This is a genomic window from Pseudomonas sp. 65/3-MNA-CIBAN-0223 (assembly GCF_040310425.1).
Classification (GTDB): Bacteria; Pseudomonadota; Gammaproteobacteria; order Pseudomonadales; family Pseudomonadaceae; genus Aquipseudomonas; species Aquipseudomonas gregormendelii.
Map to the genome: position 1 here is coordinate 228,828 of NZ_JBEOPV010000009.1, position 54,887 is coordinate 283,714.

The window sequence follows — 54,887 nt, forward strand, 5'->3', positions numbered from 1 at the left end:
CGCCGGTGCTGGGCAGCGCCAGGGCCAGGGACAACCCTTGGGCAACGACCTGAGTGGTGCCGAACAGGCTGGTCAACACCGGTGTTGCCACCACTGCCCCGCCAACGCCGAATAGACCCCCCATGGTCCCGGACGCGGCGCCGAGCACGCCCAGCCATGGCCATGAATAGCGCATTTGCGCCGTTGCCGGCGGGTTGGTGGTGAACATTCGCACAAGGTTGTACGCAGACAAGGCCACCAGAAATGCAACGAATCCGGCGCGCATGGATTGCGCATCAATGCCCACCGCCCAGATCGAGCCGATCCAGGCAAAACTGAAGCCCATCACGGCCAGCGGCAACGCGTGGCGCAATTCGATGCGATTGCGCTGGTGATAACGCCACAAGGCGAGCATTACGTTCGGCACCACCATGACCAGCGCCGTGCCTTGGGCTATTTGCTGGTCGAGCCCGAAAAAAACACCCAGCAATGGGATAGCGATCAATCCGCCGCCAATGCCAAATAATCCGCCCAGGGTGCCCAAGGCTGCGCCGAACACCAGATAAACCAAGAACTCAATCACAGTTACATTCCTATCCAAATCATGGGCCCATGCTACGCATTCGGGATTGGCAGTGGAACGCATAGCAACGCACAATGGCTGTGCCAACTTCGCACAAGCTCATCGCCATGAACCCCAATCAGTTAACCGAGCAGCTTGCGCTGTTCCTCGACGTACTGGAAACCGGCAGTTTTTCTGCCGCTTCGCGTCGTTATCCGCTGACACCCTCCGCTGTCGCCCGGCGTATCGACAGCCTGGAAAACGCCGTGGGCAGCCAGCTGTTCATCCGCAGCACCCACGCGGTGCGGGCGACACCGGCAGGCCTGGCGTTTGCCGAGCGCGCGCGGCGGATCGTCGCCGAACTGCGCCTGGCCCGAGCCGAGGCGGTTTCCCTGAGCAGTGCACCGGAAGGCCTGATTCGTATCGACGCGCCTGCCGCGTTCGGGCGACGACACCTGGCGCCAGTGATTGCCGACTTCCTGATGCTCTACCCTGGCCTCGATGTGCAACTGCACCTGATCGACAGTTTCGTCGACATGCAGGGCCTTAACCTGGGCAAGGTCGACCTCGTGCTGCGCGCCGGACAAATGGCCGACACCCGCCTGGTCGCCACACCTCTGGCGCGGATGGTTCGAATTGCGTGCGCGAGCCCAGCCTACCTGAAGCTCCGTGGCGTGCCGGCGGAACCGGCGCAGTTGATCGAGCATGATGGCCTGGACTGGGACGGCCTGGCGCCGCCCTTCGCCTGGCGCTTTGAACAGCACGGACAGATGCAACTGCACCGCCCGGCGCGCATCCGCATGAGCGCCAACAATGCCGAAGCACTGGTGTGCGGTGCGTTGGCCGGGCTGGGCATTGCCCATCTACCCACCTGGCTTGCCAGCGAATACCTGCTGCGCGGCGAACTGCAACCGTTGTTTTGTGACAACGGACTGCCGCCGCCGGAAAGCACCGGGATCTACGCGTTGCGCCTGCAGCAGCAACCCAACCCACGCAGTCGCCTGCTGCTTGAGTACCTTAAGACCCGTTTCAGCCCGATCCCGCCCTGGGACCTGGTGCTGCAAAACACCCTGGGTCGGCACTGACCGCGAATTATCTGGCGCATTAAAGATTCGCCCACTAGATTGATGACGATGACTGATCAAGGCTTTGAAATGACCGACAAGCGCAACACTCCGGATAACTGTGACCACCTGCTGCTGGACAATCAGGTGTGTTTCGCCCTGCACTCCACGTCACTGATGATGACCAAAGTCTACAAACCGCTCCTGCAGGCGTTGGGCCTCACCTATCCGCAGTACCTGGCGATGCTGGTGTTGTGGGAGCGCGACGGCTTGACCGTAAGTGAAATCAGCGCCCGTCTGTTGACCGATCCCGGGTCATTGACGCCGCTGCTCAAGCGCCTCGAAGTCGAGGGCTTGCTCAGTCGTACCCGCAGCCGTGAGGATGAGCGGGTAGTGATTGTCGAGTTGACCGGGCCAGGCCGTGCATTGCGGGACAAGGCCCGCGATATTCCACAGTGCATCCTGGGGGCGAGTGGCCAGACCTTGCAGCAGTTGCAGAAGCTGCAGGCCGAGTTGCAAGCGCTGCGTAGTCATCTGCAGGACAGCCTCTGAAGGTGAGAGCGAACGCCTCTGAAGGTGAAGCCCATTGCGGGAGCAAAGCTTGCCCGCGATAGCGGTATAACATCCAACATTGATGTCGACGGATACTGCGCTATCAGGCGCTTGAAAATTTATCTTGCGCGCAAACTATTAGCGCGATACATTCATCTCGCACTTACTTGGCGCGCAAACATTTAGCGCGAAACATATCTGATCTGGCGAGGCCTAAATCATGCAAACGCTCTACACCGCAATCGCAACTTCCACTGGCGGCCGTGATGGTCGTGCGATTTCCAGCGACAACGTCCTCGACGTCAAGCTCGCCACGCCTAAAGAGCTGGGCGGTGCGGGTGGCGCAGCAACCAACCCCGAGCAGCTGTTCGCGGCCGGCTACTCCGCCTGCTTCATCGGCGCACTGAAATTCGTTGCCAGCCAGACCAAGCGCAGCATCCCCAACGATGCCTCGATCACTGCCCATGTCGGCATCGGCCAGATCCCCGGCGGTTTTGGCCTGGACATCGACCTGCACATCAGCCTGCCGGGTCTTGAACAAGCCGACGCGCAATCGCTGGTAGAGGCGGCTCACCAGGTGTGCCCTTACTCGAACGCCACCCGCGGCAACGTTGAAGTGCGCTTGCACGTCACGGTTTAACAGCAAAAGATCGCAGCCTCGTTCCACTCGACAGCGCCTACAGGAAGAACCAGGAAGAACGTGATTCCCTTATAGGAGCTGTCGAGTGAAACGAGGCTGCGATCCTGTGATTTTGCAGGCACAAAAAAGCCCGACTCAATGGTCGGGCTTTTTCATTCCTGAAGCTGTGCTTATTTAGCACGGCCTTTGTAGGAACCGCCTTCGCGGGTGTCGATCTCGATGCGGTCACCGATTTCGATGAAGTCAGCCACTTGCAGCTCGGTACCGTTGCTCAGCTTGGCAGGCTTCATCACCTTGCCGGAAGTGTCGCCACGAGCCGAACCTTCGGTGTAGTCAACTACGCGCACGATAGTGGTCGGCAGCTCTACGGAAACCAGACGCTCTTCGAAGAAGATCGCTTCGCAAACATCGGTCATGCCTTCTTCAACGAAAGGCAGAACGGCTTCGATGTCTTCAGCGTTCAGCTCGTACATGGTGTAGTCGGTGGTGTCCATGAACGTGTAGGTGTCGCCGCTGATGAAGGACAGGGTCGCTTCTTTGCGGTCGAGGATTACGTCGTCCAGTTTGTCGTCGGCGCTGTAAACGATCTCGGTCTTGTAACCGGTCAGCAGGTTTTTCAGCTTGGTCTTCATGATCGCGCTGTTACGACCGGATTTGGTGAATTCAGCTTTCTGAACCAGCCAAGGATCGTTTTCGAGACGGATCACGGTACCGGGTTTCAGTTCTTTACCAGTTTTCATTGCGAATATCCGAATTTGGATGGGATTTACAAAAATCTAGGCCGCGTATCATATCCAATTTACATAAAACTGTACCAGCGCCGCGGCAAGATCATCTTGCAAGGCCTGTTCCAGACACCACGCCTCGGCGTGTTGCTGCAGTTCTGGCGAGTGTTTACGGGTGGCCAGCCAGTGATCGCTCATTGTTACACCGGCATTCCAGGCTCGCCATAGACCGCTGATCGCCTCGCTGGCCGGCCGCGTCAGGCCCTTGGTGTACAGCGTGAGGAAGGCTTCGAGCTTGTCCAGGTGAATATCTTCGTCCTGCCGATAGATGTGCCACAGCAGCGGGCACCCGGCCCATTGGGCACGCACGAACGAGTCCTCGCCGCGCACCGCATTAAAATCGCAGCTCCACAGCAACAGGTCGTATTGATCCTGTCGGACGAATGGCAGCACCTGCACGGTCAAACCGTCGCGAACGTGCACGTCCCCCGCCGCGAGCCCCTCGACCCCAAGCCAGCGCTCGACGTCGCCGAGGATCCGCCCTTCCGGCACCAGCATGTGCGAAGGCGTGGAATCGCTCGCCAGGCAATCAAGCCAGCTGGCCAACCCGGCATTCTCATAGGCGAACAGCGAAATCAACTGGCTGCCAGGGGCGCGATCGACGCCCAGGCCCTGGAGGAATTGGCGCTGCGCTGAAGCATCCTGCTGGAACTTGCGCCGTCGCTCGAGCAAGCCACGCTCGCGCAGCAAGCCGCCCGTGTCCTGGCGGAAACCGGGGAAGAAAAAGTACTTCTGCACGTGTCGGTATTTGACCGACGGCAAGCCGTGACAACCCACCACCCAGTCTTCGGCACTCAGGTAATCCAGGTTCAGCCACAGCGGTGGTTGTGCCCGCGCGGCCATGGCGTCCATATAGGGCGCCGGCAATTGGCAGGCAAATGCGGCGATGACCACATCAGCGGCATCAACCGGCAGCCATTCCGCCGGCCATTGCCGCACCTCGACGCCCTGCTGCCATTGCTGCGCCAGCTGAATGTCGATCTCCGGGCACAGCCGCTCGAAGGCGCGCAGGTCGTCGACCCACAGGCGCACTTGCACCGAGTGCTCGGCCACCAGTTGCCGGGCCAGCCGCCAGGTCACCCCGATGTCGCCAAAATTGTCGACCACGGTACAGAAAATATCCCAGCGGGGGTTCGTTTGAGGCATTACAGGCTCCCGTTGGCAAAGGTAGCGATTGTCCGCATAAATTACCCCGCGCAGAAGAGCCGACGGCGATTAATCTTCATGCGACAATCGCCCTTCGCTTGCAACCACCCGCCAGGAGGCCGCCATGCCCTACCGCCCCAACCCGCGCCGCCCACTTGCCGTACGATTCCATGTGCTGCAACTGAGTGCCAGCATCGCCCTGGGCCTGTGGCTTGGATTCATGGCGATCGCCCTGACTTGCTGGCTCGCCTCACGCCTGTTGTTCAGCGAGCAGTTGGCGCCCGTGGCCACGGCGGTGGAGCAACTGGCCAGGCCGCCCGTTCCGGCGCAGGTGCAACCACGACCTGACATTGCGCCGCAGAGTCCATTGTTCGAACAATACGAAGAAAACCTGCGCAAGAACGAGCAGCAGCAGCGACTGGATCAGGCCCGGGGCAGCAGCCGCAACCTGGCCAATCCGAAGTGCCAGTTCTGGCTGCAACAGGACCAGAACGCACCGAGTGAAAAGAGTCGCGCCAACGTCCAGCAATTTTGCGATTGATGAAGCCAGCCATGCACAAGAAGACCGTCCACCAACTCATACTCGACAAGCTGCGCATTGATCTCGACATCGCCGAGCGCGCGGCGCAGACCGCCTATGAGACCGCGACTCACGAAGAGAACATCGCCGAGAACAAGTACGACACCCTGGGCCTGGAAGCGTCCTACCTGGCAGCCGGCCAGGCCAGGCGCGTGGAGGAGATCAGGCAGTCACTGACCCTTTGCCAGAACCTGGCCCTGCGCCCCTACGACGAGCAACGCGGCATCGAAGTCGGTGCGCTGCTGGGGCTGGAAGACGAAAAGGGTCGCGAACAATGGCTGTTCCTCGCACCCGACGCGGCGGGGTTGAAGATCGATATGGTGGGGCAGATCATCACCGTCATCACCCCCCGCTCGCCCCTGGGCAAAAGCCTGCTGGGCAAGTTCGAAGGGGACGAGGTAGACATTCTGGTGGCGGGAACCCGGCAACAGTTTGCTGTTACCGAGGTGATCTAGACCGGGATCAATGCACCGGCAATTCGACTCCGTCGAACAGCTCTTCGAGCTCCTGCTTGTTATGGCACTGGATGGCCTTGGCCATGACTTCGCGCGTCAGGTGCGGCGCGAATTTCTCGATGAAGTCGCACATGAAACCGCGCAGGAAAGTACCGCGACGGAAGCCGATCTTGGTAATGCTGGACTCGAACAAATCGCTGGCATCGAGCATCACCAGGTCACTGTCGAGCTTGGCGTCAACGGCCATCTTCGCCACGATGCCCACGCCCAGGCCAAGCCGCACGTAGGTCTTGATCACGTCAGCATCGGCGGCGGTGAACACCACTTTGGGTGTCAGGCCACGGTGACTGAAGGCCTCGTCGAGCTTGGAGCGACCGGTGAAACCGAACACATAAGTTACGATCGGGTATTCGGCCAGCGCTTCGAGGGTCAGCTTCGACAGCTTGGTCAACGGATGGCCCTGGGGCACTACAACGCAGCGATTCCAGCGGTAGCATGGCATCATTACCAGGTCGCCGAAAAGCTCCAGCGCTTCCGTGGCAATGGCAAAATCCACTGTGCCGTCGGCGGCCATTTCGGCGATCTGCATCGGCGAACCCTGGTGCATGTGCAGGGCCACATCGGGGTATTGCTTGATGAAGTTGCTGATCACCGGCGGCAGTGCGTAGCGCGCCTGGGTGTGGGTGGTGGCGATCGACAGGGTGCCCTTTTTCTCGTTGGAGAATTCCTGGGCGATCTGCTTGATGCTTTCGACCTTGCGCAGGATCTCGCCGGCGGTGGTGATGATGCGCTCGCCTGCCGGGGTGACGCGGGTCAGGTGCTTGCCGCTGCGGGCGAAGACCTCGACGCCCAATTCGTCCTCCAGCAGTCGAATCTGCTTACTGATGCCCGGTTGCGAGGTGTAAAGGCTTTGGGCTGTAGCTGAAACGTTGAGGTCGTGGTGCGCCACTTCCCAGATGTAGCGCAATTGTTGAAGCTTCATATGAATCCCTCAAAGCAGGTAGACGCCACGGGCATCAGCGACGGTATATAACTATATTAATGGTTTGAAGAATAAATCTAGAACTTTTTATCAGTTCGCCACGATTCGTGTTCTAGCGATCTCCCAGGCGCCGACGCTCAACCAGCGGTACCAGGTAAACCGGCACCCTCGCCAGTTGCAACACCCGCGCAGCGGTGCGGCCCAAGGGTGTTTCCGCGCCGGCCCCGTGGCTGTGACTACCTACGATCAGCAAATCCACAGAGAGTTTCTGCGCCTGGTCAAGAATCACCTGTGAGGGATCTCCCTGGATCACCCGCACCGCCTGGATGCGCGCCAGGTCCTGGTCCCCCTCCTCACCCAGCTCCTCGCGAAAGCTGTCGAGCACCCGCTGCTCGATGTTGGCAATCACCGTATTCAGGCCCTGGCTGTGGAAATCGTTCAACGCCTGCTCATCAAGGTAGCTCTGCAGTACCGACTCGGCGAACAGCCCCATCGGCTCCACCGCATGCACCACATACAATTGCGCATCAAATGTCCGGGCCAGCGCCAGGGCATGCTGCATCACCAACGGTGCGTAAAGGCCGAGGTCAGTGGCATACAGCATCGAACGAATCATATGACCTCCTCGTGGGCCAACATGGCGGAGATGGGTTGAGCTTAGCAGTGCCTTGGCGAGTACGGCGGCCGGTGTAACGCATTGAACGGCGTGCTTAAACCTTTTGCTCGTTGCTTATGCCATGGGGCACATGGCCGGTCGCAACCACTTCACGGGCCAACTCGCAGTGCCCGGCCTGATCGTCGAAAAATACATCGGCAGCAAACGCTTCGAGAAAAGCCGACTTGGTCAGGCCGCCAAGGAACAGCGACTCATCGAGACGGATATCCCATTCGCGCAATGTGCGGATCACCCGTTCATGGGCCGGCGCCGAACGTGCCGTCACCAGGGCGGTGCGGATCGGACAGGCGTCGTCTGGAAATTCACGCTGCAACAAATTGAGTGCCGCGAGGAAGCCCTTGAACGGTCCACCCCGCAACGGTTCCCTGGCCGACTCCCGCTCGCTGGCCTGAAAGGCTTCCAGGCCACCGGCCTGGTAAACCCGCTCGGATTCATCGGAAAACAGCACCGCGTCACCGTCGAAGGCAATCCGCAATTCTTCGCTGGCCGCCCGGCTGGCACCACCGGACAGGATGGTCGCCGCAGCGAAACCGGCGTCCAGGGCACTGCGAACGTCTTCGGCATGGGTCGACAGGAACAGGTCACAGCCGAAGGCCTTGAGGTAGGGGTACGGACTGCGCCCGCCGACAAATGCTGCGCGCGAGATCGCCAGGCCGTAGTGGTGGATGGAGTTGAACACCCGCAGCCCGGTGTCGGCACTGTTGCGTGACACCAGGATGACCTCGACCCGGGCACGGCCCAGGCTGTTGTTGAGGTTGAGCAGTTTCTGCACCAAGGGAAATGCATCGCCCGGTTCGAGGATTTCGTCCTCGTGCTCGATCTGATATTGGCGGTAGGCCTCAACGCCACTGGACAGGTACACCTTGTGGCTTTCGCTCAGGTCGAACAGCGCTCGCGAGGAAATCGCCAGCACCAGCTTGTCATCGATAGTCTTTGCCATACCTTCCCTCACTGAATGACCGACTCAGGCAGGACGTCGATCGATGAAAGCCAAACTGCGGAACAGGGCTTCGATTCGCGGCATTTCGCATCCCGCGGCTTTCGCGGCTGCCAGGGGCCGGGCGTAGATCGCCTCCAGCTCCAGTGGCCGCCCGTGCAGATGATCGTGATACATGCTCGGCCAATAATCGGGCATCTTTTCGGTCATCATGAACAGATGCTCGGCGTACCCGGCGGGCACCTGATAACCACAGGCGGTGGCGCCCTGCACCACTTCGGCCATCAACGCCTTGATCAGTTCCCGGCTATTGGTATCGGCCATCAACGGCACAGTGCTCGCGCGCAACAGCACCGAGAGTCCGTTGTAGGGGATATTCCAGACCAGTTTCTGCCAGCGTGCCTGATGCAGATTTGCCATGGCCTGGGAGTCGATGCCGGCGAAGTGGAACAGTCCGGCGCCTTCTTCGGCTATTGCCTGGCGCGCCGGCAGGTCGGCGGCAGGACCGCTGTGATAACCGACATGCACTGCGCCAAGGGCCTGATGAGTAATAACCCCGGGCGCCTCGCGATGGACACAGATGTAACAGAGACCTCCGAGCACGTGCAGCGAATCAGGCAGCGATTCGCGCAGGCTGTCTTCGACGCCCAGGCCATTTTGCAACAGCAGCACCTTGGCGTCAGCCGCGCCAGCTCGAACGATGGTGGATGCCAGCTCGGCGTTACTGGTGGTTTTCGTCCCCACCAGCAACCAGTCACAGGGCGGCATGTCGTCGACCGAGGAATAGGCTTGCACCGGGAAAACGTTCAATGTCCCATGCTGCGCACTGTGCACTTGCAGGCCACGTTCGGCCACGGCGTGGAACTCGCTGCGCACCAGGAAATGCACATCGAAGCCGGCATGCGCCAACATCGCCCCGTAAAATCCACCGATCGCCCCGGTGCCTATAATGCCGATTGTCGGCCTCGCTGCTGCCCCCGTCATGGCAACTCCTCTGCTGTTCGTGTCAGCGCCTTAGTCAGCGCCTCATTGAGTTCAGTAGTCTCAAGGCGCGAATTCAGTACCCCGAAGAATTCACCGTCACGCACGACAAACAGTGCTGGCAAGTGAAAGACCTGGTAACGCTCGACCACGCCACCGTTGCTGCCGGCATCAATCCAGCACAGCCGGTCGACCTCCAGCGCCTGCCCGGGCAAGCGAGCCCTGGCATAACGGCAACTGGCGCAGCCGACGCTGGTGAAAATCACCAGCGAAACACCGCTCAGCGCCAGCAGCCGTTGGTCGGCATCGAAATCGGTCAGTTCCAATTCGACCACTATACTGGGGGAAACGCTGTCAGATGACCGACACATGGAGTCTGTGTTCATGGGACGTTTTCTTCCTCACCCTGACGATGTGCCCGTTGAATTAACGTTGCTCAAACATGAATGCATATCGCGACAACGGCTGCACACTATCAGCCTCGGCGGCATGGCTTGCAATTATCACCGCGCCTGGCGCCACGGCACGGCGCTTGAAGTGCGCATGCCGACCCTCAACCCGGACCTGCGCTACCTGGGCTATGTAGCCTGGTGCCTGCGCCGCAAGCGCGGGTATCTGGTAGGCATAGCCTTTGTCGACGAACAGATGCTGTTCAGCGCGAGAATGGGCGAGCAGATTTGCCAGATCGAACAATATTGCCGCCTGCATGAACCGCACAGCGAGCGCCAGGACAACCAGGCACTGGCGCTTGAATGGGTGCAGCAGCATGCCGATGAGTTCTCCCACGACACGGTAAGCAAGGCTTTTGCGCAGCCTGTGCTGGATTAAACCCACTTCTGCCCATTGTCGAGCCACGGTGTAACGCGCTAAGGTTCCGCTCCCCGACGCGCTTAATTTGCTGTGCTCCGCCGCGCGGGTTCGCTGGCGGCCGGCACCCGTGACCTGACGAGTAAACGATGGCTGATTTACCGATCAACGACCTAAACGTCGCCTCCAACGAGACGCTGATCACTCCTGACCAGCTCAAGCGTGATATTCCCCTGAGCGACGCTGCCTTGCGCACCGTCACCAAGGGTCGCGAAGTCATTCGCAACATTCTTGATGGCACCGATCACCGCCTGTTCGTCGTTATCGGGCCTTGCTCGATCCACGATATCAAGGCCGCCCACGAATACGCCGAGCGCCTCAAGGTGCTGGCCACCGAAGTGTCCGATACTCTGTATCTGGTCATGCGAGTGTATTTCGAGAAGCCACGTACCACCGTTGGCTGGAAGGGCCTGATCAACGATCCGTACCTGGATGACTCCTTCAAGATTCAGGACGGTCTGCATATCGGTCGTCAATTGCTGCTGGACTTGGCCGAGATGGGCCTGCCCACCGCCACCGAAGCCCTTGACCCGATCTCCCCGCAGTATCTGCAGGACCTGATCAGCTGGTCGGCCATTGGCGCGCGCACCACCGAATCCCAGACTCACCGTGAAATGGCTTCCGGCCTGTCCTCGGCTGTCGGCTTCAAGAACGGCACCGACGGCGGCCTGACCGTTGCGATCAACGCCCTGCAGTCGGTTTCCAGCCCGCACCGTTTCCTGGGCATCAATCAGGAAGGTGGCGTGTCGATCGTCACCACCAAGGGCAATGCCTACGGTCACGTGGTACTGCGCGGCGGCAACGGCAAACCGAACTACGATTCGGTTAGCGTCGCGCTCTGCGAGCAGGCACTGAACAAGGCGAAGATCAAGCCGAACATCATGGTCGACTGCAGCCACGCCAACTCCAACAAGGACCCGGCCCTGCAACCGCTGGTGATGGAGAACGTGGCCAACCAGATCCTCGAAGGCAACCAGTCGATCATCGGCCTGATGGTCGAGAGTCACCTGAACTGGGGCTGCCAGGCCATTCCGAAGGATCTGGCCGACCTGCAATACGGCGTGTCGATCACCGACGCCTGCATCGACTGGTCTGCCACCGAGACGACCTTGCGCAGCATGCATGCCAAGCTCAAGGACGTACTGCCAAAACGCGCTCGCGACTGAGCACGGCCAAGCGGGTCAGTAAACGCAACGCAAAAAAAACGCCGGGGCAGCCCGGCGTTTTTTTGCGTTGCGTTTACTGGCTCAGCTTGGCGGCATGGCGCTGGTGACGTTCCATGTAGCGCTCCACATAGGAGCACGATGGAATGACCGTGTAGCCCATTTCCTCGGCGTACTGCAGCGCCTGCTCGGTCAACGCGGCGGCAATACCGCGACCACGCAACGCGTTGGGTACGAAGGTACGATAAATATCCAGGGTCTGTTTACCCAGGTCCATATAGGTCAGGTAGGCACGATGACCGTCCACATTGGTCTCGAACTGATGACCAGCCTGGTCATGGTGGATGGACAACGCCTCGCTCATCACTACTCCTCGCGGGTCTTGAATTTTGACCCCTACCTTACCGATGTTTTTCCGGCGAAGGAACATCTACGCCACCCCGTGCCTGAAAGGACACCGAGAAGAGCTGCACCAATCTCGCGCAACCGGGCACGTACAAATAGTAGGCACCATTGGCAAAAATGCTCAAGGTACGCTCGTCATTACGCAGATTGGCGGGTGCTGCTCCAGAGGAGACGCAGGGACTTCAAGACCGGGGATTTCCCGCAGCCGATTACCTGAACATTGCCGGATGTTGAGACTTAAGACGAGCGCCCGTTGTTAAAGTCACCTCAACTAGCAGAAAGATAAGCGAAGCACTGCACAATTCCCGAACAAAAGTGTAGACGAAATCATTTAGACAGACTTTACCCTAGACCGCAAAAACAGCGCTGCAGATCGGGAACTTTTTCCGGGGGGGCTCGCTCAGATCGGGGCTCGCAGCTGGATATTTTTTATACAAAGCAGTTAAAAGTTGCTCGAAAAAGAATCAACGCCTACAATTTTTTTTGCTTCTTGCTACACGTCAGTTTACTTACTACAAGTAATGGGTAGTATGTACGCCGGCTATTTCCTCACTCTGAGGAGACAGCTACTTAATAGAAAGTCCTTGAAGGGGAACACGATGAACAACGTTCTGAAATTCTCTGCTCTGGCCCTGGCCGCAGTTCTGGCTACCGGTTGCAGCAGCGCATCGAAAGAAACCGAAGCACGTCTGACTGCTACCGAAGACGCAGCAGCTCGCTCCCAGGCTCGTGCAGACGAAGCTTACCGTAAAGCTGATGAAGCTCTGGCTGCTGCTCAAAAAGCACAACAGACTGCTGACGAAGCTAACGAGCGCGCTCTGCGCATGCTCGACAAAGCTAGCCGCAAGTAATAATCCCTCGGGATTGTTATCAAGCCGACCCATTTTTGGGTCGGCTTTTTTATTGCCCGGATTTTCCTGCGGACAATAAAAAACCCGTCGACGCGATTCACGTCGACGGGCTTTTGCACAGGCCTATTGCTGCAGGTCGATAGGTGAGCTGGTCACCATCGGCGCCGCACCATTGGGTACGGCGATCTCCACTGGCAAGCCATCTTCGGCTGCGACCACATCACGCACCACATCCCAGTTCATGCGCAGGTTGTTGGTGATGTCCTCACGCTTGAGCATCGCGTTGATCACCGCCGTGTGCTTGTCGACTACCGACGGGTTGCCGTTGTCGTCAAGCGGCGTGTGCGCCTCGAGGTAGACCTTGCCGCCACTCACGCCGAACTTGTACGGGTCGTTGATGATACGCACCGAGGTACCCACCGGGACCATGCTCGCCATTTCCAGGACGTTATTGTTGAACATGCGGAAACAGCCATGGCTGGTGCGCATGCCGATGCCGAATTTCTTGTTCGAGCCATGGATCAGGTAGCCCGGGGTACCCAGGTTGAACTTGAACGGCCCCAATGGGTTGTCCGGACCGGCCGGTACGACGTTGGGCAGAGGATCGCCATCGGCAAGGTGTTCGGCCTTGATCGACGCAGGCGGCGTCCAGGTCGGATTGTGTGTCTTGGCGGTGATGGTGGTATGCGCAATCGGCGAGCCCCAGCCTTCACGGCCAATGCCCAGCGGGAAGGTGTACACCACGTCCCGGCCTTTGGGGTAGTAATAAAGGCGGTACTCGGCGAGGTTGATCACGATGCCTTCACGCGGCCCTGGGGGCAGGATGAAGCGCGTTGGCAGAATGATTTCGGTGCCCACGCCAGGCAGCCAGGCGTCGACGCCCGGGTTGGCGGCGACCATTTCCGAATAGCCCAGGTCGTAGGTGGTGCCAAGGTCGGCGAAGGTATCTTCGTACTTGGCCTTGATCACTTGCACCTGGCCAATGATGTCTTCACCGGGTGGCGGAAGAGGCAACTCCAAGGCTGCCACGGGGCCTGCGGCACAGAGCGCGGCAAGAGTCAGGCAGCGGGTGACGGCGGGAAAGCGCGGCAACATCCGGAAAATCCTTCGCATGATCGACAAGGTATAAAAACCCGATTGTACACTGGCGCTTCGCTATTCGGGGAGACGCACCGATAGAGCGCGCATTGGCTGGGGGGCTTGGTGGGTGGGGGGTTCGGTTTATTTCGAAACCCCTGCTAACGAATTCGGCCTGAGGTGATGGGGTCCCTGGGGTCCGGTGGAGCTGGGTAGCTGCGGGAGCTCCTACAATTCAAACCGCAGTTCTGGCCAGATCGGCGAAGTCCCGCGTTTCTGCGATTCCAGAATCGCACGACACAACGAACACAAGCGCTGGTCCTGAAACACCCGACGATCCACACTCGACCAACGTGGCTGCGCCGGCAGGAGGCTGCCGCAGAGGGTCCGGTCTGCCGAGCCGCCCAGTTCAAGCTGTCGGGTCACCAGATGCACACGCACTTCCTGGCAGGCGAACAGATCCAGCTGCTCGTCAGGCTCGATCAGTTGATAGGCGAAAAGTGACCAGGCGGGACGCGGCATCGGGGGCTCCAAATCGGGGGCGCCACCTTAGCCGAAACGCAGCCAGTAGAAAAGCGTCAAAGCAGCGGTTTCAGTGTTGGCCAGACATTTTCCAGCAACTTGCCCTGAGCCCCTGCAGCCGGGTGCAGGCCGTCGCTTTGCATCAGGTCCGGATGCCCACCCACCCCCTCCAGAAAAAAGGGTACCAGCGGGATTTTTTTCTCGTCGGCCACGGTGCTGTAGACCTCGGCAAAAGCCTTGGTATAGCGAGCACCATAATTGGGCGGCAATTGCATGCCCAGCAGCAACACTTTTGCTCCGCTGGCGCGCGAGCTGTCGATCATCGACGCAAGATTTTGTTGCAATTGAGTTGGGAGCATCCCGCGCAAGCCATCATTGCCACCCAGCTCGAGGATCACCAACTCCGGCTTATGCTCTGCAAGCAGCGCCGGCAGGCGCGCCTGGCCTCCGGCACTGGTGTCGCCACTGATGGACGCGTTGACCACCTTATCGTCGAAACCTTCGCGCTTGAGCCGCTGCTCAAGCAAAGACACCCAGCCTAAGCGGGTATCCAGGCCGAAACCCGCGCTGATACTATCGCCAACGATCAGGACTGTACCCGCCGCTGCGTTCTGGGCCATGCACATCAAGGCCAGGCCAGCACTCAAAAACCACACTCGCATCGGATTCTCCATGGGCGCAAGCATTCTCACCGCGAAGAACCTCAGCAAAGTGGTACCCAGCGCGGAAGGTGAACTGACTATCCTGCACGAACTCAGCCTGGAACTGAACAAGGGCGATAGCCTGGCTATCGTCGGCGCCTCCGGATCAGGCAAATCCACCCTCCTCGGTTTGCTCGCCGGCCTCGACCTGCCCAGCAGCGGTGAAGTCACACTGGCCGGCCAGGCCCTGAGTAATCTTGACGAAGACCAGCGGGCGCGCATCCGGGCCGAGCACGTCGGTTTCGTGTTCCAGTCGTTCCAGCTGCTCGACAGTCTCAACGCCCTGGAAAACGTCATGCTGCCGCTGGAGCTGGACGGTCGCAAGGACGCCCGAGAACGGGCCACGCAGTTATTGCAGCGGGTAGGCCTGGGCCAGCGCCTGACCCATTCACCGCGCCAGCTCTCTGGTGGCGAACAGCAACGCGTGGCAATTGCCCGCGCGTTCGCAGCCGAGCCCGACGTACTGTTTGCCGACGAGCCCACGGGCAACCTCGACAGCCACACGGGCGAGCGCATCAGCGACCTGCTGTTCGAACTCAACAAAGAGCGCGGCACCACGCTGGTGCTGGTGACTCACGACGAACGCCTGGCACACCGGTGCCGGCGCCTGATCCGCCTTGAAGCCGGCCTGCTGGTCGCCCCTCTGGAGCCTTGATGGCACGCCTGCCGCTATTGCGCCTGTTCAGCCTTGCCCTGCGCCAACTGCTGCGCGACGCCCGCGCCGGTGAGCTGCGGGTGTTGTTCTTCGCCTTGCTGGTCGCCGTGGCGGCGAGTACGGCCATTGGTTATTTCGGCGCCCGCCTGAACGGCGCCATGTTGCTGCGGGCCACCGAGTTCCTCGGCGCCGACCTGCTGCTCGAAGGCAGCTCGCCAGCGCGACCGGAACAGATCACCAGCGGCGTCGAGCTGGGACTCGAACACGCCCAGGTGGTCGAGTTCTCCAGCGTGATCGCCACCGACAACGGGATCCAGCTGTCGAGCATCAAGGCGGCAGATAACGCCTACCCATTACGCGGCGAACTGAAAAGCGCGCCTGCGCCCTTCGCCCCGGAAGAGCCCGGTGGAGGTCCGAAACCCGGCGAAGCCTGGGTTGAAGCGCGACTGCTGACAGCCCTGGACCTGAAGATCGGCGACAGCATCGACGTCGGCATGAAAACGCTCAAACTCGCCAGGGTACTGACCTATGAACCCGATCGAGCGGGGAATTTCTACAGCCTGACGCCACGGGTCATGATCAACCTCAGCGACCTGGCGGCCACTGGCGTGGTCCAGCCCGGCAGCAGGGTCAGCTACCGGGAACTGTGGCGCGGCAAGGCCGAGGCACTGGAAAGCTATCGACAAGCGATCAAGCCCGGCCTGGCGCCGAATCAGCGGCTGCAGGATGCCCGCGATGGCAATCGGCAAATCGGTGGTGCGCTGGGCAAGGCCGAGCGCTACCTGAACATGGCCAGCCTGGTCGCGGTGCTGTTGTCCGGAGTAGCGGTGGCCCTGTCGGCCACGCGCTTCGCCACTCGCCGCTTCGATGCCAGCGCACTGCTGCGCTGCCTGGGCCTGTCACGCCGGGAAACCCTGCTGTTGTTCAGCGTGCAGCTGGCTGTGCTGGGCTTGCTGGCGAGTATCAGCGGCGCGGTGATCGGTTGGCTGGCGCAGCTCGGGTTGTTTGCGTTACTGCATGACCTGCTGCCTACCGATGTCCCGCCTGGCGGCCTGTTCCCGGCCATGGCCGGGATCGGCACCGGGCTGGTGGCGTTGGCCGGCTTTGCCCTGCCGCCCCTGGCGGCGTTGGGTCGGGTGCCGCCGCTGCGCGTGTTGCGTCGAGACATGCTGCCCATACCGTCCAGCACCTGGATGGTTTATGGCGCGGCCTTGGGGGCACTGGGGCTGATCATGTGGCGCCTGAGCCTGGACCTGGTGCTGACCTTCGCCCTGCTCGGCGGCGGCGTCATTGCCGCGCTGGTCCTGGGCGGCTTGCTGTTGCTGCTGCTCAAAAGCCTGCGGCGCATGCTGGCACGCGCTTCCCTGCCCTGGCGCCTGGGGCTGGGCCAGTTGCTGCGCCACCCCCTGGCAGCTGCGGGGCAGTCCCTGGCGTTCGGCCTGATCCTGCTGTCCATGGCGTTGATCGCCCTGCTGCGCGGCGAATTACTCGATACCTGGCAGAACCAGCTGCCGAAAAATGCTCCAAACTATTTTGCACTGAATATTTTGCCGGCAGACAAGCAGGCATTCACCGACCGCCTGATCGAACTCTCGGCACAGGCAGCACCCTTGTATCCGGTGGTGCCCGGAAGGCTGATCAGTATCAATGGCGAACCGGTGCAGCAAATCGTCAGCAAGGACTCAGCCGGAGATCGGGCCATCCAGCGCGACCTGAGCCTGACCTGGGCGGCCGACCTGCCAGCGGGTAACAAGCTCACCGCCGGCAACTGGTGGACCGAACAGACGCCCGACGAGATTCCCGGGGTATCGGTGGAGGGCAAGGTTGCCGAAAGCCTGAAGCTCAAGCTGGGCGATCACATGGTTTTCACCGTTGGCGGCGTCAATCGCGAAGCGAAAGTCACCAGCTTGCGTGACATCAACTGGGACAACTTCCAGCCCAACTTCTTCATGATCTTCCAGCCCGGCACCCTTAAGGACCTGCCGGCCACCTACCTGACCAGCTTCTACCTGGCCGCTGGGCATGACCAGCAGATCGTCGACCTGTCCCGAAGCTTTCCGGCAGTGACCATCCTGCAAGTCGAAGCCCTGCTGGAACAGCTGCGCAGCATCCTCGCCCAGGTCACCCTGGCGGTGGAGTACGTCCTGCTGTTCGTCCTGGCGGCTGGCATGGCGGTGCTGTTTTCCGGATTGCAGGCAACACTGGATGAACGCATTCGCCAGGGCGCCCTGCTACGTGCGCTGGGCGCGGAACGGAAGCTGTTGGTCAAGGCCCGGCGGATCGAGTTCGGTCTGCTGGGGGCAGTGAGTGGCCTGCTCGCGGCACTGGGCTCGGAACTGGTCAGCCTGGTGCTATACCGCTATGCATTTGACCTGCCGTGGCAGCCGCATCCATGGCTGCTGGTATTGCCATTGATCGGTGCCGTGCTTATTGGCGGCGCGGGCGTATTCGGTACCCGTCGGGCCCTGAATGCCAGCCCGCTGACCGTGCTGCGCGAGGGTTGATCGACGCCTGAGCGGTCGCCCTACCCTGGGCGATCGTTTGGCGTTTGCCCGTAGGAGATGGCGTTGATCCACCACAACGTTTCGCCCCCCGGGGTCTGCACCACCGCCTCGTCACCCACTTCCTTTTTCAGCAACGCGCGCGCCATCGGTGAATCGATCGAGATGTAATCGTTGCGCCCGTAGATTTCGTCATACCCAACCACGCGAAATTTCTTGATGTCCCCGGCCTCGTTTTCAATCTCGACCCAGGCGCCGAAAAACACCCTTCCCTCCTGCTCCGGCGAGTACTCGACCACCCGCACATCCTCCAGCCGTTTGCGCAGGTAGCGCACCCTGCGATCAATTTCGCGCAGCAGCTTCTTGTTGTACTGGTAATCGGCATTCTCACTGCGGTCCCCCAGGGAGGCGGCCCAGGTGACCTTGCGAGTCGTGTCCGGACGCTTCTCCCGCCAAAGGTAATCGAGCTCCTGTTTCAGGGCGTCATGCCCTTCTTTTGTGATGATGTTGGTACTCAAGTCGAGGGCCTCCTTGGGGCGAGTCACGAATGGATGGCACTGAAAAAAAATTTTCCTTTTCTACCCAGGCTTGCGGGAAATGAACGTCTGACAACTCAGGTAGTTAGCTGCAAGTACTCAACTGACTCTACGGAACGTCTGTCGGGTATCGCTAGTTTTATGACGCTTTCCCGGGCAAAAGCAAAATACCTTGCTAACATCTTGTTACATAGGCCAATAAATTGGCACCTTGAATTCACGCAAATTCCCTTTCATCCACAAGATCCATCGGGAGGACGGCATGATCGTGCAGCAGCTGCTTGAGAAAAGCCAAACGAAGATTCGAAAGATTGGGTTATCCAGCGCGAGTCATCAGCTTTTTTTGAAGACGGTCAACGCCTTCATGCTGTTCAAGATACTGCGCGGGGTCACGCTGCAGAAAGTCGACCCCGCGTTCCTCGACTACCCATCGCACTTCAAGCCGATGTTCCTGAGTGAACAGATGATGCGCCACTACGCGCGCGATCCAGTCAATGAGATGCCCGAGAGCTTTATCGAAGAATCCCTGGCCAAGGGCGATCAATGCTTCGGCATCTTCGATGGCGCGGTATTAGCCTCTTATGGCTGGTATTCACGCAAACCGACGCACATCGATCCGCCAGAACTGTTCCTGCACTTCAGCCCCTCTTACGTCTACATGTACAAAGGCTTCACCCATCACGAGTATCGCGGTCAGCGCCTGCACGCCATAGGCATGAACCTTGCTCTCAAGCATTACCTGGAGAAGGGTTACAAAGGCCTGGTCTCTTATGTGGAGTCGAGCAACTTCGATTCGTTGAAGTCCATTTACCGCCTGGGCTATCTGAACGTCGGCTCGATCTACCTGATCCGTCTGTTCGGTAACTACCAGAGCTTTGCCAGCAAAGGCTGTGACGCTTTTGAGTTGGCCCTTAAGACGCTCGTCTGATTGATTCGCGCGAATACCGACGCCAGTGCCAGCCGCTGGCACGCGCCGTCAATCGACAAAACGGTAACATTCAGCGTCGTGTAATCAGGCCCTGGCGGGCCACGCGGATCAATTGGCTGATCATTTCGCCGGCCCCTTCAACAGTCGGTGACTGAATCACCGCCAGGTCGAAGCTGTCGCTGGCGAAACGCGCCAGGGTCTCACCGTCTTCGACGAACTGGATAAGGAATGCCGCAGGACCACCCGTGCGGCGAGGCCAGCCATCGAGATAACGCAGGAGCGTTGGCTTATGTTTGCCGCCAAGCAGGATTTTGGGATTGCGCTGGGTGAGGTGTGCCGTGATCGGCGCGGGGCGTACAACGGGGCTTAATGCATTCATCGTGTCGTGTCTCTGCCTCAAAGGTCTGCATGGCAGGTGAGAGGCAACACCGAACCAGCGCTTTAGCGGAATTTCGAAGCCTGTTTCCAAGCTTCTGTCGGTAACTGATCGAGTCACCTGGCGCCCCGCAAGTAGCTGTTTAAATCGGCGCATGAGCAGCATCCTAGAGAAGCCGACACGGCAGTGTCAAGAATTGAGAGCAACAAAAAAGGCCCGCGTGATGCGGGCCTTTTGGTTGATCCAGAGCGGTTAGCCGGCGATGGCGCGGTCTGCCGACAGCTTGCCGGCGCCTTCGATCAACACCGCAATGGAGCCACCGAGCAGGGCCAGGGCAAATTCGTAACCGTTGTTGGCCATGAACAGGCCGTTGCTGATGTGCACGCTGAAGATGGCAACCAGCGACACAAACGTGAGGCCCAATGCCGCCGGGCGCACCAACAGGCCGATGATCAATGCCAGGCCGCCAAAGAACTCGGTGCCTCCAGCCAGCGTCGCCATCACATAGCCAGGCGTCAGGCCCAGGCTTTCCATGTACTGCGCAGTGCCGGCCAAACCGTAACCGCCAAACGCACCAAAGAGCTTCTGCGCGCCGTGGGCGGCAAAGATGATGCCGACGAAGATCCGCAGGACAGTCAAGCCGTAGCCGGCGCGGGTAAACAGGACCTTGTTGATCAGTGTGCTCATGCTGTGTCATCCATTCTTGGTTTGAGTGTGGTTGGCCGCTATATTAATCGGTTATTTTTATGTTAAAAGCGTAAATATCTCAGCATAACAATCAGTTTAGTAGATCATTTCCGTGTGACAACCTTTTGCCCCTGAGGCTCCAGCGATTCTCGCTCCCGATCGAACGCCAGGTAATACTTGTTCACGCTATTAACATAGCTGACCGGCCCCATTCCAACCTGCTCCATGGCAATGCGCTCCACCTGGAAAAACCATTGATTAGGGTTCAAGCCTCGACGTCGTGCCTCGGCGCGCATGCCCTGGACCCGCTCCGGCCCAATGTTGTAAGCGGCCAGCACAAACGCCATGCGCTCACGCTCATTGAGCTTGGGGCTGGCAAAGAATTTGCGGCGAATCATCGCCAGGTACTTGGCCCCGGCCTGAACATTGGCATCCAGTTCCTGAATGTTATTGACGCCTACCCGTTGCGCCGCCGCCGGGGTGATCTGCATCAGCCCGGTCGGGGCACCGCCGCTGCGGGCACTGGGTTGCAGCCCGGATTCCTTGAATGCCAGCGCCGCCAGATTCAGCCAGTCCATGCCTTGGGCCGCCGCGTGCTTCTGCAGCACCGGGCGCAGCTTTTCCAGGCGCTGACGATTGGCCTTGGCCAAGGGATAGTGCACTTGATACAGCCGACGGTAGATGCGCAGGAAGGCCACATCCTGGTCCGAAGGTTTCTTGTAGGTGAGTAGAAAGCGGTCGATGCTGGCCCGCAGCATTGAAGCATCGCGCCGCACGAACCAGAACTCTTCTCCCGGCTCGCTGATCAGCACCTTCCGGTCGAGGCGCAACTTGGGCAGAATCTTGCCCCAGCGCTCGGCAATCGGTTGTTCGACTATCGTCAGGTGGAAGATGCCGCCCTGGACCATTTCCAACACATCCTCGACCGCGAGGCTGGGGTCGACCCACTCGACGTTCACCGGCGGCAATTTATGCAGCGCCAGTTTCTGATTGATCTGGCTGAGCGCATCCCCGGCAGCGCTGCCCGTCGGCAGGGCCAGGGTCTTGCCGGACAACTGCTCCAGGCGGGTGTAACTCCGCTCGCCCTTGATCCCGACCAACACCAACGGAATATTGCTGGCAATGGGTTGACTGGTGCTGATGGCGTGGCCGGGCTGCAGGTCGAGCAATTCCCCTGGCGCCACCAGGTCACCCTCCCCGCGCTGCAATGCGCCGATCAGTTGATCTTTGCCTTTGGGGATTATCTTGAGGGAGATTTCCTGACCGTCACGGGCGTGACCATTGAGGTATTGCTCAAAGGCGCGCAGGCGGTGGTATTCGACGCCGATCGCCTGGCCTTCGACTTCCCCGGAGCTGTTGCGGCTTTGGTTAACCAGCACGCGCAGCACCCGGCTGCTGCGGATTTCCGCCAGGTCACGGACCTTCGCGGCGGGTACGGCTTGCAGCGGGCCGGCCAGACGCGCAACCGCCGGCATCGGCAGTAGCAACGATAAACACAGCAACAGCAACACCGAGGGACGGGTCATCCACTCTCCGGAAAGAAAACTGGGCCGATTTCCAGGAGTGAGCGAAATCGAACGTCAGAAACAGCGCTGACAAGGCGCGAGAAAACGGCTTCATGCGGGCCAACTGACCAGCACGACCTCCCTCGCGGCATCAAGAGACAGCTACAACTGATTGTAGTTCTTGGCTTTTCTTATAAATCTGCAGCTCTGATATGCTTTCCGGCCTTTGGTCCGAGGTAGCACCATGCAACTCATCGATATCGGCGTCAACCTGACCAACCCCAGTTTTGCCGACAAGCACCAGGCGGTACTCGACCGTGCGTACGCCGCCGGCGTGTGCCAACTGGTCCTTACCGGCACCAGTGTCGAAGGCAGCGAACAGGCCTTGGAGCTGTGCCAGCAGCTGGACGACAGCAATCAGCGACTGTTTGCCACTGCCGGCATCCACCCGCATTCCGCCAGCGACTGGAACGCCGATAGCGCCCGGCGCCTGCGCAGTTTGCTCAAGGAACCCAACGTGGTCGCCGTAGGCGAATGCGGGCTGGACTTCAATCGCGACTTCTCGCCGCGCCCGCAACAGGAGAAGGTGCTGGAGGAGCACCTGGCCATGGCGGTCGAACTGCAATTGCCGGTGTTCCTGCACGAGCGCGATGCCAGCCAGCGCCTGCTGGACATCTTGCGCGACTATCGGGATCAGTTGCCGGCTGCCGTGGTGCATTGTTTTACCGGGGAAAAAAAGGCCTTGTTCAGCTACCTCGACCTGGACTTGCACATCGGCATTACCGGATGGATCTGCGACGAACGCCGTGGCACGCACCTGCACCCTCTGGTAAAGGAGATCAAACGCGGTCGATTGATGCTGGAGAGCGATGCGCCGTACCTGTTGCCCCGCAGCTTGCGGCCCAAACCGAAGAATGGCCGTAACGAACCCGCGTATCTGACGGAGGTGTTGCGTGAGGTGGCATTGCATCGGGGGGAAAGCGAGGAAGACCTGGCAGCACACACTACCGCGTGCGCCCGCACGTTCTACGGGCTGCCCGAGGTGGATACTCACTGAACTCGCCCTCTGTAGGAGCGAGCTTGCTCGCGATGAACTCAGAGGCGCCGCATTAACCAGCATTAACGCGTCTTCGTTGACGATCATCGCGAGCAAGCTCGCTCCTACAGTGAATCTCGTGGGGGGGTGATGCACCACGTTTGTTTAGTGGCCGCTGCGCAGCATTTCCTTCGGCACATACTTGCCGATCTCGAACTTGCCAATGGCGGCGCGGTGCACTTCGTCCGGGCCATCGGCCAGGCGCAAGGTGCGTTGCATCGCGTACATGTAGGCCAGCGGGAAATCGTTGGAAACCCCGGCGCCGCCGTGAATCTGAATCGCGCGGTCGATCACGCGCAAGGCCACGTTCGGAGCAACCACCTTGATCTGCGCGATCTCGCTCCTGGCCACCTTGTTACCGACGGTGTCCATCATGTACGCGGCCTTCAAGGTCAGCAGGCGCGCCATGTCGATTTCCATACGCGAGTCGGCGATCTTGTCGATGTTACCGCCCAGGCGCGCCAGTGGCTTGCCGAACGCGGTACGGCTCACTGAACGTTTGCACATCAATTCCAGCGCACGTTCGGCCATGCCGATAGAACGCATGCAGTGGTGAATCCGCCCCGGGCCAAGGCGACCCTGGGCGATTTCAAACCCGCGGCCCTCGCCCAACAGGACGTTTTCAAACGGCACCCGGACATTTTCAAACAGCACTTCGGCGTGACCATGCGGTGCATCGTCGTAACCGAACACCGGCAGCGGACGCAGGATTTTCACGCCTGGGGTATCCACCGGCACCAGGATCATCGAGTGCTGGGCATGCCGCGGTGCGTCAGGATTGCTCAGGCCCATGAAGATCAGGATTTTGCAGCGCGGATCACAGGCGCCGGAGGTCCACCACTTTTTGCCATTGATGACCCACTCATCGCCGTCACGCACGGCGCGGGCGGCCATATTGGTAGCGTCGGAGGACGCCACGTCGGGCTCGGTCATGGCGAAGGCTGACCGAATTTCGCCACGCAACAGGGGCTCGAGCCAGCGCTGCTTCTGCTCATCGTTGGCGTAACGCACCAGCACTTCCATGTTGCCGGTGTCGGGAGCCGAGCAGTTGAAGGGCTCAGGGCCGAGCAAGGAGCGACCCATGATTTCCGCCAGCGGCGCGTATTCCAGGTTGGTCAGGCCGGCACCCAGCTCGGACTCGGGCAGAAACAGATTCCACAAGCCCTCGGCCTTGGCCTTGAGTTTGAGTTCTTCCATGATCGCGGTCGGCTGCCAGCGATCGCCTTCGGCGACCTGACGCTCGAACACGGCTTCAGCGGGATAAACGTAGGTGTCCATGAACGCGGTCACGCGCTCACGCAGTTCTTGCACCTTGGGCGAATAAGCGAAATCCATGGGCAGCTCTACCTTTTAACGGGGGTTTTAATGAGTTGTTCAGGTCATGGATTTGATGCTAGAACAGTGACGAAAATTTACCTAGCCTATTCTCGGCGTGTATTAACATTCATCACCGATATATGATCCACTGATCGCCAAGGCCACCGAGCCCACACAATAAGAGTGCAGCGCCATGAATCTGAGCAAGGTCGACCTCAACCTTTTCATCGTCTTTGACGCGATCTACACCGAAGCCAACCTGACTCGCGCCGGACAGATCGTTGGCATCACCCAGCCGGCGGTGTCGAACGCCCTCGCCCGCCTGCGCGAGACATTCAACGACCCGTTGTTCGTGCGCACCGCCCAAGGCATGGTCCCGACGCCCATGGCGCAGAACATCATCGGGCCGGTGCGCAATGCGCTCTCGCTGCTGCGTGTATCCGTTCAGGAAAGCCGCATATTCAACCCGCTGCAGGCAGTCAAGACGTATCGCATCAGCATGACCGACCTCACCGAGGCGGTGATCCTGCCCCCGCTGTTCCAGCGCCTGCGTCGCCTGGCGCCGACCGTGATCATCGAGAGCTTTCTGTCCAAGCGTCGCGAGACGACCAAGGAACTGGCGGCCGGGCGCCTCGACTTCGCCGTCGATGCCCCGCTCAATACCGATCCTCAGGTACGCCATGTCAAGTTGATGGAGGACCGCTACGTGTGCGCCATGCGCAGGGGGCATCCGCTGGCGAACAAGGAAAAATTCAGCCTCGATGACTACTTGTCCCTGACCCACATTCATATTTCCAGCCGGCGCAGTGGCCTGGGCCATGTCGACCTGGCGCTGGGCAAGATGGGCATCCAGCGCAAGATCGCCCTGCGCTCGCAGCATTACCTGATGGCGTCGCAAGTGCTGCAGCAGACGGATATGGTAATGACCGTGCCCGAGCGCTTTGCCCGTCGCAACGATCTGCATGCCTTCAGTTTACCGGTCAACGATGTGCCCCCGGTGGAGACCCACCTTTACTGGCACGAAAGCACTGACCAGGACCCGGCCAACCGATGGATGCGCGAGCAGATGATCGAGTTGTGCCAGCAGGTGACGGCGCATGAGAAGAAACTGGATAAGGTGTAGGGCTTTTGCCCTTGACGTAAACGTCAACCTGCCTTTAGCTTAGCGCCATGACCCTTTTTCGAGCGCGCCCATGAGCAGCCTGACCTACAGCATCTCCGACCTCGCCCGCGAGCTGGACATTACCACCCGGGCGATCCGCTTCTATGAAGAACAAGGCCTGCTCAGCCCCGAGCGACGCGGCCAGGAACGCATCTATTCGCCCCGGGACAAGGTCAGCCTGAAGCTGATCTTGCGCGGCAAGCGCATCGGTTTTTCACTGGCCGAATGCCGCGAGCTGATCGAACTCTACGACCCTGCCGGGGGCAACCAGAAACAGTTGCAGACCATGTTGAACAAGATCGCCGAGCGTCGTGATCAACTGGAACAGCAGATGCTCGACATCGAGCAGATGAAGCTGGAACTGGACACGGCGCAGGAGCGCTGCACCCAGGCCCTGGAACAGACGATCAAGAGCCAGCAAGCACTTCAATAATCCCACACATCTCCCCTGCAGGAGCAAGCTTGCTTGCGATGGAGTCAAGGTCAACGCGTTTAATCAGGAAGCCCGCGTTATCGCTAACGACCATCTCGAGCAAGCTCGCTCCTGCAGGGCTATCAGCACAGGTCTATTCCCATGTCCCTTCCAACTCACGTGCGCCTGATCGAAGTGGGTCCCCGCGACGGTTTGCAAAATGAAGCCCAGCCCATCAGCGTCGCCGACAAGGTGCAACTGGTCGACGCGCTGAGCGCCGCTGGCCTTGGTTACATCGAGGTCGGCAGTTTCGTTTCGCCCAAATGGGTGCCGCAGATGGCAGGTTCGGCAGAAGTCTTTGCGCAGATCCAGCGCAAACCAGGCGTCACCTACGGCGCACTCGCCCCCAACCTGCGTGGGTTCGAAGACGCCATTGCTGCCGGGGTCAAGGAAGTTGCGGTGTTCGCCGCCGCCTCCGAAGCCTTCTCCCGGCGTAACATCAATTGCTCGATCAGCGATAGCCTGGAGCGCTTCGTTCCCATCATGGACGCAGCCCGACAACACGGGATAACGGTGCGCGGTTACGTGTCCTGTGTGCTGGGCTGCCCCTACGAAGGAGATGTAGCACCCGAGCAAGTCGCATGGGTTGCTCGCGAGCTGTACGCGATGGGCTGTTACGAGGTCTCCCTGGGCGACACCATTGGTACCGGCACCGCAGGCGCCACTCGCAGGATGTTCGAAGTGGTTTCGGCCGATGTCCCTCGAGACAAACTCGCCGGGCATTTCCATGACACCTACGGGCAGGCCATGGCCAATATCTACGCCAGCCTGCTGGAAGGCGTCTCGACCTTCGACAGCTCCATCGCCGGCCTCGGCGGCTGCCCCTATGCCAAAGGCGCCAGCGGTAACGTGGCTACCGAGGATGTGGTCTACCTGCTTAACGGCCTGGGCATACACACCGGTATTGACCTGGACGCCTTGATTCTGGCAGGCCAGCAGATCTGTACCGTGTTGGGCCGCCCTACCGGATCGCGGGTTGCCAAGGCACGTAGTGCACAGTGAGCGAGCGGTTGTGTCGGGGTGTTACCGCCAGCCGTGAAATGTGGGCGCAATCGAGTAACACGGAAACAGATTATGAGAGTCAGAGCCTTCGGCAAAAACCAGTCAAATCATAAGTATCTGTTTTTAAAGCTTTTTTAAAAGTTGGCACGGCTCCTGCTATCTCTTTGGCATAACAAGAATAAAAAGCAGCAAACCAATAAAAATAAGACGTAACGACTCTGACATAACAAGAACAACACGGCAGAGACGCAGCTAACAGATTTTTTTGGAGAAGGTGTGCTTTTCAGGGTGCTTTTCGGAGTAACCCGCAACCGGGCAGAGAACAATAAAACTACCTTCAGGTAGCTCCCGAACTGGTTGGATCGCTTGGCGAAAAAGCAGATCAGCGCTCAAAAAAATACGTTTGCTCTTGATCCCGGATGGGGATCGACAAAAACAGCGGTAAAGGGTCACGGTTACCAAAAACAACAACAGACCGCCCCTCAATAATAAAAAAAGAGCACGCGCAACGACAAATTAAAGGGGAGCTTCGGCTCCCCTTTGTGCTGTCTGGGATTCGGGTTTTCGACATCACCACCACCAACAATGAATTTACCCTGTGGGAGTAACAGTCTTCCCCCTGCCACATCAGTATCGAATGTGCAGACGCCATCGCGGGCAAGCCCGGCTCCCACAATCGTCATCTCCCGAGAAGGGTCCGCTTTCTATCCTCATCCGCCCTACTGCCGCCCAAGTTGACGTTAACGTAAAGGGTGATTGACAGCGCTTCGTCACAGGCTTACGTTAACGTAAAGGTGAGAGCTGCAGCACCGCCCTCCCCACCCAACAAAAAAGCCAAAAGGTGTCCCATGAGCTACCCATCCCTGAACTTTGCCCTCGGTGAAACCATCGACATGCTGCGTGATTCGGTTCAGTCCTTTGTTGCCAGCGAGATCGCCCCGCGCGCCGCCCAGATCGACATCGACAACCTGTTTCCAGCAGACCTGTGGCGCAAGTTCGGCGACATGGGCCTTTTAGGCATCACTGTCAGCGAAGAATACGGTGGCGCTGGCCTGGGTTACCTGGCGCACGTGGTGGCCATGGAAGAAATCAGCCGCGGCTCGGCTTCAGTTGCGCTGTCCTACGGCGCGCACTCCAACCTCTGCGTCAACCAGATCAACCGCAACGGCAATCATGAGCAGAAGACCAGGTACCTGCCCAAGCTGATCAGCGGCGAGCACATCGGCGCCCTCGCCATGAGCGAACCGAACGCCGGGTCCGACGTCGTATCGATGAAACTGCGCGCCGACAAGCGTGGTGATCGCTACGTGCTCAATGGCAGCAAGACCTGGATTACCAACGGCCCCGACGCCAACACCTACGTGATCTACGCCAAGACCGACCTGGAAAAAGGCCCTCACGGCATTACTGCTTTCATCGTCGAACGCGACTCGAAAGGCTTCAGCCGCAGCAACAAGTTTGACAAGCTCGGCATGCGTGGCTCGAACACCTGCGAGCTGTTTTTTGATGACGTCGAGGTGCCGGAAGAAAACATCCTGGGCGTACTCAATGGCGGCGTGAAAGTATTGATGAGCGGTCTCGACTACGAGCGCGTTGTGCTGTCCGGCGGCCCGACCGGCATCATGCAGGCCTGCATGGACCTGATCGTTCCCTACATCCATGACCGCAAGCAATTTGGCCAGAGCATCGGCGAGTTCCAGCTGATCCAGGGCAAGGTCGCCGACATGTACACCCAACTCAACGCCAGCCGAGCCTATCTGTACGCAGTGGCCCAGGCCTGCGAGCGCGGCGAGACCACGCGCAAGGACGCCGCCGGCGTCATCCTGTACAGCGCCGAACGCGCCACGCAAATGGCCCTCGACGCGATTCAGATTCTTGGTGGCAACGGTTACATCAATGAATTCCCCGCGGGCCGTCTGTTGCGTGACGCCAAGCTCTACGAAATCGGCGCGGGTACCAGTGAAATTCGTCGCATGCTCATCGGTCGTGAACTGTTTAACGAAACCCGCTAACCGGAGTTGTCCATGGCTATCCTGCATACCCTGCTCAACCCCCGCTCGGCGGAGTTCGCGGCCAACAGCGCGGCGATGCGCAAACAGGTCGACGCCCTGCACACCCTGCTCGCCCAGGTGCAGCAAGGTGGCGGCCCCAAAGCGCAAGAGCGACACACATCAAGGGGCAAGTTACTGCCTCGTGAGCGCATCAACCGGCTGCTCGATCCCGGTTCGCCCTTCCTGGAAATCAGCCAGCTGGCAGCCTACGAGGTATACGGTGAGGATGTTCCGGCGGCTGGCGTGATCGCCGGAATTGGCCGCGTGGAAGGCGTCGAATGCATGATCGTCGCCAACGATGCCACGGTAAAAGGTGGCTCGTACTACCCACTGACCGTGAAAAAACACCTGCGCGCCCAGACCATCGCCCAGCAAAATCGCCTGCCTTGCATTTACCTGGTGGACTCCGGTGGCGCGAACTTGCCACGCCAGGATGAAGTGTTCCCGGACCGCGAGCACTTTGGCCGAATCTTCTTCAACCAGGCCAACATGAGTGCCATGGGCATTCCACAGATCGCCGTGGTCATGGGCTCCTGCACCGCTGGCGGCGCCTATGTTCCGGCCATGGCAGACGAGGCAATCATGGTGCGCAACCAGGCGACCATCTTCCTTGCCGGCCCGCCTTTGGTGAAAGCCGCGACGGGTGAAGTGGTCAGCGCCGAAGACCTTGGTGGCGCCGATGTGCACTGCAAGGTTTCCGGTGTCGCCGATCATTACGCCGAGAGCGACGAGCACGCCTTGGCCATTGCCCGGCGCAGCATTGCCAACCTTAACTGGCGCAAGCTCGGCGAAGTGCAGCAACGCACCCCGATCGCCCCGCTGTATGGCAGCGATGAGCTCTACGGCGTTGTATCGGCTGACGCCAAGCAACCTTTTGATGTGCGTGAAGTCATCGCACGGCTGGTGGACGGCTCGGTGTTCGACGAGTTCAAGGCGTTGTTCGGCACGACGCTGGTCTGCGGTTTTGCCTACCTGCACGGTTATCCGATCGCGATTCTCGCCAACAACGGCATTCTGTTCGCCGAAGCCGCGCAGAAAGGCGCGCACTTCATCGAACTGGCCTGTCAACGCGGCATCCCATTGCTGTTCCTGCAGAACATCACCGGCTTCATGGTTGGCCAGAAATACGAAGCCGGAGGCATCGCCAAGCACGGTGCCAAACTGGTGACCGCCGTGGCGTGCGCCAAGGTGCCAAAGTTCACCGTGATCATTGGCGGCAGCTTCGGCGCCGGCAACTACGGCATGTGCGGACGCGCCTACGACCCACGCTTCCTGTGGATGTGGCCAAATGCGCGGATTGGCGTGATGGGTGCCGAGCAGGCTGCCGGCGTGCTGGTGCAAGTCAAGCGCGAGCAGGCCGAGCGCGGTGGCCTGAGCTTCAGCGCCGAGCAGGAAGCCGAGATCAAGCAACCTATCCTCGATCAGTACGAACAGCAGGGACATCCCTACTACTCCAGCGCCCGGCTGTGGGACGACGGCGTCATCGACCCCGCGCAGACCCGCGATGTGTTGGCCCTGGCCTTGTCGGCCGCGCTGAACGCGCCAGTAGAACAGAGCCGTTTCGGCGTATTCCGGATGTGATTTTCTGTGTGAGCGGGCTTGCTGGCGAAGGATTCACCGCGGTCTTCCATGTACCGCGCTATCGTTCTTCGCCAGCAAGCCCGCTCACACATGAGTTGTGGAGACAGACAAAATGAGCGACTTCAACACCCTCCAATTGCACACCGACCCCCGGGGTTTCGCGACCTTGTGGCTCGCTCGCGAAGACAAGAACAACGCCTTCAACGCGCAGATGATCCGCGAGCTGATCATCGCCCTGGATAAGGTTTCGGCCGATACCAGCCTCAGATTCCTGCTGTTGCGCGGCCGCGGCAAGCATTTCAGCGCCGGCGCCGACCTGGCCTGGATGCAGCAGTCCGCCGAACTGGATTACCACACCAATCTCGACGATGCCCGCGAGTTGGCCGAGTTGATGTACAACCTCGCCAAACTGAAGATCCCCACCCTGGCCGTAGTGCAAGGGGCGGCGTTTGGGGGAGCACTGGGTTTGATCAGCTGCTGTGATATGGCCATTGGTGCCGATGACGCGCAATTGTGCCTGTCGGAAGTGCGCATCGGCCTGGCGCCTGCCGTGATCAGTCCGTTCGTGGTGCAAGCGATCGGCGAACGCGCAGCGCGTCGCTACGCCCTGACGGCCGAGCGGTTCAACGGCCAGCGGGCACGGGAGATCGGCTTATTGTCAGAAAGCTACCCGCTGGCAGAGCTGGAATCGAAGGTCGAGCAGTGGATCGACAACTTGCTGCTTAACAGCCCCGCCGCCATGCGCGCCAGCAAGGATTTACTGCGCGAAGTGGGGAACGGCGCGCTGACACCGGCGCTGCGGCGCTACACCGAGAATGCTATTGCGCGGATCCGCGTCAGCCCTGAAGGCCAGGAAGGCTTGCGTGCCTTCCTGCAAAAACGCCCGGCGAACTGGCTCGCTATCCCAAACACGAAGGAGCCGCGTTGATGAGCACGCCCGTCATTAACACTTTACTGGTGGCCAACCGCGGCGAAATCGCCTGCCGGGTGATGCGCACCGCCAAGGCCCTGGGCCTGACCACCGTGGCCGTGCACAGCGCCACTGATCGTGAGGCCAGGCACAGCCGCGAGGCCGATATCCGGGTGGACCTGGGTGGCAGCAAAGCCGCCGACAGCTACCTGCAGATCGACAAACTGATTGCTGCTGCACTGGCCAGTGGTGCCCAGGCGATTCATCCGGGGTATGGTTTCCTGTCCGAGAACGCCGGATTTGCCCGGGCCATCGAGAATGCCGGCTTGATTTTCCTCGGCCCTCCCGCCTCGGCGATCGATGCAATGGGCAGCAAATCCGCCGCCAAGGCGTTGATGGAAACCGCCGGCGTGCCACTGGTGCCTGGTTATCACGGCGAAGCCCAGGACCTGGAAACCTTCCGCACAGCCTGCGAACGCATCGGTTATCCAGTGCTGCTCAAGGCCACGGCAGGCGGCGGCGGTAAAGGCATGAAAGTGGTCGAGGATGTCAGCCAACTGGCCGAAGCCCTGGCCTCGGCGCAGCGTGAAGCCCAATCGTCATTTGGCGACTCACGCATGCTGGTAGAAAAATACCTGCTCAAACCGCGGCACGTGGAGATCCAGGTCTTTGCCGATCAGCAGGGCAATTGCCTGTACCTCAATGAGCGCGACTGCTCGATCCAGCGTCGCCACCAGAAGGTTGTCGAAGAAGCCCCTGCTCCAGGCCTGAGCGCGCAATTGCGCCGCGCCATGGGTGAAGCCGCCGTACGCTCGGCACAGGCCATTGGCTACGTCGGAGCCGGTACGGTGGAGTTCCTGCTGGACTCGCGAGGCGAGTTCTTCTTCATGGAGATGAATACTCGTCTGCAGGTCGAGCACCCGGTGACCGAAGCCATTACCGGGCTCGACCTGGTCGCCTGGCAAATCCGCGTGGCCCGGGGTGAAACCCTGCCGATGACCCAGGAGCAGGTGCCTCTGATCGGACACGCCATTGAAGTCAGGTTGTACGCCGAAGACCCTGGTAATGACTTCCTGCCAGCGACCGGACGTCTGGAGTTGTATCGCGAGTCGGCGCCCGGCGACGGACGTCGAGTCGACAGCGGCGTGGAAGAAGGTGATGAGATCTCGCCGTTCTACGACCCGATGCTGGGCAAGCTGATTGCCTGGGGCGAAGACCGCGAACAGGCGCGGCTACGCCTGCTGGGCATGCTCGACGAGTTCGCGATTGGTGGCCTCAGGACCAACATCAACTTCCTGCGCCGGATCATCGGCCATCCAGCTTTTGCCGCCGCAGAACTGGATACCGGGTTCATCCCGCGATACCAGGAGCAGTTGCTGCCAAAACCGGCAGAGCTGGGTGAGGATTTCTGGCAAGCCGCTGGCCAGGCATTTGCCCAAAGTCAAACCACCGCGCCGCGCACTGACGACCTGGCGTCGCCTTGGGCGAGCGGCAACGGTTTTCGTACCGGGCTGCCAACGCAGATCAGCCTGCACCTGAGCTGCGAAGGCCAGGACCGTGCTCTTACGCTGGGCGCAGTCGATGCAAGCACAGCACAGCTCAAGGGCGAGCAACTGCTGACCGAGCAAGAAGGCCTGCGCCGACAGCACCGGGTCATTCGCCGCGACGGCGTGGTCTATCTGCAATGGGATGGGGAGCTTCGCCGCATCGAATCCTACGACCCGATCAGTGCCGTGGAAGCCAGTCATAGTCATCAGGGCGGCCTGACCGCACCCATGAACGGCAGTATCGTGCGGGTCCTGGTAGAGGTCGGGCAATCGGTTGAAGCCGGCGCGCAGCTGGTAGTGCTGGAAGCCATGAAAATGGAACACAGCATTCGTGCGCCGCACGCGGGAGTGATCAAGGCGCTGTACTACCAGGAAGGCGAAATGGTCAGTGAAGGCAGCGCGCTGGTCGAGCTGCAAGAGGCTTGAAACAAGGAACGGTCCTACCCCCTGGCAGGGCCGATCTGATCAGAACTTGGCGGTGGCCTGTACGACCACGCCGATGATTCGGCAGTCGGCAGTGTACAAAGCCTTCGGATAAGTAGGGTTGAGCGGGACCAGGTAACGTTGGCCGCCCTCCTCGATCAATTTGCGGAAAGTGGCTGCGGCGCTGCCGGGCCATTGGGCAATCACCAGCTTGCCGGGCAGCACCTCAACCTCCGGATCGACTAGGATCAGCATGTCGTGGGCAATGCTCGGCCCACTGGGCGCGTTCATCGCATCACCCTCTACCTTGAGCCAGAACGCGCCGCCACGAGCGTGGTAGTCGGACAGCTCGAACTGCGTCGCACCGTACACCGGCAACTCCCCATCGCGCAGCTGCTGTGCGTCTTGCCAATCACTGATCGGGTAGCGAAATGAAGGGTTATAGCGCTGCGCCAAGGGAGGATTATCTTCCTCGTAAGCCTCGACCTCCCGGAGCACCATTGCCACTTCGAGGAAATCCAGGCCCAAGGCTTGCAGCACACGGTTCATGTCGTCGACAGCAGGCTGACGTCGTTTATTCAGCCAGTGTCCAACACCACCCTGCGACATCCCAAGACGATCTGCGAGTATCTCCTGAGTGATATTGAGCTCACTCATCTTGGCCTTGACCAATTCAATCCATTTATCCATGTCGGCACGATACGCGGGCTCCTGTCCGCGCTCAAAACACAATCTGTATTATTTAATTGGTCGAAACAAATACGTTTTGTACTAATCTGGTTTTACGGATTTGACCATAAAAAAGGAGTTTACGTCACCATGGCAATCACCAGCACCGACCTGCCCGACGAGCCAATGGATACCGCCCTCAACTCGCCACAGGGCTTCGCTGCCGCACAGCGCGCGCTCGATCATTACTTGAAACCAGCCGTGTCAGCAGAGCCCGAACAACCGCGCTTTTTTGCTGTAAACAAGAACGTCAGCAGCGAGGAGGCACTTGTACATGCCTCTGACCTGATGCGGTGCGCGGCCTCCATTGCCTATGAGTCGGCCAGTAACCTTCGAGGCGCCAGCCGGGACCTGACGCTGTCGACGGTGCACCTGATCGATATGGCCAGGGCCATGGTGGATCGGTCGCTTGACGAAGGTAAGAAGGGCTGAAACGAAGGCACCAGGAAAGAATTTCCCTGGCGAACAGCGAAAAGCGTTTGACTTGCAAACGAGAATGATTATTATTGAATCATCTGGTCGCGAGATCAGTCGATGGACCAAGAGACCTTAGGTCGGTCTCCTGGACTATCTCCTCATCAGGCTAATCACGGTTTTTGACCCGGCTTTTTGCCGGGTCTTTTTTTGCCAGTTATTCTGGCTTTTGGCTTCAGGCTAATGAAGTCTTCAGGCACTGCAAATTCGATGGCGCGGATGATATCAAAAGAATGTTCCTTGGCAAGGGAGGCCCGGTAACATTGGGCCAAACTATTGATAAATAGCACTTGAGAATCAATCGCACAGCCTCTAAGCTGCGTCCGCGTCAAGGAGGACGCCCCCCAAATTCCTGGCAATTTCCCCGATTTTTCCCTTCCCTGCGTGTAAAGTAACAGCCATAAAAATCATATTCAGGAATCGACTATGACCGTGGCTAAATCCTCTTTCGACATCAGCGCAAATTTCGACAGCGGCAATATTGAAGTGATCGATATCAGCAATCCGCTGCAAGCGTTGCTGGCCATTCGACCCGATACCCGCAGCCCGCACTTCCAGTGGTTCCACTTCAAGGCCAGCGGCCTGCACGTGGGCCAGGAGCACTGGTTTCGCCTGAGTAACGCCAGCAAGTCCTCCTATAACAAGGCCTGGGACGGTTACCAGGCCGTTGCCTCGTATGACCACGTCAATTGGTTCCGGGTACCCACCATCTTCGAAGGCGACTGCCTGCGCTTCAGCCTGGAAGCCACTGCTACCCATGCCTGGTTCGCGTACTTCGAACCCTACAGTCGCGGGCGGCACGACTGGCTGATCGAGCAGGCGCTGACCAAGGCCGGCACCGAGCTGCTGGCTACCGGTAAAAGCGTCGAAGGCCGGGACATCCAGCTTCTGCGCAAAGGCACCGGAGCCGAGGGTCGACGCAAGGTGTGGATGATTGCCCAGCAGCACCCGGGCGAACATATGGCCGAATGGTTTATGGAAGGTGTGATTGAGCGCCTGGAAAAACACGACGACCCGGTCCTCAACAAACTACTGGCCAGTGCCGATCTGTACCTGGTGCCGAACATGAATCCGGACGGCGCCTTCCATGGCCACCTGCGCACCAATGCCATGGGCCAGGACCTGAACCGCGCCTGGCAGAACGCCAGCCAGGAAGTCAGCCCCGAAGTGCTGTTCGTGCAACAACAGATGGAACGCTACGGCGTTGACCTGTTCCTCGACATTCATGGCGACGAAGAGATTCCCTACGTGTTCACCGCCGGCTGCGAGGGCAACCCTGGTTACACCCCGCGGCTCGCCAAACTCGAAGAGCAATTTCGCAGTCATTTGAAGCACCTTACCAAGGACTTCCAGACCAAGCACGGCTACACCCGCGATGAGCCGGGCAAAGCCAACATGACCCTGGCGTGCAACAGCGTCGGCGAGAAATTCGACTGCCTGTCGCTGACCCTGGAAATGCCCTTCAAGGACAACGACGACGCGCCGAACCCGCTGACGGGCTGGTCGGGCAAGCGCTCCAAACAGTTGGGCAAGGACGTGCTGACGACTGTTGCCGACATCGTTGACGTGTTGCGCTGATTGGCTATGGCCGCAGCTGCAGCTGCGGCCATCGAAGTCAGGCGCGGTCCTTGCCCCGCAGCATGCTGTCGAGCACCTCGTCACGGCGCACCCAGCCATGGAACAGCGCCGCCGCCAGGTGCAGCAACACGGTCAGGAACAGCAGGTAGGCCAGGTACCCGTGGGCCTTGCGCAAAATGGCAAATACCTGCGCGTTGGCCGGCACAATCGAAGGCAGCTGCAACGAACTGCTGAGCATTACCGGATCGCCCGCCGCCGAAATCATTGCCCACCCCAGTAGAGGCAGTACCAGCATCAATGCGTATAGCAGCAGGTGCGAGCCTTTGGCCGCGAGCACTTGCCATCCCGGCAAATCGGCAGGCAGTGGCGGCTGTCGAGTGGAGAAACGCACGACGATGCGCACGATCACCAACACCAGAATGGCGATGCCCAAGGGTTTGTGCAGGTGGATCAGCCACTCATGACGCTCGGACACCGAGGCAACCATGCCTGCCCCAATAAACAGCATGGCAATAACCATCAGTGCCATCAGCCAGTGCAGCAACCGCGCCAATGGCGCGAAGTGGTTCGGTAGAGTGCTCATTGGCGAGCCTCCTGTTGGGCGGCGGGCAACTGGCTGACTTCACTGGTACGACGCAAGTAGGAACTGGCATAACCGGCTGAACGAGCGGCGAGCAGTGGATCGCCCGAGCCCTCGATGCCGGCAGGTAGTACCAGCGGGTCATAGTTGATGTCCCGGCACTCGCCACTGAGTTGCGGCTGGACGTTTTCGAGCACCAGAGTCCCGGCATTTACCACCTTGCGCCCTTCGGGCCAGGCCTTGCTGGCATCGTCTATCGGATCACCGGGGTTGGCCAGGGTGATGTTCAGCTGCCAGCGCAACGGCCCGGCGCCCATTCGCTGGGCCAGGTCCTGCTCGAGAAAATCGGTGCCTTGCGGCGCCGTCGCACCGGGTGAATCCTGGGCAACCGGCACCATGCTCCAGCGCACCGCCTGGCGCTGACCGGCGGCGTTGACCAGGTAAAACGCGTTCACGCTGTTGTAGGTTTCAGTCACGTAGCTGGCCGAAGGCTTGGCGGTCTTGATCCACGCCAGAAACGGCGCTGCTTCCGGATGCGCGCCGAAGAATGCTGGTACCGCCGCAGGGTCGGGTTTCCCGGTGGCGGGTACGGGTGACTGGGCCTGCTGCAATTGATAGAAGGCTTCGGGGGTGCCAACCGGGAACACCGGCATGCTGTTCATCCCGGTGCGCCATTGTTGTCCATTGGCCTGGGTAAAGCGCAGCGCCATGCTGCGGATCGGCACGCTGCTGTCCGGTGCGTAGGGATTGCCAGCCGGCAGCGCGAACCGCCCGACCACCGGGGTGCGTGCTTCATTGAATACCTGGGCGCTGGAGTAGCTGCGCGCCTCGCCGCTGCTCTCGAAATGCCCGATCACACAAACACCTTTGGAGTGGTTGCGCCGGTACCCCGGGTGCACGCCGTTGTTGGTTTCCAGCACGTTGATCAGTTTTTTCGGCGTCAGCCGCTGTGGGTCAAATGTGCCGTTGACGTAGGCAAAGGCCCCGGCAACGGCGGCGACCACCAAAGCGATACCGCCAAGGCGCAACACCAGGCTGGTGGCGCTCAGCGGTGGCCGGGTGGGCGGTGATGAGCGATCTACCATGAAAGACTCCAGGGCCTGTGGCCGCAAGTGAGAAGAATCAAGCAGACGAACCCCCGGACGGTTTATTCCATCACCGGGTGTTTATTTATTCGCGCGTGGAATAACCTCGAACGCCGAGCGTCTTCCTGGTCCACAGCGTAGTGACTAGTCAGAACTTCATGAACGATATCGACGAACAACTGAGTGAAATCATTCCCAGGTTGAGGCGATTTGCGCTGTCCCTGACGCGTAATCCCAGCAGCGCCGATGATCTGGTGCAGACCTGCCTGGAGCGCGCACTCTCACGCTGGAGCGACAAACGCCCGGAGGGAGACTTGCGCGCCTGGTTGTTCTCGATTCTCTATCGACAGTTCCTCGACGCCCACCGGCGCTCCCGGCGTTATGCGCGAATGCTCGAATTTTTTACCGGCCGTGAAGAAGCCGAGCCGTCTGCAGAGCGCACGGTGATCGCGCAATCGACGCTCAAGGCCTTCGACCAGCTCACCACCGAGCAACGCGCACTGTTGCTGTGGGTATCAGTCGAAGGCTTGAGCTACAAAGCGGTGGCCGAGATTCTCGAAGTGCCCATTGGCACCGTGATGTCCCGCCTGTCCCGCGCCCGCCAGGCGTTGCGCCAGCTCAGCGAAGGTGAAATCACCCGCCCTGCCCTGCGGAGACTCAAATGATCAGCATGCCCCCTGACGAGCGTGATCTGCACGCCTACATCGACTGCCAGCTCAGCGCGGCGGACCGACTTCTGGTTGAAACTTATCTGACAAACAATCCGCACGTGGCCGCCACCGTGCGCGCCTGGCAGCAGGATGCCCAACAGTTGCGAGCCGACCTGAGCGGCGCGCTGCAGCAACCGGCCAATCCGCAGCTGCAGCCGGCGCTCATTCGCCAAGGGCTCAAGCGCCAATCCCGCCGTCACCTGGCCAGCGCCGCCGTACTGCTGCTGGCCGTCGGCGTTGGCGGTTTCAGCGGCTGGCAGGCCCGGGAAATGACCCTGCTCAGCGCTGCGGCACCGATGGCCGATGCCATGCAGGCGTATCGTCTGATCGCACAGCAAGGCCTGTTGCCGGCGGACTTCAAAGTCGGCGAACAGGGCGACATGCAGGCCTGGCTAGACCGTTATTTCACCCAGGCCAACCGTCTTCCCGACCTCGCTCACGCCGGCTTCAAACCGGTCAGCGGGCGCCTGCTCAGCACCGAGCAAGGGCCGGCGGCGATGGTGGTCTACGAGAACCGGAACGGACAGAAGATCAGCTTCTACGTGCGCCCGCCAGGGCCGAAGAACTTCCTGCTACCCCGAGGCAGTCGCAGCGATGGTGAGCTGCAGGCCGAGTACTGGTCAGGTGCCGGGTATAACTATGCAATGGTCAGCCCCAGCGATACGCCGGCGGCGCAGTTGCTCAGGAAAACGAAAACGTTTTGACCCACAGCGCTGGAAGCAAAACTACCCATTTGGTTAAACTGTGCCGCCGCCGCGCGGGGCGCCGGCGAGAAAATCACGGGGTGACATTCCAGTGGCTGTTCGACCACCCAAGCGTTTGCGACTCACACCACGTTGGCCCGCACTGCGCCGCCTGTTTGCCAAGGCATCGACTACACCGGTGGCCAGCGCAAGGGTGATCGACGACTACTTTCGCCACAAGGCGCATGCCCAAGGCTATACCCTCAGCCACAGTCAGCAGCGCGTGATCGATTGCATGGCGCACTACGCCCCCTTGCTGCCAGGCTCAGCGCAGCGAAAACTTCCCGGGCTGTATCTGCACGGCGCCGTGGGGCGGGGCAAGAGCTGGTTGCTGGACGGCTTTTTCCAGGCCATCCCGATCGCCGAAAAAAAGCGGCTGCACTTCCATCAGTTTTTTGCCCAACTGCATCAGGAAATGTTCACTCATCGCGAGCAGACCGATGCCATGGAGCTCAGCCTTGACCACCTGCTGGACGGTTGTCGGGTGTTGTGTTTTGACGAGTTTCACGTCCACGATATCGGCGACGCGATGCTCATCACCCGCTTATTCCAGGCGCTGTTTCGCCGAAGCATCCTGCTGCTGGTCACCTCAAACTATCCGCCGGAAGGCTTGCTGCCAAACCCGCTGTACCACGCACGTTTCAAACCGGTCATCGACCTGATCAACTCGAAAATGCAGATCATGGAAGTCGGCGGGCCCCACGACTACCGCAGTCAGGCGCGGCACCACGCCCAGCAAGTCTTCACCCATGGACATTACCTCTGGCCGGACACACTGCAGATCAGACGCCGGTTGAATTTCCCAGAGGCTGATGCTCCGCCCCTGCAACTGTCTGTCGGCACCCGTCAAGTGCAGGCCCGCTTCAGCGATCGGCGCACGATCGGATTCACTTTCACCGACCTGTGTGAACACCCCACGGCCGTCATGGACTACCTGGAACTGTGCCGACAGTTCGACCACTGGATCATCGTCGACCTGCCCCTGCTCGCCGACACCACCATCGCCGCGCAGCAGCGGTTTATCAACCTGGTCGACGTGCTTTACGATCAGGACAAACACCTGACGTTGGTCAGCCAGCATTCGCTGAGTGCGAGCCTGGGTGGTGATGCAATCGACCTGGCGCGAACTCGCAGTCGGCTGGGGCAGTTGATGGAAATCAATGAGTTGAATTGATCATTCTTCGCCTTGAATGCCAATCGCGAGCAGGCTCGCTCCCACAGGTGCTCGGAAATCATTGTGGGAGCGAGCCTGCTCGCGATTGGTACAGTCACCACATGTCTCGCTATCATGCGGGCGCCCCTCTCCAAATGAATAGCGAATCGATTTCATGGACACCCTTGACCAACTGCGCGCCGGCCAACTGGCGGGCAGCACCCGCCTTGATCTCGCCTGCGGCCTGAGTGACTTCCCCCGGGAAATATTCGACCTGGCGGACTCCCTTGAAATCCTCAACCTCAGTGGCAACGCGCTCAGCCAACTACCAGACGACCTGCATCGACTGACCCGCCTGCGGGTGTTGTTCTGCTCGGACAACCTGTTCACCGAACTGCCCGCATGCCTGGGCCAGTGCAGTTCATTGACCATGGTCGGTTTCAAGGCCAACCGCATTACGCAGGTTCCCGGCAGCGCACTCCCGCCATTGCTGCGCTGGCTGATCCTGACTGACAACTGCATCAGCGAACTGCCGAGCGAACTGGGCGCGCGCCCGCACTTGCAAAAACTCATGCTCGCCGGTAATCAGCTCCAGCGCTTGCCTGACAGCCTGCAACACTGTCATCGACTGGAACTGATCCGGGTCGCCGCCAACCAGCTAACCGAACTCCCCGAATGGCTGCTCACCCTGCCAAGCCTGACCTGGCTGGCGTACGCCGGTAACCCGCTGGAAACCGAGGCCGATGCTGCGCTGCTTGAATCGACTGCCGTCATCCCCTGGCCGGCATTGCGCCTTGAGCAGCAACTGGGCGAAGGTGCTTCCGGGGTGATCCATCGAGCGACCTGGACCCGACCAGGCGCTGGGGAGCTGCCAGTGGCGGTCAAACTCTACAAAGGTGAGATGACCAGCGACGGTTCGCCCTTGCATGAAATGAACGCGTGCATCACTGCAGGCGAGCACCCCAACCTCATCCGGGTCGAGGGACGAATCGTCGACCATCCACAGGCTCAGGCCGGACTGGTCATGGAGCTGATAGAGCCGAGCTTCCGCAACCTGGCGGGTCTGCCGAGCCTGGATTCCTGCAGCCGCGACGTCTACGCCGATCACACCCGCTTCAGCGCCAGTGTGGCCCTGCGCATCGCTCGCGCCATCGCATCGGTGGCCGAACATCTGCACCGCCAAGGGATCACCCACGGCGACCTCTACGGCCACAATATTCTCTTTAACGAGCGGGGTGATTGCCTGCTGGGAGACTTTGGCGCGGCGTCTTTCCACGCGAAGTCAGACAGTGTCGAAAGCCGTGCCTTGCAGCGACTTGAAGTGCGCGCCTTTGGGGTACTGCTGGGGGAATTGCTGGAGCGGATCGATTCGGGCTTGACCGCGCATGGCCGTGAACGACTGGAGCAATTGCAACAGCGTTGCTGTCAGGCGCAGGTGATGGAGCGGCCCGGGTTTGGCGAGGTGGTCCGGGTTCTACAGGATCTGTGACCGGCACAGACCCTGTCGCACCAAACTCGCTCCCACGACCCGTGGGAGCAAGCCTGTCCGCGATAGCGGTATTACCAAAGAAACCGATTAACCCGCCAAGCCGACAAACATGTCCTGCACATCATCATGGTTGTCCAGGCCTTCGAGGAAAGCCTCGACTTCAGCCATCTGTTCGTCGCTCAAGCCACTCACCGGGTTCTTCGGCTGGTAGCCCAGCTTCGCCGACAGTACGGTAAAGCCGTGCTCAGGCAAGGCTTTCTGAACCGCATCGAGGTCCGCAGGCTCGGTCAGGAACAGGGTCGTGCCCTCTTCTTCGCCCGGCTCAAAATCCTGTGCACCGGCTTCGATTGCGGCCATTTCCGGATCAGCATCCGGGCTGTCCGGGGACGCCTCGATCATGCCGACATGGTTGAAATCCCAGGAAACCGAACCCGAAGCGCCTAACTGGCCCTTGCGAAAGGCAACACGAATCTCGGCAACAGTACGGTTGATGTTGTCGGTCACGCACTCAACGATCAGCGGCACCTGATGCGGGGCAAAGCCTTCGTACGTCACACGATGGTATTGCACGGTTTCGCCGAGCTGTCCCGAACCTTTCTTGATCGCACGTTCCAGGGTTTCGCGAGGCATGGACGCCTTCTTCGCCTGCTCCACCACCAGGCGCAAATGCGCGTTAGTCGCGACATCGGCACCATTGCGCGCGGCAATCGTGATTTCCTTCACCAATTTGCCGAAAATCTTGCCCTTGGCATTGGATGCCGCTTCTTTGTGTTTAACCTTCCACTGTGCGCCCATTACTCACTCTCTTGTCTGTGGCGCCGAAACATCTATTGGCCGACGCTTTGTGCAAGTTTATACGGCCTAAAGTCGGCAATCGACCAAAAATTCCACCGGTCTGATCGCCATGATGGACAGGCTTCTTCAATGATGGTGGCTCCCACAAGGAAATGCGCTAACCGGCTGTGGGAGCAAGGCTCGCCCGCGATGGCCGCACTGCGGTCTATCCGCCCGGCGCCAATTCAAAGAATGCCTGGATCAAGCGCAAATCCCGCCGCCGCGCCATGCACCCCATCATGTGCCGATTCACCAACCCCTCGCCCATGATCGGCACCGCCGTCACCCGCGGGTCATGGCTGACTTCCACCGAAGACACCACGCCAACGCCCAACTCAGCCGCCACGGCTTCGGTCACTGCCTCGCGGCTGTCCAGCTCCAGTAATACCCGCGGACTGACACTGGCCTGGAGGCAGGCATCATCAAAGGTTCGACGGGTAATCGAACCCGGCTCGCGCAACACCATGATCACCTCGTGCAGCTCCTTGAGAGACACCTTCAAACGTTGCGCCCAGGGATGATTTTGCGGCACCAACGCGCACAGCCGTGATTCGCTCAACGCTTGCAAATGCAGGCCTTTGCGGGGCTCGACCTCAGTGAGTACGGCAATGTCCGCATGCTCGGACAACAACGCAGCCAAGGTCTCCTGGGCGTTACCCAGGCGCAGGTTCACCGTGATTCCGGGGTACCGGGCGCGCAAACTGGCAAGCATCGGCATGACCAGGTGCGGCCCGTCCGCCGCCACCTCCAGGCGCCCGGTAAGCAACTGCCGGTTAGCCTCCAGCATCACCTGCGCTTCCTCGGCCAGGCCAAACATCGCCCGGGTGATCGCCGCCAGTTTGGTGCCTTCCTCCGTCAGTTCCACCCGTCGCGCAGTACGGCGCAACAAGGTGATCTGGTAATGCTCTTCCAAAGCCTTGATGTGCCCGGTGACTGCCGGCTGGCTGATGAACAGCCGCGCAGCGGCCCTTGTGAAGCTGCCTTCGCGCGCCACCGCATCGAAGGCGCGTAGCTGGAACAGGTTCATGAATAACCCTCACTGATGACTGGCATAACAACAAACAATTTGATTGATAGCACGGCAAATTGCAATTTAAGTCCCGTAGCTTCATGCCATCGATTGCGAGGACACGAGAATGAGTACTGCCGAGCCCATCCTGCTCACCCCTGGCCCGTTGACCACTTCGGCGCGCACCCGTCAGGCGATGATGGTCGACTGGGGTTCATGGGATGACCGCTTCAACCACCTTACCGCCAGCCTCTGCGAGCAATTGCTGGCAATCATCAACGGCGGCGAAAGCCACCACTGCGTGCCACTGCAAGGCAGCGGCACCTTTGCGGTAGAAGCGGCCATCGGCACTTTGGTACCCCGTAACGGCAAGGTGCTGGTGCTGATCAACGGCGCCTATGGCAAACGTCTGGCGAAAATCTGCGAAGTCCTCGGTCGCTCTTTCAGCACTTTCGAGACCGCCGAAGACGAGCCCACCACGGCGGCCGATGTCGACCGTCTGTTACGGGCGGACGCCAGCATTACCCACGTCGCGTTGATTCACTGCGAAACCAGCACCGGCATCCTCAACCCGCTGCCGGAAATCGCCCAGGTCATCGCGCAACAGGGTAAACGCCTGATCATCGACGCCATGAGTTCCTTCGGGGCCTTGCCGATCGACGCTCAGCAGGTGCCATTCGATGCGCTGATCGCCGCCTCGGGCAAATGCCTCGAAGGCGTACCGGGCATGGGTTTTGTTTTCGCCCGCAAGGAAGCCCTGGCCAATGCCGCCGGCAACTCCCATTCCCTGGCCATGGACCTGTTCGACCAGCACACCTACATGGCCAAGACCGGCCAATGGCGCTTCACCCCGCCGACCCACGTGGTCGCGGCGCTGCATGAAGCCCTGCTGCAATACAACGAAGAAGGCGGCTTGCCGGCCCGGCACCAGCGCTACGCCAACAACTGCCAGGTATTGCTCGACGACATGGCCAAACTGGGCGTGCGCAGCTTTTTGCCCGCTGCGATCCAGGCGCCGATCATCGTCACTTTCCATGCGCCAAAGGACCCGCGCTATCAGTTCAAGGAGTTCTACGAACGGGTCAAGGCCAAGGGTTTCATTCTCTACCCCGGCAAACTGACCCAGGTCGAAACCTTCCGCGTCGGCTGCATCGGCCACGTCAACCAGGCCGAGATGCACGCGGCTGTGGCGGCGGTGGCTGAAGTGCTGCGGGAGATGGAAGTGCTCGAAATCTATTGCTCCTGCTCGCGATGACGCCTGATCAGTCAACACACCGTGGAATGAAAGACTGCTTTGCCGAGCAGGCTCACCCCTACATAAAGCCAATCATTTGAACATTGTGCCCACACAGGAATTCGTCACCATGAACTACAACAACCCAACCAAACTCCAGGCCGCCATCCTCGACTGGGCCGGTACCGTCGTCGACTTCGGCTCTTTCGCGCCGACCCAGATCTTCGTCGAAGCCTTCGCCGAGTTCGACGTCCAGGTGTCCATCGAAGAAGCTCGCGGGCCGATGGGCATGGGCAAGTGGGATCACATCCGCACCTTGTGCGATCAGCCACAGGTTGCCGAGCGTTATCGCGCGGTGTTCGGACGCACGCCCAACGACGATGACGTCACCGCCATCTACAAACGCTTCATGCCCCTGCAGATCGAGAAAATCGCCGAGCATTCGGCGCTGATCCCCGGCGCACTGGATACCATCGCCAACCTGCGCCAACAAGGCATCAAAATCGGTTCCTGCTCCGGTTACCCGAAGCAGGTCATGGACAAAGTGGTCGAGTTGGCGGCCACCAACGGTTACGTCGCCGACCACGTGGTCGCCACCGATGAAGTTCCGAACGGTCGCCCATGGCCGGCCCAGGCGCTGGCCAACGTGATAGCCCTGGGCATCGACGACGTTGCCGCGTGCGTGAAGATCGACGACACCGTGCCGGGCATTCTCGAAGGACGTCGCGCGGGAATGTGGACGGTTGCCCTGATCTGTTCGGGTAACGCACTGGGCCTGGACTACGAGGGCTATCGCGCCCTCGGCAGTGACCAGCTGGACAGCGAGCGCCAGCGCATTCACGCCATGTTCGAAGGCTCGCGCCCGCACTATATGATCGACACGATTTCGGACCTGCCCGAAGTCATCGCCGACATCAACCAACGCCTGGCCAACGGCGAAATGCCTCAGACGCGTTGATCACGCTGTCGTGATCCTCCAAGGCGCCAGCCCCCGTCGGGCCTGGCGCCTTTTTTGTTGGCTGAAGATTGACCCAGGGCATTGAAAGAAGCATCGCGACAGGCGCACGGGACGAAACGGGCTTACAGTTAAGGCACACCGTCGAAAGAGCGGTGAACCTGCAAACCGCCCGTGAGGAATACCTGTATGCCGTGGAAGAGTTCTGAATCACGTTACAGTACCGTATCCATCACCTTGCATTGGTTGATGTTGGTCCTGCTGGCGCTGGTGTATGCCTGTATCGAGTTTCGTGGAGCGTTCCCCAAAGGCAGTGGCGGGCGGACGTTGATCACCGAATCGCATTTCATGCTCGGCCTGACGGTCTTCGTCCTGGTCTGGCTGCGCCTGTTGGCGCGCAGTGTCGGCCCCGCCCCCAGAATATTCCCGGCCTCACCGCGCTGGCAAAACGCACTCGCCAAGGCGATGCATTGGGCGTTATATCTGTTCATGATTGCCATGCCGATACTGGGTTGGCTGACCACCAGCGCCAAGGGCCACCAAGTGATGTTCTACGGCTTCGACCTGCCGCTACTGATCCCGGAAGACAAGGCGCTGGCGAAACAGATCGAGGGCTGGCATGAGCTGGGTGGCACGATCGGCTACTGGCTGATTGGGCTGCATGCACTGGCGGGGCTTTATCACCATTACGTGGTGCGTGATAACACCTTGTTGCGGATGATGCCTAAACGGGGCTGAGGCGAACGCGGGGCTCAGGGACTTGGCGCCGTCTGAAATCCTCGCCGGCCTTGCAAGCCGCCCGTATGGATGAAGATCAGGCGCGACCCTGGCTTGAGTTTGCCGGCGTCGATGTGCTGTTTTAGCGCGAGCAATGCCTTGCCGGTGTAGAGCGGTTCCAGTGCAATACCGCTGGCCTGCTCGGTCTGCTCGATGAATTCAAGTAACGGCGCATCGACCTTTGAGAACCCGCCGCGACTGGCGTCGAGCAATTGATAAGCGCTGTGGGGCGAACCGGCCTGCTGCATGATTGCTTCGACCTGCTGCTCCACGCCATGGTCATCCGGCACCGCCAGCGCGCCGTGGACCGGATGCGCACCCGCCTCCGCGAGCACCAGGCCGGCCAGGGTGGTACCGGTGCCACAGGCCAGCCACCAGCCGTCGTAACCACTCCAGCCCAGGCCATGCAATTGCTGGGCGACCATCGACTTGAGTTGCATGCAGCCTTTGGCCCCGAGCAAACCGCCGCCCCCTTCCGGCACCGCCAGCAAGTCTGGATACAGGGCGCGCCAAGGCTCCCAGAACCCTGCCTCATGCCGCGCGCGATAACCGCCATAACCCAGCCAGTGCAATTGCATGCCGTACGCCCGCAGGTCTAGAACGGTGGGCGTGTCCTGGGGATGACCGCGCAACAGCCCGACGGTGCCGAAGCCGAAGCGCTTGCCTGCCGCCGCTAATGCGTGGAGATGATTGGAGTGCGCGCCGCCGAGGCTGATGATGCCCTTGGCACCGACGAGGTCTGCGGCCTTGAGATGCTCAATGAGCTTGAACCATTTGTTGCCGCTGATCAGTGGGTCGATCTGGTCGAGGCGCAGGACGGCGACTTCGATACTGGATCGTGAGAGCCAATCGAGCTGAAGGGGTTCGAGGGGGGCGTGGGGGAGCCAACTGGAAGGAGGAAAAAGCATTCGCGTCTGATTGTACTTGGAAAGAGCCAGCATTCTAGTCGCTTGAAGGACGCTATCGCGAGCAGGCTCGCTCCCACACTGAATCTGTGGGAGCACGCCTGCTCGCGACAGCCATTGGCACGCTGGACCTGCTGTTACAACTGCGCAGCCAGTCGCGAACCCTGGTTGATGGCGCGCTTGGCGTCCAGTTCGGCCGCCACATCCGCGCCGCCGATCAGGTGCACATTCTGTCCCGCCGCGACCAGGCCATCGTGCAACTCGCGCAATGGGTCCTGCCCGGCGCAGATCACGATATTGTCCACCGCCAACACCTGCGGCTCGCCGGTTTCGCCAATGCGGATATGCAAACCCTCATCATCGATCTTCAGGTACTCGACACTGTTGAGCATCTGCACCTGTTTGTTTTTCAAGCCGGTGCGGTGGATCCAGCCGGTGGTCTTGCCCAGACCGTCACCGACCTTGGATTTCTTACGTTGCAGCAAGAACACTTCACGGGCCGGAGCGTGGGGCTCTGCCTTGATTCCGGAAACGCCGCCGCGCGCCTGCAGAGCAGTATCGATACCCCACTCTTTCCAGAACGCTGTCCGGTCCAGGCTGGTCGATACGCCTTGGTGCACCAGGAATTCCGAGACGTCGAAACCGATACCCCCCGCACCGATCACCGCCACGCGCTTGCCTACCGGTTTGCGCTCGAGGATCACGTCCAGGTAACTCAACACCTTGGCATTTTCCACCCCCGGAATCGCTGGCGTTCTCGGCGCGATACCGGTGGCGAGAATGATCTCGTCGAAACCGCCCTCCACCAGTTGCGCGACGTCTACACGGGTGTTCAGGCACAGTTCCACGTGGGTGGTCTGCAGCTTGCGCCCGAAATAGCGCAAGGTTTCGAAGAACTCTTCCTTGCCCGGCACGCGCTTGGCGATGTTGAACTGGCCGCCGATCTCACTCGCCGAATCGAACAGCGTCACCTGATGACCGCGCTCTGCGGCCACGGTGGCCGCCGACAAACCGGCAGGACCGGCGCCGACGACGGCAATTTTCTTGATCTGCTGCACCGGCAGGTAGTTGAGCTCGGTTTCATGACAGGCCCGCGGATTCACCAGGCAGCTGGTGAGTTTGCCGCCAAAGGTGTGGTCCAGGCACGCCTGGTTACAGCCGATGCAGGTATTGATTTCATCGGCGCGGCCAGCGGCGGCCTTATTGACGAAGTCGGCGTCGGCGAGGAATGGTCGCGCCATCGACACCATGTCGGCGTCGCCTTCGGCCAGAATCTGTTCGGCGATTTCCGGTGTATTGATGCGGTTGGTGGTGATCAGGGGAATGCTCACCGAGCCGCGCAGCTTGGCCGTGACTTTGCTGAACGCGGCTCGCGGTACCTTGGTGGCGATGGTCGGGATGCGCGCTTCGTGCCAGCCGATACCGGTGTTGATGATGGTCGCGCCAGCCTGTTCGATGGCCTTGGCCAGGGTGACGATTTCTTCCCATGAGCTGCCGCCTTCCACCAGGTCGAGCATCGACAGGCGGAAGATGATGATGAAATTCGGGCCTACCGCTTCGCGCACTCGCCGGACGATTTCCACCGGCAGGCGCATGCGGTTTTCGTAGCTGCCACCCCAGCGGTCGGTGCGATGGTTGGTGTGAGCCGCGAGGAACTGGTTAATGAAGTAACCTTCGGACCCCATGATTTCCACGCCGTCGTACTCGGCTTTCTGTGCCAGGGTCGAGCAGGTGACAAAATCGCTGATCTGCTTCTCGATGCCTTCCTCGTCCAGCTCTTTAGGCTTGAACGGGTTGATCGGCGCCTGGATGGCACTCGGCGCCACCTGCTTGGGGCTATAGGCATAGCGGCCAGCGTGCAGGATCTGCATGCAGATCTTGCCACCGGCCTCGTGCACGGCGCGGGTGACGATCTGGTGTTTGAGTGCCTCTTCCTCGGTGGTCAGCTTGGCCGCGCCGGAGTAAACCCCGCCCTCGTCGTTCGGGCCGATGCCCCCGGTGACCATCAGGCCGACACCGCCACGAGCGCGTTCGGCAAAATACGCCGCCATGCGCTCGAATCCACCCGGCTTCTCTTCAAGGCCGGTGTGCATCGAGCCCATCAGGGTACGGTTGCGCAGCGTGGTAAAACCCAGGTCCAGCGGGGCCAACAGGTGCGGGTAATAAGCGGCGGCCATCGGTAACTCCACAACGAGCGATCACGGAAAAAGTGCAGGAGCTCTACGGCCCCGTCATTCATGCTGAACAGACTAAGAGCCGCGCCGCCATCGCTCAATGACCGAAACTGACAACTTATTGATCCAAATGTGCAGCGCCCCTTGGCAAGCGCCGGCATGGGCCCTACCCTACTCGCGAACCCTGCACACGGCCGTTGACTGTTTTCCCATGCGCAAACTTCTGTACCTGACCTTATCCATGGCATTGATTGCCGCCCTGACGACCTACGCGATGTGGGCCGCAGACCGTCCCGTGGGACATTACCTCTCCGACCTGCGCATTGATCTCGCGGTCGACCAGGGTGTTCCGGGCACTCATGGCAACCTGTTGGGTATCCAACCCGAGTTGTTCCCCACCGATTATCAAAGCCCGGCGCGCCTGCATCGCAAACTGGCGGCTTACCTGCAAAAGGCCGAACAACAGGGCCTGCTCAACGAAAAAACCATCGTCGTGCTGCCGGAACACGTCGGCACCTGGCTGATGGTGAGCGGCGAAAAAGACGAGTTGTACCAGGCCACCACGCTGAAGGAAGCCATGAACTGGCTGGCCGCGAGCAACCCCTTGAAGTTCGCCCGGGCCTGGATCGGCGACGAAGGCGACAATCGCCTGGATGACGCGCATTTGCGAATGAAGGCCAAGGGCATGGCCAAGGACTACCAGGCACTCTTCGGTGGCCTGGCGAAAGAATTCAACGTGACCCTGGTCGCAGGGTCCATCGTGCTACCCGAACCGAGCATCATCGATGGCAGGCTGAGGATCGGCCGTGGTGCGCTGTTCAACAGCAGCGTGGTGTTTGGTCGTGACGGATTGCCAATCGGCCAGCCACAACGGCAGATCCATCCGGTGTTCGATCAAAGTGATGTGATCGCTGCCAATGGCGAGCACGCCATGAATGTCGTCGACACGCCGGCCGGACGCCTGGGCGTACTGATCGGCAGTGACAGCTGGTACCCGGACAACTACCGCAAACTCAACGAACAGGGCGCGCAACTGGTAGCAGTACCGGCCTATGTCATGGGACGCGGCGCCTGGGATCAACCATGGCGCGGCTACAAAGGGCTGGCCACTCCGAGCTCGGTCAGCCTCAAGGCCGGTGAGCTCAGTGAAGGCCAGGCCTGGCAACGCCTGACCCTTACTGCGCAACCACCGAGCAGCCAGGCCATCGGCGGCATGAGTGTGTTCCTGCGTGGCCAGTTCTGGGACAAGGGTAGCGCCGGGCATAGTTTTCTCAGCAGCAACGGCCAGCATTTTGCCGACGGCGATGCCCGTGGCGCACGCCTGCTGAACCTCTGGTTGTAGGCCATGAAACCGCTGCCGATGCGCCTCGGAGACCTGTCGGTGGGCTTCGTCCACAGCCTGGCCGATGCGGTGCGCAGCCACGACCTGGACCCACAGCCCTTGCTCGAGCAATACGGGCTCGACGCCGCGCGCTTGAGCGAAGCCGGTGCGCGGTTATCGATCCCTCGCTACATGCGCCTGGGCCACAGCGCAATCCAACTGACCGGCAATCCCGCACTGGGTCTGCGCATGGGCCAGCTCAGTCGCCTGAGTCAGGCCGGCCTGGCGGGCATCACCGCCGCCCAGGCTCCGACAGTACGCGAAGGAGCCCGCTGCCTGAGTCGCTTTGAAGCCTTGTACGGGTCCAATTACCGCGGCCAATCGAGCTTTCACGAAGACGCCCAGGGTGCCTGGTTGCGGTTCTATTCCATCAGCCCGTACAACAGCTACAACCGCTTTGTGGTGGATTCGATCATCTCGGGCTGGTTGCATCAACTGTCGAGCCTGTGCCCTGCCCCGTTGCGCGCCGAACGCATCGAAGTCGAGTTCCAGACCCCAGACTACGCGCAAGCTTACGAAGGCCTGGGCGACTGCCCGATTCAGTTTGGCAGCGAGCACAACCAGCTGCGCTTGAGCCTTGCCAGCCTCGGCCAGCGTAACCCGGAGCACTGCCCCAGCACTTGGCGCCACCTGTTGCAGCTGTGTGAGCGGGAACTGGAACAATTGACCCGCACGCGCAGCCTGCGTGAACGCATCACTCAGCTGCTGGGGCCGTTATTGAATGGCGGCCGGGAACCCGACCTGGAAGAAGTGGCGGCACGCCTGAAGCTGCCCACCTGGACCTTGCGGCGCAAGCTTGCTGAAGAAGGCACGCAGTTTCGTGCAATCCTCAACGATACCCGTCGCGACCTGGCCATGACCTACATCCGTGACACCGAACTGGCATTCGGAGAAATCGCCTATTTGCTGGGCTTCGCTTCAGCCGAAGCCTTTCAAAGGGCCTTCAAGCGCTGGAGCGGCCAAACCCCCGGCGAATTTCGCCGAAGCCATCGCCAATCAGCCTGAGGCCTAGAGCTCGGTAGCGTCTTCGGCAGGTTCCAGCGGATCGAGTTCGAATGCCTGGTACTCGAGCAGTTCTTCTTGATAATCGTCCATTGTTACATCCCTCACTGCTCGTTAAAAAAACGCCTGAATAAATGACCAGCGCCTTGAGCATAAAGTGCCCGCATGAAAGAAAAATGACGCAGGTGCGCCGCTCGGCGGCTACCGATTAAAACGTAGCAGGCGTCAGGGAATTTATCGCGGGGGTTTTTCTAGACAGGCCGTAGAGCTACGGCCTGGGTGACATGGATCAATGACCGAATATTACTGACCTGAAGCGGGCATGGCCGGGATCGGTTCGCTGGGCGGCGGCAGGCTCGATTCGGGCGGTGGCGTGACTGTTTCAGTCGATGACGCAGGCTCGCTGACTTCGGCTGGCGTGATCGGTGCCGCTTCAGCCGGTGGCGTAACCGGCTCGGAAGCCGCAGGAGCCGTTTCGATCGGCGCCGGGGCAGGTTCCGTTATCGGTGCTGCTGGCGCCGGCTCAGCAGCCGGTACTGGTGCTGGTGCGGGTACCAGCGCAGCCGGTGCCGCCTTGGTTTCAGGCATGCCCAGATCGGTTTTCGGCTTTTCCGGAATGTGTGCAGCTTTTTTTGCTTCCGGGGGCAGGAACAGCTCGACCAGGGCAAAAAAGCGTTCGTAGAATTTGGCGGACGATACCGTTTCGCTGGCCACCTTCACCATCGAATCATCCGACGAACCGATCGGCATCGATACCGAGCCCAACACACCGACACCCAGGCTTGCGGAATTGTTGGTCTTTTTCAATGCATAGCGGTCTTGCAAGGCGTTGGCGAACATGGTCGCGTGGTGCCCTTCGCTGCCGTCATCGGCGCACACCACACTGAAACTGATTTCCATGTGGGTTTCGCCAGTCTGCTGAAAGCTCTTGTGGCCACTCACCAGTTTTGGATCGCTGCTGGTGATGATATAGCCCTGGCTCAACAGAGCCCGACGAGCGGCTTCACAGGTTTGTGCGTCGGTCACCGGGTAATTGCGTGAAAACGTACCGGAGTCATCGAAGTTCTCATGCTCGTAGATGGCGGCTTTCTTCGACGAACAGCCGGCAGCAGCGCCCAGCACCAATGCCAGCCCGACAACACGCATGGGAAATGATTTAAACATTGAACATCCTGAAGAAAACGGTCCGGGGCGTATTGTGCAACAGATCGATGCTTAGCGTCGCATCGATTGCGTCTTGTAACAATTACAGGTGGTTGACCATCATTTCAGCCTCCCATTCCATCTTGCTTATCAGCAATGTCACTTAACCGAATGCGAGCTCAAAAAAAAACCCCAGCCGGCTGGCTGGGGTTTTCGTCTAGCGTGTAGCGTGGCAAGGCATCAGAAACGCTTGATGTCTGCAGCACTTTCCAGCTGTTTACGGTACGCGGCAAAGTCCTGCTGGCCAATGCGCGAGGCGAGGAAGCGACGGTATTGAGCCTTCTCTTCGTCGGTCGGTGCAGCGGCTTCGTTGACCGAATTCAGTCGCACGATTACCAGGCTGCCATCTGCCAGGGTCACGCTGCTGTAGGTCGGTTGGTCCTTGGCAGTCGGCTTCGGCATGCGGAACAACGCCTGCAGCACAGCCGGGTCAACCCCTTCCTGAGCACGAGTGGCGGCTTCGATGACTTTCCAGCCTTGACCGTCAATCGCCTTGTCCGCTGGGGCCTTGCCCTCGCGCAGGCTGGCGATCAACTCGTCGGCCTTGGTCTTGGCGGCAGCACTGGCGTGCTCCTTGGCCAACTGCGAACGAATGCTGGCATTCACGCTTTCCAGCGGCAGTTGGGCAGGCTTGAGGTGTTCCTTTGCACGCAACACGATCACAGTTTCAGGGTCCAGCTCGATGGCGGTGCTGTTGGCACCTTCATCCAGTACTTCCGGGCTGAACGCTGCAGTGACCACGGCACGATTGGCCGTAACACCTTCGCCACCCTCGCGGCCGAACGGCTTGGAGGTGTGCACGGTCAGGTTCAAGTCCTGGGCCGGCTGTGCCAGGTCGGAGGCTTCGAACGAGGAGTCTTCGAGCTGCTTGGTAGCCTCGACGAAACGCTGTTCAACCTGCTGGGCTTTCAGTTCGCGGGTCAGCTTGTCTTTCAGGCTGGCCAGCGTCGGCACTTCAGGTGCTTCCACGCCCAACAGCTTGATCAGGTGGAAACCGTAGTCGGTGCGAACCGGTGCGGAAACCTGATCCTTGGCCAGGGTGTACAAGGCCGTTTCGAAGGCCGGGTCATACACACCCGGACCTGCGTAGCCGAGGTCGCCACCGTTGTTCGCCGAACCCGGATCCTGGGAAAATTCCTTGGCCAGCGCCTCGAACTTCTCGCCCTTGGCCAAGCGCGCCTGAATGTCTTCGATCTTC

The 54,887-nt window shown here is 60.1% G+C and carries 57 protein-coding genes (2 of these 57 cut by a window edge); 30 read left to right on the forward strand and 27 right to left on the reverse strand.

Annotation, left to right across the window (positions count from 1 at the left end; all coding sequences use genetic code 11):
• A protein-coding gene (locus tag AAEZ09_RS13635) for a sulfite exporter TauE/SafE family protein (protein ID WP_045060210.1) crosses the window boundary here: on the reverse strand, positions 1-562 show its 5' portion. The gene continues 188 nt to the left of window position 1, outside the view; only the first 562 of its 750 coding nucleotides appear in the window; the start codon lies at positions 560-562; its stop codon lies off the left edge, out of view.
• Positions 563-669: 107 nt separating this feature from the next.
• Here AAEZ09_RS13635 and AAEZ09_RS13640 point away from each other — a divergent pair, with 107 nt between their 5' ends.
• The 3 genes from AAEZ09_RS13640 (at position 670) to AAEZ09_RS13650 (ending at position 2,797) form a co-directional block, all read left to right on the forward strand.
• Complete coding sequence (locus tag AAEZ09_RS13640) at positions 670-1,626, forward strand: LysR family transcriptional regulator (RefSeq protein WP_045060240.1); 957 nt, start codon at positions 670-672, stop codon at positions 1,624-1,626.
• 69 nt (positions 1,627-1,695) lie between these two features.
• The gene (locus tag AAEZ09_RS13645) at positions 1,696-2,157 is read left to right on the forward strand and encodes a MarR family winged helix-turn-helix transcriptional regulator (RefSeq protein WP_045060239.1); all 462 of its coding nucleotides are present in this window, start codon (positions 1,696-1,698) and stop codon (positions 2,155-2,157) included.
• Positions 2,158-2,377: 220 nt separating this feature from the next.
• Positions 2,378-2,797 (forward strand): organic hydroperoxide resistance protein, encoded by a 420-nt coding sequence (locus tag AAEZ09_RS13650; RefSeq protein WP_350599752.1) that lies wholly within the window; start codon positions 2,378-2,380, stop codon positions 2,795-2,797.
• 170 nt (positions 2,798-2,967) lie between these two features.
• Here AAEZ09_RS13650 and AAEZ09_RS13655 read toward each other — a convergent pair whose 3' ends face one another.
• Together AAEZ09_RS13655 and earP are read right to left on the reverse strand one after the other, a co-directional pair.
• A complete protein-coding gene (locus AAEZ09_RS13655; RefSeq protein ID WP_032626910.1) occupies positions 2,968-3,537 on the reverse strand; it encodes an elongation factor P in 570 nt (189 codons plus the stop codon).
• Positions 3,538-3,585: 48 nt separating this feature from the next.
• Complete coding sequence (earP, locus tag AAEZ09_RS13660) at positions 3,586-4,728, reverse strand: elongation factor P maturation arginine rhamnosyltransferase EarP (protein ID WP_350599754.1); 1,143 nt, start codon at positions 4,726-4,728, stop codon at positions 3,586-3,588.
• 124 nt (positions 4,729-4,852) lie between these two features.
• Between earP and AAEZ09_RS13665 the strand changes: the two genes are divergently transcribed.
• Together AAEZ09_RS13665 and AAEZ09_RS13670 are read left to right on the forward strand one after the other, a co-directional pair.
• Positions 4,853-5,269, forward strand: a complete 417-nt coding sequence (locus AAEZ09_RS13665; protein ID WP_045060207.1) for a hypothetical protein — start codon at positions 4,853-4,855, stop codon at positions 5,267-5,269.
• 11 nt (positions 5,270-5,280) lie between these two features.
• The gene (locus tag AAEZ09_RS13670) at positions 5,281-5,763 is read left to right on the forward strand and encodes a GreA/GreB family elongation factor (protein ID WP_045060238.1); all 483 of its coding nucleotides are present in this window, start codon (positions 5,281-5,283) and stop codon (positions 5,761-5,763) included.
• A gap of 7 nt (positions 5,764-5,770) precedes the next feature.
• On the opposite strand, the gene cysB is transcribed toward AAEZ09_RS13670, so the two are convergent.
• The 5 genes from cysB to AAEZ09_RS13695 all read right to left on the reverse strand — a co-directional run bounded on the left by cysB (position 5,771) and on the right by AAEZ09_RS13695 (position 9,725).
• Entirely contained in the window at positions 5,771-6,745 is a 975-nt protein-coding gene (gene cysB, locus AAEZ09_RS13675) for an HTH-type transcriptional regulator CysB (protein WP_008148549.1), read from the reverse strand.
• Positions 6,746-6,857: 112 nt separating this feature from the next.
• Complete coding sequence (locus tag AAEZ09_RS13680; RefSeq protein ID WP_045060206.1) at positions 6,858-7,361, reverse strand: universal stress protein; 504 nt, start codon at positions 7,359-7,361, stop codon at positions 6,858-6,860.
• 94 nt (positions 7,362-7,455) lie between these two features.
• Positions 7,456-8,361, reverse strand: a complete 906-nt coding sequence (locus tag AAEZ09_RS13685) for a 5'-nucleotidase (RefSeq protein WP_045060205.1) — start codon at positions 8,359-8,361, stop codon at positions 7,456-7,458.
• A gap of 24 nt (positions 8,362-8,385) precedes the next feature.
• On the reverse strand, positions 8,386-9,342 hold the full coding sequence (locus AAEZ09_RS13690) for a putative 2-dehydropantoate 2-reductase (RefSeq protein WP_045060204.1): 957 nt from the start codon (positions 9,340-9,342) through the stop codon (positions 8,386-8,388).
• Complete coding sequence (locus tag AAEZ09_RS13695) at positions 9,339-9,725, reverse strand: YbbN family protein (protein ID WP_350599756.1); 387 nt, start codon at positions 9,723-9,725, stop codon at positions 9,339-9,341. Before AAEZ09_RS13695 ends, AAEZ09_RS13690 begins: the two co-directional genes overlap by 4 nt.
• On the opposite strand from AAEZ09_RS13695, the gene AAEZ09_RS13700 reads away from it, so the two are divergent.
• Together AAEZ09_RS13700 and AAEZ09_RS13705 are read left to right on the forward strand one after the other, a co-directional pair.
• Positions 9,724-10,167 carry a PilZ domain-containing protein gene (locus AAEZ09_RS13700; protein ID WP_350599757.1) on the forward strand — a complete coding sequence of 148 codons (444 nt, stop codon included), beginning with the start codon at positions 9,724-9,726 and terminating at the stop codon, positions 10,165-10,167. The genes AAEZ09_RS13695 and AAEZ09_RS13700 overlap by 2 nt on opposite strands.
• A gap of 128 nt (positions 10,168-10,295) precedes the next feature.
• Positions 10,296-11,372: a 3-deoxy-7-phosphoheptulonate synthase gene (locus AAEZ09_RS13705; RefSeq protein ID WP_350599758.1), complete on the forward strand. Its 1,077-nt coding sequence runs from the start codon at positions 10,296-10,298 to the stop codon at positions 11,370-11,372.
• 73 nt (positions 11,373-11,445) lie between these two features.
• Here AAEZ09_RS13705 and AAEZ09_RS13710 read toward each other — a convergent pair whose 3' ends face one another.
• Positions 11,446-11,733 carry a GNAT family N-acetyltransferase gene (locus AAEZ09_RS13710; protein WP_020800382.1) on the reverse strand — a complete coding sequence of 96 codons (288 nt, stop codon included), beginning with the start codon at positions 11,731-11,733 and terminating at the stop codon, positions 11,446-11,448.
• A gap of 640 nt (positions 11,734-12,373) precedes the next feature.
• Between AAEZ09_RS13710 and oprI the strand changes: the two genes are divergently transcribed.
• The gene (gene oprI / locus AAEZ09_RS13715; protein ID WP_003199355.1) at positions 12,374-12,625 is read left to right on the forward strand and encodes an outer membrane lipoprotei OprI; all 252 of its coding nucleotides are present in this window, start codon (positions 12,374-12,376) and stop codon (positions 12,623-12,625) included.
• A 123-nt stretch (positions 12,626-12,748) separates the two neighbouring features.
• Here the strand turns inward: oprI and AAEZ09_RS13720 are convergent, their stop codons facing one another.
• The 3 genes from AAEZ09_RS13720 to AAEZ09_RS13730 all read right to left on the reverse strand — a co-directional run bounded on the left by AAEZ09_RS13720 (position 12,749) and on the right by AAEZ09_RS13730 (position 14,886).
• Entirely contained in the window at positions 12,749-13,720 is a 972-nt protein-coding gene (locus AAEZ09_RS13720; protein WP_045060200.1) for a L,D-transpeptidase family protein, read from the reverse strand.
• A 210-nt stretch (positions 13,721-13,930) separates the two neighbouring features.
• Positions 13,931-14,224 (reverse strand): hypothetical protein, encoded by a 294-nt coding sequence (locus AAEZ09_RS13725; RefSeq protein WP_003226812.1) that lies wholly within the window; start codon positions 14,222-14,224, stop codon positions 13,931-13,933.
• Between the two features lie 56 nt (positions 14,225-14,280).
• Entirely contained in the window at positions 14,281-14,886 is a 606-nt protein-coding gene (locus AAEZ09_RS13730; protein ID WP_045060199.1) for an arylesterase, read from the reverse strand.
• A gap of 10 nt (positions 14,887-14,896) precedes the next feature.
• Between AAEZ09_RS13730 and AAEZ09_RS13735 the strand changes: the two genes are divergently transcribed.
• Together AAEZ09_RS13735 and AAEZ09_RS13740 are read left to right on the forward strand one after the other, a co-directional pair.
• Entirely contained in the window at positions 14,897-15,580 is a 684-nt protein-coding gene (locus AAEZ09_RS13735; RefSeq protein WP_028619977.1) for an ABC transporter ATP-binding protein, read from the forward strand.
• Positions 15,580-18,084, forward strand: a complete 2,505-nt coding sequence (locus tag AAEZ09_RS13740; protein WP_350599759.1) for an ABC transporter permease — start codon at positions 15,580-15,582, stop codon at positions 18,082-18,084. Before AAEZ09_RS13735 ends, AAEZ09_RS13740 begins: the two co-directional genes overlap by 1 nt.
• Before the next feature lie 20 nt (positions 18,085-18,104).
• On the opposite strand, the gene greB is transcribed toward AAEZ09_RS13740, so the two are convergent.
• Positions 18,105-18,599 (reverse strand): transcription elongation factor GreB, encoded by a 495-nt coding sequence (greB, locus tag AAEZ09_RS13745; protein WP_045060197.1) that lies wholly within the window; start codon positions 18,597-18,599, stop codon positions 18,105-18,107.
• Positions 18,600-18,981: 382 nt separating this feature from the next.
• Between greB and AAEZ09_RS13750 the strand changes: the two genes are divergently transcribed.
• Entirely contained in the window at positions 18,982-19,545 is a 564-nt protein-coding gene (locus AAEZ09_RS13750; RefSeq protein ID WP_205892942.1) for a GNAT family N-acetyltransferase, read from the forward strand.
• 70 nt (positions 19,546-19,615) lie between these two features.
• Here the strand turns inward: AAEZ09_RS13750 and AAEZ09_RS13755 are convergent, their stop codons facing one another.
• The 3 genes from AAEZ09_RS13755 to AAEZ09_RS13765 all read right to left on the reverse strand — a co-directional run bounded on the left by AAEZ09_RS13755 (position 19,616) and on the right by AAEZ09_RS13765 (position 22,134).
• Positions 19,616-19,924 (reverse strand): class I SAM-dependent methyltransferase, encoded by a 309-nt coding sequence (locus tag AAEZ09_RS13755; RefSeq protein ID WP_350599761.1) that lies wholly within the window; start codon positions 19,922-19,924, stop codon positions 19,616-19,618.
• A 249-nt stretch (positions 19,925-20,173) separates the two neighbouring features.
• A complete protein-coding gene (locus tag AAEZ09_RS13760) occupies positions 20,174-20,608 on the reverse strand; it encodes a DoxX family protein (protein WP_045060195.1) in 435 nt (144 codons plus the stop codon).
• 104 nt (positions 20,609-20,712) lie between these two features.
• Entirely contained in the window at positions 20,713-22,134 is a 1,422-nt protein-coding gene (locus AAEZ09_RS13765) for an MltF family protein (protein WP_205892941.1), read from the reverse strand.
• Positions 22,135-22,357: 223 nt separating this feature from the next.
• On the opposite strand from AAEZ09_RS13765, the gene AAEZ09_RS13770 reads away from it, so the two are divergent.
• The gene (locus tag AAEZ09_RS13770) at positions 22,358-23,170 is read left to right on the forward strand and encodes a TatD family hydrolase (protein ID WP_045060193.1); all 813 of its coding nucleotides are present in this window, start codon (positions 22,358-22,360) and stop codon (positions 23,168-23,170) included.
• Positions 23,171-23,314: 144 nt separating this feature from the next.
• On the opposite strand, the gene AAEZ09_RS13775 is transcribed toward AAEZ09_RS13770, so the two are convergent.
• Positions 23,315-24,544 carry an acyl-CoA dehydrogenase gene (locus AAEZ09_RS13775; RefSeq protein ID WP_045060192.1) on the reverse strand — a complete coding sequence of 410 codons (1,230 nt, stop codon included), beginning with the start codon at positions 24,542-24,544 and terminating at the stop codon, positions 23,315-23,317.
• Between the two features lie 175 nt (positions 24,545-24,719).
• On the opposite strand from AAEZ09_RS13775, the gene AAEZ09_RS13780 reads away from it, so the two are divergent.
• From AAEZ09_RS13780 to AAEZ09_RS13810, 7 genes are all read left to right on the forward strand, one after another.
• A complete protein-coding gene (locus AAEZ09_RS13780) occupies positions 24,720-25,649 on the forward strand; it encodes a LysR family transcriptional regulator (protein ID WP_045060191.1) in 930 nt (309 codons plus the stop codon).
• Between the two features lie 70 nt (positions 25,650-25,719).
• Positions 25,720-26,121, forward strand: coding sequence for a MerR family transcriptional regulator (locus AAEZ09_RS13785; protein WP_045060190.1), 402 nt, complete (start codon positions 25,720-25,722; stop codon positions 26,119-26,121).
• Between the two features lie 141 nt (positions 26,122-26,262).
• Positions 26,263-27,162, forward strand: a complete 900-nt coding sequence (locus AAEZ09_RS13790; RefSeq protein ID WP_350599762.1) for a hydroxymethylglutaryl-CoA lyase — start codon at positions 26,263-26,265, stop codon at positions 27,160-27,162.
• 848 nt (positions 27,163-28,010) lie between these two features.
• Entirely contained in the window at positions 28,011-29,174 is a 1,164-nt protein-coding gene (locus AAEZ09_RS13795; protein WP_045060188.1) for an isovaleryl-CoA dehydrogenase, read from the forward strand.
• A gap of 12 nt (positions 29,175-29,186) precedes the next feature.
• Positions 29,187-30,794, forward strand: a complete 1,608-nt coding sequence (locus AAEZ09_RS13800) for a carboxyl transferase domain-containing protein (RefSeq protein WP_350599764.1) — start codon at positions 29,187-29,189, stop codon at positions 30,792-30,794.
• Positions 30,795-30,906: 112 nt separating this feature from the next.
• Complete coding sequence (locus tag AAEZ09_RS13805; RefSeq protein ID WP_350599765.1) at positions 30,907-31,722, forward strand: gamma-carboxygeranoyl-CoA hydratase; 816 nt, start codon at positions 30,907-30,909, stop codon at positions 31,720-31,722.
• Entirely contained in the window at positions 31,722-33,677 is a 1,956-nt protein-coding gene (locus tag AAEZ09_RS13810; protein WP_350599766.1) for an acetyl/propionyl/methylcrotonyl-CoA carboxylase subunit alpha, read from the forward strand. Before AAEZ09_RS13805 ends, AAEZ09_RS13810 begins: the two co-directional genes overlap by 1 nt.
• Positions 33,678-33,716: 39 nt before the next feature.
• On the opposite strand, the gene AAEZ09_RS13815 is transcribed toward AAEZ09_RS13810, so the two are convergent.
• Complete coding sequence (locus tag AAEZ09_RS13815) at positions 33,717-34,364, reverse strand: LexA family transcriptional regulator (RefSeq protein ID WP_045060184.1); 648 nt, start codon at positions 34,362-34,364, stop codon at positions 33,717-33,719.
• A gap of 129 nt (positions 34,365-34,493) precedes the next feature.
• Between AAEZ09_RS13815 and AAEZ09_RS13820 the strand changes: the two genes are divergently transcribed.
• Entirely contained in the window at positions 34,494-34,835 is a 342-nt protein-coding gene (locus tag AAEZ09_RS13820) for a DUF6124 family protein (RefSeq protein WP_350599768.1), read from the forward strand.
• A gap of 155 nt (positions 34,836-34,990) precedes the next feature.
• Here the strand turns inward: AAEZ09_RS13820 and AAEZ09_RS13825 are convergent, their stop codons facing one another.
• On the reverse strand, positions 34,991-35,167 hold the full coding sequence (locus AAEZ09_RS13825; protein ID WP_350599769.1) for a hypothetical protein: 177 nt from the start codon (positions 35,165-35,167) through the stop codon (positions 34,991-34,993).
• Between the two features lie 136 nt (positions 35,168-35,303).
• Here AAEZ09_RS13825 and AAEZ09_RS13830 point away from each other — a divergent pair, with 136 nt between their 5' ends.
• Entirely contained in the window at positions 35,304-36,455 is a 1,152-nt protein-coding gene (locus tag AAEZ09_RS13830; RefSeq protein WP_350599771.1) for a M14 family metallopeptidase, read from the forward strand.
• A gap of 37 nt (positions 36,456-36,492) precedes the next feature.
• Here AAEZ09_RS13830 and AAEZ09_RS13835 read toward each other — a convergent pair whose 3' ends face one another.
• Together AAEZ09_RS13835 and AAEZ09_RS13840 are read right to left on the reverse strand one after the other, a co-directional pair.
• Positions 36,493-37,038: a cytochrome b gene (locus AAEZ09_RS13835; RefSeq protein ID WP_350599772.1), complete on the reverse strand. Its 546-nt coding sequence runs from the start codon at positions 37,036-37,038 to the stop codon at positions 36,493-36,495.
• Entirely contained in the window at positions 37,035-38,120 is a 1,086-nt protein-coding gene (locus AAEZ09_RS13840) for a catalase family peroxidase (protein WP_205892932.1), read from the reverse strand. Before AAEZ09_RS13840 ends, AAEZ09_RS13835 begins: the two co-directional genes overlap by 4 nt.
• Positions 38,121-38,278: 158 nt before the next feature.
• On the opposite strand from AAEZ09_RS13840, the gene AAEZ09_RS13845 reads away from it, so the two are divergent.
• The 4 genes from AAEZ09_RS13845 to AAEZ09_RS13860 all read left to right on the forward strand — a co-directional run bounded on the left by AAEZ09_RS13845 (position 38,279) and on the right by AAEZ09_RS13860 (position 42,215).
• Positions 38,279-38,785 carry a sigma-70 family RNA polymerase sigma factor gene (locus AAEZ09_RS13845; protein WP_045060179.1) on the forward strand — a complete coding sequence of 169 codons (507 nt, stop codon included), beginning with the start codon at positions 38,279-38,281 and terminating at the stop codon, positions 38,783-38,785.
• Positions 38,782-39,534 (forward strand): anti-sigma factor family protein, encoded by a 753-nt coding sequence (locus AAEZ09_RS13850; protein WP_350599774.1) that lies wholly within the window; start codon positions 38,782-38,784, stop codon positions 39,532-39,534. Before AAEZ09_RS13845 ends, AAEZ09_RS13850 begins: the two co-directional genes overlap by 4 nt.
• Positions 39,535-39,625: 91 nt before the next feature.
• Entirely contained in the window at positions 39,626-40,747 is a 1,122-nt protein-coding gene (zapE, locus tag AAEZ09_RS13855) for a cell division protein ZapE (RefSeq protein WP_350599775.1), read from the forward strand.
• Between the two features lie 154 nt (positions 40,748-40,901).
• Complete coding sequence (locus AAEZ09_RS13860; RefSeq protein WP_350599776.1) at positions 40,902-42,215, forward strand: leucine-rich repeat-containing protein kinase family protein; 1,314 nt, start codon at positions 40,902-40,904, stop codon at positions 42,213-42,215.
• 87 nt (positions 42,216-42,302) lie between these two features.
• On the opposite strand, the gene AAEZ09_RS13865 is transcribed toward AAEZ09_RS13860, so the two are convergent.
• The gene (locus AAEZ09_RS13865) at positions 42,303-43,010 is read right to left on the reverse strand and encodes a YebC/PmpR family DNA-binding transcriptional regulator (RefSeq protein WP_350599777.1); all 708 of its coding nucleotides are present in this window, start codon (positions 43,008-43,010) and stop codon (positions 42,303-42,305) included.
• A 205-nt stretch (positions 43,011-43,215) separates the two neighbouring features.
• Positions 43,216-44,076 carry a LysR substrate-binding domain-containing protein gene (locus AAEZ09_RS13870; RefSeq protein WP_350599779.1) on the reverse strand — a complete coding sequence of 287 codons (861 nt, stop codon included), beginning with the start codon at positions 44,074-44,076 and terminating at the stop codon, positions 43,216-43,218.
• 109 nt (positions 44,077-44,185) lie between these two features.
• On the opposite strand from AAEZ09_RS13870, the gene AAEZ09_RS13875 reads away from it, so the two are divergent.
• The 3 genes from AAEZ09_RS13875 to AAEZ09_RS13885 all read left to right on the forward strand — a co-directional run bounded on the left by AAEZ09_RS13875 (position 44,186) and on the right by AAEZ09_RS13885 (position 46,985).
• Entirely contained in the window at positions 44,186-45,313 is a 1,128-nt protein-coding gene (locus tag AAEZ09_RS13875; RefSeq protein WP_350599780.1) for a 2-aminoethylphosphonate--pyruvate transaminase, read from the forward strand.
• A gap of 109 nt (positions 45,314-45,422) precedes the next feature.
• Positions 45,423-46,250 (forward strand): phosphonoacetaldehyde hydrolase, encoded by an 828-nt coding sequence (phnX, locus tag AAEZ09_RS13880; RefSeq protein ID WP_205892927.1) that lies wholly within the window; start codon positions 45,423-45,425, stop codon positions 46,248-46,250.
• 186 nt (positions 46,251-46,436) lie between these two features.
• Positions 46,437-46,985 (forward strand): cytochrome b, encoded by a 549-nt coding sequence (locus AAEZ09_RS13885; RefSeq protein WP_205892926.1) that lies wholly within the window; start codon positions 46,437-46,439, stop codon positions 46,983-46,985.
• 14 nt (positions 46,986-46,999) lie between these two features.
• Here AAEZ09_RS13885 and AAEZ09_RS13890 read toward each other — a convergent pair whose 3' ends face one another.
• Entirely contained in the window at positions 47,000-47,932 is a 933-nt protein-coding gene (locus AAEZ09_RS13890; RefSeq protein ID WP_350599782.1) for a 1-aminocyclopropane-1-carboxylate deaminase/D-cysteine desulfhydrase, read from the reverse strand.
• Positions 47,933-48,066: 134 nt separating this feature from the next.
• Complete coding sequence (locus AAEZ09_RS13895; RefSeq protein WP_045060170.1) at positions 48,067-50,106, reverse strand: NADPH-dependent 2,4-dienoyl-CoA reductase; 2,040 nt, start codon at positions 50,104-50,106, stop codon at positions 48,067-48,069.
• 208 nt (positions 50,107-50,314) lie between these two features.
• Here AAEZ09_RS13895 and AAEZ09_RS13900 point away from each other — a divergent pair, with 208 nt between their 5' ends.
• Both AAEZ09_RS13900 and AAEZ09_RS13905 read left to right on the forward strand, forming a co-directional pair.
• Positions 50,315-51,445, forward strand: a complete 1,131-nt coding sequence (locus AAEZ09_RS13900; protein ID WP_350599783.1) for a nitrilase-related carbon-nitrogen hydrolase — start codon at positions 50,315-50,317, stop codon at positions 51,443-51,445.
• Between the two features lie 3 nt (positions 51,446-51,448).
• Positions 51,449-52,489 carry an AraC family transcriptional regulator gene (locus AAEZ09_RS13905; RefSeq protein ID WP_350599785.1) on the forward strand — a complete coding sequence of 347 codons (1,041 nt, stop codon included), beginning with the start codon at positions 51,449-51,451 and terminating at the stop codon, positions 52,487-52,489.
• Positions 52,490-52,789: 300 nt separating this feature from the next.
• Here the strand turns inward: AAEZ09_RS13905 and AAEZ09_RS13910 are convergent, their stop codons facing one another.
• Together AAEZ09_RS13910 and AAEZ09_RS13915 are read right to left on the reverse strand one after the other, a co-directional pair.
• On the reverse strand, positions 52,790-53,650 hold the full coding sequence (locus AAEZ09_RS13910) for a DUF2242 domain-containing protein (RefSeq protein ID WP_045060168.1): 861 nt from the start codon (positions 53,648-53,650) through the stop codon (positions 52,790-52,792).
• A gap of 219 nt (positions 53,651-53,869) precedes the next feature.
• On the reverse strand, positions 53,870-54,887 hold the 3' portion of the coding sequence (locus AAEZ09_RS13915; protein WP_350599786.1) for a SurA N-terminal domain-containing protein. Its footprint extends 854 nt past the window's final position; 1,018 of the gene's 1,872 nt are visible here — the last part of the coding sequence; its start codon lies beyond the right edge, outside the window; the stop codon is at positions 53,870-53,872.

Coding starts and splice junctions, on each gene's coding strand:
- AAEZ09_RS13900 (WP_350599783.1), top strand. CDS start 50,315: ATGCGCAAACTTCTGTACCTGACCTTATCCATGGCATTGATTGCCGCC.
- AAEZ09_RS13910 (WP_045060168.1), bottom strand. CDS start 53,650: ATGTTTAAATCATTTCCCATGCGTGTTGTCGGGCTGGCATTGGTGCTG.
- AAEZ09_RS13765 (WP_205892941.1), bottom strand. CDS start 22,134: ATGACCCGTCCCTCGGTGTTGCTGTTGCTGTGTTTATCGTTGCTACTG.
- AAEZ09_RS13870 (WP_350599779.1), bottom strand. CDS start 44,076: ATGAACCTGTTCCAGCTACGCGCCTTCGATGCGGTGGCGCGCGAAGGC.
- AAEZ09_RS13760 (WP_045060195.1), bottom strand. CDS start 20,608: ATGAGCACACTGATCAACAAGGTCCTGTTTACCCGCGCCGGCTACGGC.
- AAEZ09_RS13860 (WP_350599776.1), top strand. CDS start 40,902: ATGGACACCCTTGACCAACTGCGCGCCGGCCAACTGGCGGGCAGCACC.
- AAEZ09_RS13665 (WP_045060207.1), top strand. CDS start 4,853: ATGCCCTACCGCCCCAACCCGCGCCGCCCACTTGCCGTACGATTCCAT.
- AAEZ09_RS13705 (WP_350599758.1), top strand. CDS start 10,296: ATGGCTGATTTACCGATCAACGACCTAAACGTCGCCTCCAACGAGACG.
- AAEZ09_RS13905 (WP_350599785.1), top strand. CDS start 51,449: ATGAAACCGCTGCCGATGCGCCTCGGAGACCTGTCGGTGGGCTTCGTC.
- cysB (WP_008148549.1), bottom strand. CDS start 6,745: ATGAAGCTTCAACAATTGCGCTACATCTGGGAAGTGGCGCACCACGAC.
- AAEZ09_RS13830 (WP_350599771.1), top strand. CDS start 35,304: ATGACCGTGGCTAAATCCTCTTTCGACATCAGCGCAAATTTCGACAGC.
- AAEZ09_RS13670 (WP_045060238.1), top strand. CDS start 5,281: ATGCACAAGAAGACCGTCCACCAACTCATACTCGACAAGCTGCGCATT.
- AAEZ09_RS13820 (WP_350599768.1), top strand. CDS start 34,494: ATGGCAATCACCAGCACCGACCTGCCCGACGAGCCAATGGATACCGCC.
- AAEZ09_RS13650 (WP_350599752.1), top strand. CDS start 2,378: ATGCAAACGCTCTACACCGCAATCGCAACTTCCACTGGCGGCCGTGAT.
- AAEZ09_RS13640 (WP_045060240.1), top strand. CDS start 670: ATGAACCCCAATCAGTTAACCGAGCAGCTTGCGCTGTTCCTCGACGTA.
- AAEZ09_RS13740 (WP_350599759.1), top strand. CDS start 15,580: ATGGCACGCCTGCCGCTATTGCGCCTGTTCAGCCTTGCCCTGCGCCAA.
- AAEZ09_RS13845 (WP_045060179.1), top strand. CDS start 38,279: ATGAACGATATCGACGAACAACTGAGTGAAATCATTCCCAGGTTGAGG.
- AAEZ09_RS13790 (WP_350599762.1), top strand. CDS start 26,263: ATGTCCCTTCCAACTCACGTGCGCCTGATCGAAGTGGGTCCCCGCGAC.
- AAEZ09_RS13795 (WP_045060188.1), top strand. CDS start 28,011: ATGAGCTACCCATCCCTGAACTTTGCCCTCGGTGAAACCATCGACATG.
- AAEZ09_RS13890 (WP_350599782.1), bottom strand. CDS start 47,932: ATGCTTTTTCCTCCTTCCAGTTGGCTCCCCCACGCCCCCCTCGAACCC.
- AAEZ09_RS13735 (WP_028619977.1), top strand. CDS start 14,897: ATGGGCGCAAGCATTCTCACCGCGAAGAACCTCAGCAAAGTGGTACCC.
- AAEZ09_RS13655 (WP_032626910.1), bottom strand. CDS start 3,537: ATGAAAACTGGTAAAGAACTGAAACCCGGTACCGTGATCCGTCTCGAA.
- AAEZ09_RS13840 (WP_205892932.1), bottom strand. CDS start 38,120: ATGGTAGATCGCTCATCACCGCCCACCCGGCCACCGCTGAGCGCCACC.
- AAEZ09_RS13690 (WP_045060204.1), bottom strand. CDS start 9,342: ATGACGGGGGCAGCAGCGAGGCCGACAATCGGCATTATAGGCACCGGG.
- AAEZ09_RS13810 (WP_350599766.1), top strand. CDS start 31,722: ATGAGCACGCCCGTCATTAACACTTTACTGGTGGCCAACCGCGGCGAA.
- oprI (WP_003199355.1), top strand. CDS start 12,374: ATGAACAACGTTCTGAAATTCTCTGCTCTGGCCCTGGCCGCAGTTCTG.
- AAEZ09_RS13710 (WP_020800382.1), bottom strand. CDS start 11,733: ATGAGCGAGGCGTTGTCCATCCACCATGACCAGGCTGGTCATCAGTTC.
- AAEZ09_RS13685 (WP_045060205.1), bottom strand. CDS start 8,361: ATGGCAAAGACTATCGATGACAAGCTGGTGCTGGCGATTTCCTCGCGA.
- AAEZ09_RS13770 (WP_045060193.1), top strand. CDS start 22,358: ATGCAACTCATCGATATCGGCGTCAACCTGACCAACCCCAGTTTTGCC.
- AAEZ09_RS13850 (WP_350599774.1), top strand. CDS start 38,782: ATGATCAGCATGCCCCCTGACGAGCGTGATCTGCACGCCTACATCGAC.
- AAEZ09_RS13695 (WP_350599756.1), bottom strand. CDS start 9,725: ATGAACACAGACTCCATGTGTCGGTCATCTGACAGCGTTTCCCCCAGT.
- AAEZ09_RS13755 (WP_350599761.1), bottom strand. CDS start 19,924: ATGAATGCATTAAGCCCCGTTGTACGCCCCGCGCCGATCACGGCACAC.
- AAEZ09_RS13700 (WP_350599757.1), top strand. CDS start 9,724: ATGGGACGTTTTCTTCCTCACCCTGACGATGTGCCCGTTGAATTAACG.
- AAEZ09_RS13875 (WP_350599780.1), top strand. CDS start 44,186: ATGAGTACTGCCGAGCCCATCCTGCTCACCCCTGGCCCGTTGACCACT.
- AAEZ09_RS13680 (WP_045060206.1), bottom strand. CDS start 7,361: ATGATTCGTTCGATGCTGTATGCCACTGACCTCGGCCTTTACGCACCG.
- AAEZ09_RS13785 (WP_045060190.1), top strand. CDS start 25,720: ATGAGCAGCCTGACCTACAGCATCTCCGACCTCGCCCGCGAGCTGGAC.
- AAEZ09_RS13865 (WP_350599777.1), bottom strand. CDS start 43,010: ATGGGCGCACAGTGGAAGGTTAAACACAAAGAAGCGGCATCCAATGCC.
- AAEZ09_RS13835 (WP_350599772.1), bottom strand. CDS start 37,038: ATGAGCACTCTACCGAACCACTTCGCGCCATTGGCGCGGTTGCTGCAC.
- AAEZ09_RS13730 (WP_045060199.1), bottom strand. CDS start 14,886: ATGCGAGTGTGGTTTTTGAGTGCTGGCCTGGCCTTGATGTGCATGGCC.
- earP (WP_350599754.1), bottom strand. CDS start 4,728: ATGCCTCAAACGAACCCCCGCTGGGATATTTTCTGTACCGTGGTCGAC.
- AAEZ09_RS13750 (WP_205892942.1), top strand. CDS start 18,982: ATGCTGTTCAAGATACTGCGCGGGGTCACGCTGCAGAAAGTCGACCCC.
- AAEZ09_RS13815 (WP_045060184.1), bottom strand. CDS start 34,364: ATGGATAAATGGATTGAATTGGTCAAGGCCAAGATGAGTGAGCTCAAT.
- AAEZ09_RS13720 (WP_045060200.1), bottom strand. CDS start 13,720: ATGTTGCCGCGCTTTCCCGCCGTCACCCGCTGCCTGACTCTTGCCGCG.
- AAEZ09_RS13885 (WP_205892926.1), top strand. CDS start 46,437: ATGCCGTGGAAGAGTTCTGAATCACGTTACAGTACCGTATCCATCACC.
- AAEZ09_RS13805 (WP_350599765.1), top strand. CDS start 30,907: ATGAGCGACTTCAACACCCTCCAATTGCACACCGACCCCCGGGGTTTC.
- AAEZ09_RS13895 (WP_045060170.1), bottom strand. CDS start 50,106: ATGGCCGCCGCTTATTACCCGCACCTGTTGGCCCCGCTGGACCTGGGT.
- AAEZ09_RS13645 (WP_045060239.1), top strand. CDS start 1,696: ATGACCGACAAGCGCAACACTCCGGATAACTGTGACCACCTGCTGCTG.
- phnX (WP_205892927.1), top strand. CDS start 45,423: ATGAACTACAACAACCCAACCAAACTCCAGGCCGCCATCCTCGACTGG.
- AAEZ09_RS13800 (WP_350599764.1), top strand. CDS start 29,187: ATGGCTATCCTGCATACCCTGCTCAACCCCCGCTCGGCGGAGTTCGCG.
- AAEZ09_RS13780 (WP_045060191.1), top strand. CDS start 24,720: ATGAATCTGAGCAAGGTCGACCTCAACCTTTTCATCGTCTTTGACGCG.
- AAEZ09_RS13775 (WP_045060192.1), bottom strand. CDS start 24,544: ATGGATTTCGCTTATTCGCCCAAGGTGCAAGAACTGCGTGAGCGCGTG.
- AAEZ09_RS13725 (WP_003226812.1), bottom strand. CDS start 14,224: ATGCCGCGTCCCGCCTGGTCACTTTTCGCCTATCAACTGATCGAGCCT.